Origin of the sequence: Acinetobacter sp. YH16031 (genome assembly GCF_013417335.1) — a bacterium.
GTDB lineage: Bacteria > Pseudomonadota > Gammaproteobacteria > Pseudomonadales > Moraxellaceae > Acinetobacter.
The window spans coordinates 1-57,671 of record NZ_VPED01000003.1 but is presented as its reverse complement, the minus strand read 5'-3'; the positions used below and the strand labels follow the sequence as shown (position 1 = coordinate 57,671).

The window sequence follows — 57,671 nt, the reverse complement described above, 5'->3', positions numbered from 1 at the left end:
ATTGGCCAACTATAACGATATTCCACACCTGTTAACCCCAGTTGTGACCGATATGAAAGATGCAGTCAGTGCCTTGAACTGGTGTGTGAATGAAATGGAACGTCGTTACAAACTGATGTCTTTCCTGAAAATTCGTAAGCTCAGCGACTATAACCGTAAGGTAGAAGAGGCGCTTGCCAATGGTGAAGAGCTATTTGATCCAACCTGGAAAGCGAGTGAATCAGTCGCAGGGGAACGTGCACCGCGCTTAACGCCATTGCCATCGATTGTGATTGTTGCCGATGAGTTCGCAGATATGATCATGCAGGTTGGTAAAAAAGCCGAAGAAATGATTACCCGTCTGGCACAGAAATCCCGTGCTGCTGGTATTCACCTGTTACTGGCAACTCAGCGTCCCTCAGTAGATGTGATCACTGGTCTGATCAAGGCGAATATTCCGACACGTGTCGCACTTCGTGTGAACTCGAAAATCGACTCACGTACCATTCTCGATGCAGGTGGTGCAGAAGATCTGCTCGGTCATGGTGATATGCTGTTCCTTGGCCCGGGTAAAATTGAGCCGGAGCGCGTACACGGTGCCTTTATTGCCGATGATGAAGTGAACCGGATCTGTGATGCATGGCGTGAACGTGGGGCGCCTAACTATGTGGATGAGATCCTGACTCCATTTGATGAAGAACCGTCTAGTCGTGGTTTTGAAGATGGTGGAGATGGTGGATCTGATCGAGATGCGCTGTATGATCAGTGTGTGGCTTTTGTTTTGGAAACCCGCAAAGCATCAACTTCATCTTTGCAGCGTAAATTCAGTCTGGGTTATAACCGTGCTGCACGGATCATTGACCAGATGGAAGAAAATGGCATTGTCAGCTCAATGGGTGCCAATGGTAAGCGTGAGATTCTGGTTTAAATCCAGAATCTCTAGCGATTAAAAAAAGCCTGCTTTAAGCAGGCTTTTTTATGCATTTTGACTTATGCAAATTTTTCTAATACTGCCAAGAACTCGGCACTTTGACGCGGATAAGTGGCAATCACGTCATGAATGCGCTGTCCTTCCGGATTGGTGGCGTTAAGATCGCGACCGTCTGCGACAAATTTGGTTAGCAGGCGCTCATAGTCAAAAGGACGCATATGCTTAAATGCATGATAAAGCACATGGAAATCTGCATTGACGCCTGCAGGAGGAAGCTGATTCAGGTAGGCATATACACGCTCATCTGACCATTCTTCGTTAAAGGTCGCTGGTTGAGATAATGCCATCGCAATCTCCTTGATGTAATTCTTCGGCATGAAAAAAGGCAAAATATGAGTTCGCAAGAGGCAAAGTCTTATCATGCACTTTGCCCATTCGAAGTATCACTTCACGTTTTGAGACTAGGTAAAATAGTAATTACTATCAAGTCAACGCGAAGCCAAACTTCTTGTCTTGCGTCTCAACAAAGCGGCGCTTTGTTGAGGCTCATATTTTGCCTTGAATCAATTTACTTGACTAATCAAAATTCAGATTATCGCTCTTCAGGTAAATTGATATTCATTTCAAGCATTTCAATATTTGCTTCAGAACGTACCTGCATCTGAATGTGCTGTTCATCAACTCCGCGGACGTAGCGATTGACCACTTGCATGATTTCTGTCTTCATCTGGTCAATTTTATCCTGACTCAAACGGCGCCCTAAACCCTGTTCAGAAGCAACAATGACTTTCAAACGGTCTTTTGCGGTTTGTGCGCTTGATGGTTTATCCTCGCTACTAAAAAGTTTACTCCAGAATCCAGCCATGTTTACGCTCCAAATAATCGTGCTAACCAGCCCTTAGGTTTTACTTCGATATGACGGTAAGGACGCTCTTCACCTAGGAAACGTGCTACAAGGTCATCATAAGCCTGACCTGCGGCAGATTCGGTAAAGTGAATCACTGGTTTACCTTCATTCGATGCCTGTAGAACGCTTGGACACTCAGGAATAACACCTAAGGTTGGAACACGTAAAATATCTTTAGAAATATCGTCAATCGTTAACATTTCCTGTTTATCGGCACGTTCCGGATTGAAACGGGTAATACACAGGTGTTTACGGATGCGACCTTCGTTTTGTTCTACTTTTTTAGTTTTACTGTCTAGCATGCCAATGATGCGGTCAGAGTCACGTACTGAAGAAATTTCAGGGTTAGTCACAATGATGGCTTCATCTGCATGGTACATGGCTAAAATGGCACCACGTTCAATACCTGCAGGTGAGTCACAGATGATATAATCAAATTCTTGTGAAAGCTCATCCATTACACGTTCTACGCCTTCATCAGTTAAAGCATCTTTATCACGTGTTTGTGAAGCAGGTAAAATATATAAATTTTCAATATCTTTATCGCGAATCAGTGCTTGTTGTAATCGTGCTTCGTTATTGAGAACATTTACAAAATCATATACTACACGGCGTTCACAGCCCATAATCAAATCAAGGTTACGCAAGCCTACATCAAAATCAATTACCACAGTTTTGTGGCCACGTAGGGCTAAACCTGTTGCAAAAGATGCACTTGTTGTAGTCTTACCTACGCCACCTTTGCCTGATGTTACGACAACAATTTTCGCCACCGAATCCACTCCTGTTATGGTTCAAATCCCCTATAAAATGGGGTTTTTGGTGTTTATTTATACATTAAAATTGTAGAGCTTCAAATACAAGCTCTTGTTGATCATTCAAGTAAATATGCACGGGTTTTTTCACAACATTCGGTGGAATGTCGTCGGCCACACAGTAAGTACCTGCAATAGAAATCAGTTCGGCCTCCAGCGCATGGCAGAAAATACGCGCTGCAGTATTGCCACCCGCACCTGCAATCACACGGCCACGCGCGCTGCCATAAATATGGATATTGCCTGAAGCAATCACTTCTGAACCACTGTTTATTCCGGCCGTAATAATAATGTCACCCTGATTCTGCACAATGCATTGGCCGGTGCGCAGAATTTCATCATGATAAGAGGTCACATGCGCAACAATCGGTGCAGCATCAGCTTTTTCATCATCAGCAGTAGATTCAGGTTTGACTTCTACGACCTGTTCTTTGGTTGCTTTAATTTCCTGCAACTGACGGTCAGGTGGCAGAACAGGGAACTGAATCGCACGAGCCTGATCCCCCAGAATCCCTTCAGTTACCGCCATAGGCTGAACTTCGAGATCAATCAGTAACTGGATCAGGGCAATCAGTTCCTGGTCGACTGAACTTTCAATCACCGCCAATGTGCCTGGCGGAAAAGCCGCTTGTAATTTTGGTTTCAGTTGCTGGCGGATTGCATCATGATCATTGGTATCGAGGCTAATGCGTAGCGCATTGACCATTCTGCCTTTTATCCGTATGTCAGCCATAATTTTTCCTTAATACTTCTGACTTGCTGTTTTATGTCGAAGCGATGTTGTAAATAGTGCAAATCCTAGAACAAATTTCGTTAATTCTCTAGCGATCCAAGTTATTTTTTTATACGAATAGAATCCACTTATCTTAGCCGATTCCACAAATGAAAACTTATCTATCGATTGAGCCCTGATTTTGTTCGTGTTCTTCTAAAATCTGTTGCCACTGTTTTACTTTGACCTGTTTTTGAATGGCTTCAAGTGTCTCAAAAACAGCCGATTCGACCAATTTATCAATATGTGGATTATGTTCAATCTGAATCTGGCTAATCTTATCTGAAATCATGGCAAAAGTCGGGTTTTCTTGTGATCCGTTATGTGTAAAAGGATCGATCAGACCTTGGGTGATATTTTCTCCCAGACGTTGACCAATACTCTGGATCTGACGTTCCAGCCGCCCGCCTACAATGGGAATCAGACGCAGAAGCTGGGTGAGTTCAGGTGTATCTTCAATGGCCTGATTGACGACTTGCCCGACATTTTTTGAAATCATGAAGCGCTGTGCCTGTAATTCCTTGCCCAAAGACTCTTGCAAGATATCTGCCAAAGCAACAGCCAGTAATTTACGGTGATGTTCCACCAAATCATCAATTAATTGTTTATGTGATGTGCTGGTGCTGAGTTCACGTTTAATGCCATCCAGTACCGTCAATACTACACGGCTCGAAAGTTCTTCCATCAGCAGGTTATAGTAGAAATTGCCCCGTCTATACCAGCTTGCCGGTATGACTTTGTATCCATGGCTATGCAGGTTGTAGCCAATCGCGACTGCACGTAACAAACGCAGAAAACGTAGCTGTGGGATGATGGATAAAATTTCATACCAGTGCACAAAGGGAAAGAACCACCAGCGGGCATGGTGGCGCATAACAATGGCAATGAACCAGCGAACGATGAGTTCAATAATCAGGAAGGTGGTAAACCATCCCTCGGTAATCATTACCCAGGGACGTAATTCACTTTTATAAAACTGTAAGACATCAGGCAGACGAATAAAGTCAAACAACCAGTGCCCAAAATCGCTCATCAGAATAGCATTGGCACAGAGACAGAACAAATTGATGATGATGACAACCATCATGAAAATGTCGTAAATCAGTGCAATTTTCCAGCCCCAAGTACCTTTGCGAATAAACTTAAATGAGCTGGACACGAGGTCCGGGTTGTCGTTCTTCATAGTCTCTCTGGCAAATGTCAGGCAGAAGCAGAAATCAGATTCTGCTGCATTTGCTCAATTAATTGGTCTTTTTCAGTCCAGATCTGGTCTACCCATTGCTGGAAACGTGCACGGTAATCTGCATCATCTTCATAATTGCCGCCGAGTACCCAATCCGGAATGTCAATTTTTCTTAAGTTCACGGCAATACGCGGAACTTCGCCTAACCAGAATTCCCCATAACCTGGCACACCGTCAGGATAAACAATAGTCATATCCACCAGTGCATCAATTTTGTCTCCCAGAATATTCAGTGCCAGCGCGAGACCGCCCGCCTTAGGCTTCAACAAATGCTTATAAGGCGATTTTTGCTGTTCATGCTTTTCTGGGGTAAAGCGTGTGCCTTCCAGATAATTCAGCAAGGTAAATGGCTGGCTAACCAGTTGTTCACATGCCTTACGTGCTTCTTCCATATCCCGATATTTCAGGGAAGGGTTTTTGGCAATCTGTTCCTTGCTATGCCGTTTCATCATCGGGAAGCCCAGAATTTTAAAGGCTTGACCTACAAATGGAATAAAAATTAGTTCCCATTTTGTAAAAAAGCGGGTGAGAGGCATACGCGTTAAACCGAAATACTGGTTTACCGTGGTATCCACCCAGCTCTGATGATTACAGGTCATTAAATAACGCCCCTGCATGTTCAGATCCAGAGATTCGTCAATACTGATTTGCCATTTGGTATTTTTCAGGACATTGTCAATCAGCCAGTTATTTACGCCCAACCAGCTATTGGTAATCTTGATATTGGTTTCATCAATCTTAGAAGATTTCTTAAAAAGTTTGGTCAGCCCCAAAGCCAGTACGGGTGGTCCATGAAAAAAAGTACTGCCAGTCATGACAGATGTCACCGTGAGGCCACGGGTAAGTTTTTTTAAAGTCGTTTGTTGCTTGCTTTTAGATGACATATAAAAACAGTTCCAGAGAATAATCGTCTAAATTTCATCACATTTTGAACAATATAGAGGGAGTTGAGCGAATAGAAAAGTCCGATCGTTAAACTATGAAGAAACTATGATGAAATTCAGGAAATTGGTTACACATAAACATTACAAAATATTACTAAAAGATTTATTATTAACAAAAATTCAATGGTTATCCCATTATTTTTAAATCATTATCTGACCTAAGATACAAATTACACTACAAAGGAGGCATGCAATGCGTGCACTATTAATTTCAGCAGCTGTAGCAGGGGCAGTAGCACTTACAGGTTGTCAAACTACTGGCAATAACCTGGGTGGTGTTGAGTACGACAAAACAGCTTTGGGTACAGTAATTGGTGCTGCTGCAGGTTATGGTATTTCTAAAAGTAATGCCAATACTAGCCGTCAAAACAACCGTGCAGCTGCAATTGGTGCAGTACTTGGTGGTGCAGCGGGTGTTTACCTTGACAATAAAGAGAAAAAATTACGTCAGGCTACTGCGGGTACAGGCGTAGACGTTAACCGTAATCCAGATGGTTCAATCAACCTGGTAATGCCTGGTGCGATTACATTTGACACTAACAAGTCAAACATCAAACCAAACTTCTATGCAACATTGAATAAAGTTGCCCAAGTTCTGACTGAAGACAGCCAAAGCGGTATCTTGGTAACTGGTTATACAGACAGCACTGGTAATGACTCAATCAACATTCCATTGTCTCAAGCACGTGCACAATCTGTTGCGAACTACCTTGCTGGTCAAGGCGTAGCACGTACTCGTATTAATGCACAAGGTCTTGGTTCAGCGAACCCGATCGCAGACAACTCAACTGCGGCTGGTAAAGAACAAAACCGTCGTGTTGAAATTGCAGTATATGCCGTTCAGTAATCACTGATTTTGCAGAAAAACCACCTTCGGGTGGTTTTTTTATGTCTGAAAGATGACGCAGGAAAATGAATTTTCAATTAGGCATCTGGGCATGAGATGACTATAATCGGAGCCGAATCTAGAAGAGGAAGCCATATGTCACTCGCCAGTCAGTTAAATGACAAGCAACTTGAAGCCATGAAATATACTCAAGGACCCTTGTTAGTACTTGCCGGAGCGGGTTCAGGCAAGACCTCGGTAATTACAAGAAAAATCGCGTATTTGGTCAAGCATTGCGGGATTCCGGCCCACCGGATCACGGCAATGACCTTTACCAACAAGGCGGCACGTGAGATGAAAGAGCGTGTCACCAAATTGCTGACCCGAGAAGAAGCCAAAGGCCTTTCAGTTTCAACCTTCCATACTTTTGGTCTGAACCTGCTGCGTTTAGAGCTCAAACACACACCGCTAAAAAATAATTTCTCGATTCTGGATGCCGATGACTGTAAGCGGATTCTGATGGATCTGATGCATCGCGATAATCTTTCAGGTGCAGAAAGCAAAGAATTGATCGCCAAAGCCATGAAGATGATTTCGGACTGGAAAAACGACCTGATTCCGCCAGAGCAGGCACATACCACCTGTGAAACCCCGGAAGACGTTCAGTTCGCGCATTTATACCAGCTCTATGAGCGAAATCTGCGTGCCTACAACGCTGTCGACTTTGATGATCTAATTGTCATGCCAACGCGTCTGTTACAGGAAAATGCTGAAGTCCGGGATAAGTGGCAGAACCGCGTGCGTTATTTGCTGGTCGATGAATATCAGGATACCAATACGGCACAGTATATTCTGGTGAAATTACTGGTCGGGGTCATGGGCCAGTTCACTGCGGTAGGGGATGATGATCAGTCGATTTATGCCTGGCGTGGTGCCAAGCCAGAAAATATGGCACTGTTACAACAGGATTTCCCGAATCTGAAAGTGATCAAGCTGGAACAGAACTATCGTTCCACTAGCCGTATTCTGAAAGCTGCCAATACCGTGATTGGCAACAACCCGCATATCTTTGATAAAAAGCTCTGGTCAGATAAAGGTCACGGTGAAGTGATTCGGGTCATCACTTGTCGTAATGATGATGATGAAGCAGAACGCGTAGTGAAAGACCTGATCACGCATAAGCTGATGAATGGTAAAAACTGGAAAGATTATGCGATTCTGTATCGTGGTAATTTCCAGGCCCGTATTCTGGAAACCCAGCTGCGCCAGATGCAGATTCCTTACAAGCTCTCTGGCGGTCAGTCTTTCTTTGCGCGTGCAGAGATTAAGGACATTATGAGTTACCTGCGTCTGATCATTAACCCGGAAGATGACAGCGCTTTCCTGCGGATTATTAACACACCGAAACGTGCCATTGGCCCGGTGACGCTGGAAAAACTCGGTCTGTTTGCCCAGGAAAATAATCTGTCTCTACTGTCAGCAGCAGGTGATCAACGTCTGACCATGGTCATTCCAAAGAAAGCAACGACACAACTGGCAGAATTCTCAGATTTCATCAATAACTTTACCCGTAACTTGCTGGAAGATGATGAGCCCGTACCGATTATCCGCCAGATGATGGTGGAAGCCGGCTATATTGACTATATCAAGGAATCCGCAGCGACACCGGCACAGGAAAAAACCAAACTCGATAATATTGAAGTGCTCTATAGCAGTATTCAGAGCCTGATTAATCGTGCAGAAGATGTTGATGAGAAAAATATCGAAAGTGTTATTCGTAAGATGGTGCTTCTCGATATGCTGGAACAGCAGCAGGAAGAGGAAGATACCGATAAGGTAAACTTGCTGACTTTGCATGCATCCAAGGGTCTGGAATTTCCTTATGTCTACTTAATTGGACTGGAAGAAGAAATTCTGCCGCATAAAAACTCGATTGCTGCGGAAACAGTCGAGGAAGAACGGCGTTTAATGTACGTGGGGATTACCCGTGCGCGTCAGGGCTTGACTATTACCTTGGCTGAGCAACGTAAGGCGGGGGGACAGATGAAACAGATGACCCCAAGCCGCTTCCTGGATGAGCTGCCAGAAGATGAACTGGAGTGGTTAGGCCGCAAGAAAAAACTTGCAGGCAATATTGATCCAAAACAGCAGGCTCAGCATTATCTGGATAATTTACGTGCCTTGATTAAACGGTAAAAGTAACAGAACACTACGATTTTGATTCTTTAAATTTTTTGATATTAAACAACAGGAATAAATACATGAAAGTTCAAGTGAAAGTCCTTGATTCACGTCTGGGTCAGGAATGGCCATTGCCCACTTATGCCACAACTGGCTCAGCAGGACTCGATCTTCGTGCATGTGTCAACGAAACGACTGTGATTGAACCAGGTCAAACAGTTTTGGTGAAAACTGGTTTGGCAATTTATATTGAAGATCCAGCATTTGCTGGCTTGATCTTGCCACGTTCTGGTTTAGGTCATAAACACGGCATCGTATTAGGTAACCTGGTTGGCTTGATCGATTCAGATTACCAAGGCGAGCTGATGGTTTCTGTATGGAACCGCAGTCAGACGGCATTTAGCCTGGAACCTGGTGAGCGTTTGGCTCAGTATGTATTAGTGCCAGTGGTACAGGCCGAGTTTGATCTGGTGAATGAGTTTGAAGCAACCGAGCGTGGCGCGGGCGGTTTCGGTCATACTGGTAAAAACTAAAATTAAAGGATGACTTAACTTGGATGTTCTGGGTTAAGTCATCTTTTTTGTAGTTTTAATCATAAAAATAATAAAAAAATGACAGAGCTATTTAATAAACTTTATTCTTGAATTTTATTTTAATGAAAAATATTTAAATAAATTTTAGGATCATTTAAGTAGAAAAATAAAATCATTTAAAATTTAAGAAAATAGGTGATAAATAATAAAAGAAGTCATTTTTAGTTGGGTTTATTTATTTGACTAGTTATACAAATTAAATACATAAAAGATTAATAATTATACTTTTATAATTGATTGTCACATTCAATTCATATAAAAATACAGAGTCTTAAAACTAAAACAAATGTTTAAAGTCATGATGATTGCTTAATCATTATTTTATCTCCTTATATTCAATAGTGAAAAGAACAGTTTATGGGATCCATGAATCAACCCTTTCCGGCTCACATTTTTCGTGCCTACGATATCCGGGGTAAAGTCAGTTTACTCAGTACAGGTGTGATTGATGCTATTGCGCATGGTCTGGCTCAGCAATATCAAGCTGCGGGACAGACTCGGGTTGCGATTGGCTATGATGCCCGAATCAGCAGTCCGGCTTTTGCTGAAACCATTCGCCGTATTTTTCAGGACTATGCTATTGAAGCCGTCATTATCGGCTGTTGTTCCAGTCCGATGCTGTACTACACAGCGCGTCAGTTTGATGGCAATGGTGTGATGGTAACGGCCAGCCATAATCCTAAAGAAGATAATGGAATTAAATGGATTATTGCAGGGGAGCCGCCTTGTCCCGAGATGATTCAGCAGGTCGCACAAAAAGCAAAACTTCATGTGAATAGTTCTTTATCGTGCCTGAATGATTTGCCTCACCAAATTATTCCCGAATTTTGTCTGCAATATCAGCAGGAAATGCTTGAAGATATTCAGCTGAAGCGTCCTTTTAAAGTGGTGCTGGATGGTCTGAACGGTTCGGCAGGACGCTGCGCCAACTTGGTACTGCAAAAACTAGGTTGTGAAGTTACCGCCTTACGTTGTGAAGCCAATGGGCATTTTCCGGATCATGCGCCTGATCCTTCTCAGGAAGCACATTTACAAACCTTGCGTCAGGTTATCATGCAACAGCAGGCGGATCTGGGTATTGCCCTAGATGGTGATGGGGACCGGTTGGTATTGGTGGATGAGCAGGGTGTCATTATTAGTGCTGATCAGCTTCTCTGTTTATTCGCAGAAATTTGTATGACTGGCACAGAAGCATGTCAGTTTGTTTATGATGTTAAATGTTCAACCCTGATTCGCGATACAGTTCAACGCCTAGGCGGAAAACCGGTGATGATTCGTACTGGCAGCTCATTCCTGCGAAAATACCTGGCACAGTCTCAGCATCAGGCCATTTTTGGTGGTGAATATGCCGGGCATTATGTTTTTAATGACGGACGTGGCTGGGGCTATGATGACGGTCTTTATGCAGCGCTTCGGGTCATGGAATATCTGGATCAGAAAAGTATGACTTTAAGTAAGGCCTTGCGCGCTTATCCAAAACGTCATGGGACTGAAGACTTATATATTTCCACTCATCAGGTGCAGCCTGTTGAGCTTTTAAACTTTGTTGAGCAGCAATCTACGCAATTAAATGCACAAATCAGTAAAATTGACGGGATACGTCTTGATTTTGATGATGGTTTTGGCATCATTCGAGCATCCAATACGGGTGAATATTTCACGGTGCGCTTTGATGCCAATGATGCACAAGGCCTGAATGAAATTCGACATCTGTTTGTATCCATGTTGCGTGACCGTTATCCACAGATCGCTCAAGACATTTTAGATGCTCAATAAGGAGAGGCGAATGCCAAATCAGCATACAGGCATCGACAAAGCACAAATTTTGACTGAAGCTTTGCCGTATATCCAACGCTTTGCGGGTAAAACCCTGGTGGTAAAATACGGTGGCAACGCGATGACGGATCCTGAGCTAGAAAGCTCTTTTGCACGTGACATCGTTTTATTAAAAACAGTCGGTTTAAATCCGATTGTGGTACACGGCGGTGGTCCACAAGTCGATTCTATGCTGAAACAGCTAGGTCGTGAATCTGACCGTATTGATGGTATGCGCGTGACAGATCCGGCAACCATGGAAGTGGTCGAGATGGTTCTGGGCGGTAGCGTAAACAAATCAATTGTGAACCTGATCAACAAACATGGTGGCCGTGCAATTGGTCTAACCGGTAAAGATGGCAACTTGCTGCGTGCCAAAAAGCTATTAATGGAAAAGACGGCTGAAGACGGTTCAATCCAAAAAGTGGACCTGGGTATGGTGGGTGAAGTCGTTGGCGTGAAAACTGACGTACTGGAAATGTTTACCAACAGTGACTTCATTCCGGTGATTGCGCCGCTCGGTGTCGATGAAGAAGGCAACACCTATAATATCAATGCGGATCTGGTTGCGGGTAAAGTGGCCGAAGCCTTAGGGGCAGAAAAGCTGATTTTGCTGACCAATATTACCGGTGTGCTGGACGAAAATAAAAATCTGCTGACCGGTTTAACGACTCAGGAAGTTGATCGTCTGATCGAAACAGGTGTGATCTATGGCGGCATGATTCCTAAAGTCGGCTGTGCGCTTGATGCAGTAAAAGGCGGCGTGATCAGTGCACATATCGTGGATGGTCGTGTACCACATGCGAGCCTGTTAGAAATCTTTACTGATCATGGTGTGGGAACTTTAATTACTAACCGTTCTAATCCACATCGTCCATAAAGATAAATTGAATATCAAAGAGTCTCACTTGAGGCTCTTTTTTATTTCTTTTATTTTAAGATTTTGATTACTAGAAATATGAAAGTTAAATCTAAAGTATTCATTTTTAAGCTGAGCTTTAAAGCTTAAACTCCTTTTGCTAAATTAAATATAAAAAAATAGTTTATTAGCATTTTTAGCGCATAGCATTGCAATGATCGAGATTTGAAAAGGTCCAGCCTGTGATGCACAATAACCTTAAGAACACTCTGTGACCTGAATGAAGATTATGTGCCAGCTACTTGGAATGAATTGTGCGACACCAACAGATATTACCTTTTCATTTCGAGGTTTTTCTCAGCGGGCGGGGATTACCTCAGATCATTCTGATGGTTTTGGGATTGCTTTCTTTGAGGATAAGGCTTGCCGGTTATTTGTTGATAATCAGTCAGCTGTTGAATCACCGATTGCAGAATTGGTGCGTAATTATCCGATCAAATCCCGTAATGTAATTGCACATATCCGTAAAGCGACACAAGGCAAAATTAATCTGGAAAATTCGCATCCGTTTAGTCGTGAATTATGGGGACGACAATGGATCTTTGCCCATAATGGTGATTTAAAAGATTTTTTACCTGAGCTTTCTGGACGTTTTACGCCAGTCGGTAACACTGACAGTGAGCGCGCTTTCTGTTATTTGCTGGATCAGCTGGTGAAACATTTTGGTTATGATGAACCGAAGCTGGATCAGGTTTTTGATTTGTTGGCCGAGATTTCTCCATCCATTGCAGAGCATGGCACTTTTAATTTCTGTCTGTCCAATGGTCAGGCTTTATTTACCTATGCAACGACTAAACTGCATTGGCTGGTTCGTGAATATCCATTTAAGCCAGCCCAACTGATTGATATCGAAGTTGAAGTTGATTTTAGCCAAGTCACCACGCCTGAAGATCGGGTCGCTGTGATTACCACAGAGCCGCTAACGCAGAATGAAGAATGGACAGCATTTCAGGAAGGTGAAATGATTTTGTTCAGAGATGGAGCCAAATATCGTTCCCAATTGACACATGTCGCCCGTCTGGAAAGAGAACGTTTGGATCCTTCGCTTAAAAGAGTGACTAAAGCAGATTTATATTAAATCTGGTTAAAATTCGATATTAAAAAACAGGACATCGCTCCTGTTTTTTTGAATTTGATATTTATTTTATAGTGAAATCATTAAAATAAATAAACCATGAAATATAAAATCGATCAAAAAATACTTTATTCTTGTAGTCGGGTTTAAAATATAATTGATTGGATAAACAATGATTTACATTAATTAAGTAGAAAATAAACTGAAAACCAACCGATTTACTTGATTTTTATTTAAATCAATTAGATATATGATCTTTTTCAAGCGATAAATCATTAATATCAATAGGTGGTCGTAATGAAAATGAAATGGGTTCCAGATTATAATACTGGTATCGATGTGATTGACGATCAGCACAAACGAATTCTCGATTATATCAATGAGATTGATGGAATTGATGCCAATACCGATCGTGCTCGTATTAAACAGATTCTAGAAAATATTATTGATTATACCCAGTCTCATTTTACCTTTGAAGAATCACTTCAGGAAGAAGCGGGTTATAAATATCGTGTGCCACATAAACGTGTGCATGACCTGTTTATTAAAAAGATTGAATCTTATCGTGACCGTTTTGAATTGGGACAATCTATTGAAGCGGAATTACATGAAGTATTATCTAAATGGCTGATCAATCATATTCAGCACGATGATGCGGATTATGTCGGTGCAGTAAAAGAAAATATGATGGGAATCATTAAAGATAAAGAAAAGAAAAAGGGTAAAAACTGGTTTGCCCGTTTCTTCTCATAACTCGATTGTTCTTAAAATAAAGACAAATCGGAAAAATAAAAAATAAAGCTTAATAATAAATTTGCGCAGCAAATCACGGGCATGGTGGTTTGCTTTTTTGTTTTTGATTTTCATCGCCTCACAAGGCAAAATAGCGCTAGATTTTTATAGGAATACATCATGCAGGACAATGCTATGTCAAAATGGTTATCGCCTCTGATGGCTTTCTGTTTATCCTTTCTTATTATTGCGACACTCGCACCGATAACAGGTATTCAGATTGACCGTCAGCTTGATTTCTGGATGTTGTGGTTAGCGACCATGCTAATACTGGCCCTTCCAGTCTGTTATCTGGAAATTGCTCTGGCGAAACGCTCAAAAACCACTTCATTACAGGCATTGTCGAGCCTTACCCGTGAAGCTGATAGTTCTCAGCGCTGGCGGATCGTCGGCTGGCTGGCGGTTGTATTTATCCCATTCCTTGCGGGTGCGATGCTCAATCATGCTTCTAATGTGATTGCAGTTACTAATTTCGATGTTCAGCAGCCAGTGATTTTTGCGGTGCTGGCAATTGCTGCATTTGTCTTATCGCTGGTGCCACGTTTAATTCTGGTTGGGATTACCACGATCGGCGTACTTGCATCTTTGATTATGGCGAATGTGATGGGAACTGAATTACCGGCTTGGCAGATAACACCCGTCCAATTCGTAGAGTGGGGCAATGCCACTGTATTGGCTTTGGTAGCGAGTGGTCTAGGTATGGGGCTGTATTGGCAATCAAGTCTGGCTGTCGTAAAACAGCAGGATGTTGCGACTAAAACAGCCTTACCGATTTGGGTGGCGCAGCTATTAGCGATCATCGCCTTTGGTTTCTTTGCAGTAAAAGCTGAAATCCCTGCATTTGCTTTAATCGCAGCCATTGTCGCAGCCGCTGCTTTGCTTATGCAAATGGCACGTGAGCAATTACAGCAACGTCAAATGAATATTATCATTCAGTGGGCGATTGTGATCGCTGCTACTTTAGTGTGGTTAATTCCAAATGTTGCTCCGGTTTTCAATAATCTGCTGATTCTTTGGGGACTGGTGATCAGTCTGATTTATGCCTTGTTTGCTGGCTGGATCATGAAAATCAGTCATTTGCGTAAATCGATGAACTTCAGCTCAGAAGCGGTGTATAACATCTGGCGTATCGCAGTACGTATTGTCTTACCAGTTTCAATTATTCTGGCCATTGTTGCTGTAGTAGGACAATTTTTCTGATGACTGAGGCAATGATCTGGGTGGCCTATGCTACCCTGGAACAACAGTTTCATATTGCCGTACCTTTCCAGCCCGGCATGACTGCATTGGATGCAATTGAGCAAAGTGGCATCCGTGCACAGGTGGAATTGCCTGAACCTCTGAGTCTGGGTATTTTTGGCGTTAAGCTACAGGATCATACCCAGCCATTGGCAGTAGGGGATCGGGTAGAGATTTATCGTGCTTTAACCATTAATCCCAAGGATATTCGCCGTAAACGCGCTGAAAAGAATCCGGTGGGCCGTTATGCCAAAGGTAACCGTTTCAAGCAAAATAAACGTTCCGATTAGGGGAATGTGGCTTTATTGAACAGATGGTCTGATTATTTGATAAATCAATCTATTTAATTAAAAAAACCCCTGATCATACAGGGGTTTTTTTATGCAAAAGCGATTATAGTGGTGGGGCATTTAAGATCGCTTCTTTGGAACCTGGTAAACCTGGCTGAGATTCTGGAATGGTTTCTAGACCTTCAATACGCTCTACGATACCAGACTGATTAAAGTAAATTTTTAGATGCTGGCCTTGGGCTGCTGGGATCTTGGCTTTTTTAGCATAGGTTCCTGGGGTATAGTTGTAGATGTAGTCCCAGCGTAGCGGATTGAGCGGATCAGATACTGTTGGACTACCGAGCAGGAAACGCACCTGTTGGTGGCTCATTCCTACCTGAATTTTAGAGGCTTGTGCTTGAGTTAAAGGTGTTCCTTGAGGAATATCAACTTTGTACACACCTAATGTCGAACAGCCGACAAGCAATGAAGTGACGAATAACGTCAGCATGATTTTTTGCATTTTGCTACACTATCCCAAATTAATTATGATGCATTTGATCCAAGGATAGATCATACTGCATCTAAACTTTGTTGCCTATTCCAACTTTGATTTTGTTGAGAGACCTTTTTACATGCCTATTTCAAACCAAGATTTACGAAAAGCTGGACTGAAAGTTACCCTTCCACGAATTAAAATATTAGAACTATTAGAAAACTCTAGACGGCATCACCTTAGCGCTGAAGACATTTATAAGACTTTACTCGAACAAGGGGAAGATGTGGGTCTTGCAACTGTGTATCGTGTGTTAACACAATTTGAGGCAGCAGGGATTATCGAGCGTCATAATTTTGAAAATAATCACTCAGTTTTTGAAATTATGCAGGAAGATCACCATGATCACTTGGTTTGTCAAAATTGCAACAAAGTCGTTGAATTTACAAATGATGTGATTGAACATGAACAGCACGAAGTTGCGAAGAAATTTGGTTTTGCATTGACTGGACATTCACTTAATCTTTACGGTTATTGTGACGCGCCTGAATGTCAGGAAGCTTACCGTAAGAAATAATTTAGCTTTAGGCTGAAATAAAAACAGGCTTTATTAAAAGCCTGTTTTTTTTATGCTTGGAAAATGATCAGGTTTGACCATCAAAAGTAATATTGGAATGCGCACGTAATAAATGCTCGCCACCTTCTTCTGACAGTTTGATTTGCAGACGCAGGTCGTTTGGTGAGTCGGCGTGTTTTAGTGCATCTTTATAGCTAATCTGCTTGGCCTTATATAGGTCATATAATGCCTGGTCGAAGGTTTGCATGCCCAGTTCACGTGAACGCTTCATCAGATCCTTGATCTCATGCACATCACCTTTACGGATCAGATCCGCAATCAATGGCGAATTGATCAGGATTTCAATCGCTGCACGGCGGCCATTACCATCGATAGTTGGAATTAGCTGCTGTGCCACAATGGCTTTCATGTTTAGGGACAGATCCATAAACAGCTGGCTGTGACGGTCGGCTTCGAAGAAGTGAATGATACGGTCGATGGCCTGGTTGGCGTTGTTGGCGTGCAGGGTCGCAAAAACCAGGTGACCGGTTTCCGCAAAGGCAATTGCATAGTCCATGGTTTCACGAGAACGGATCTCACCGATCAGAATCACATCTGGTGCCTGACGCAGGGTGTTTTTCAATGCGACTTCAAAGGAGTCAGTATCGATACCGACTTCGCGCTGAGTAATGATACAACCCTTATGCTGGTGCACAAATTCGATCGGGTCTTCAATAGTAATGATATGACCTTTGGAATTTTCATTACGGTAACCAATCAAAGAGGCGAGGGAAGTCGATTTACCAGTACCGGTTGCACCCACAAAAATAATGATTCCGCGTTTGGTCATTGCCAGTTCTTTTAGAATGGGCGGTAACTTCAGCTCATCCATGGTCGGAATGACGGTTTCAATACGGCGCAGTACCATGCCTGGCTGATCGCGTTGCTGGAATGCGCTGACACGGAAACGTGCTGATTTGTCCGGGTTGCTGATGGCGAAGTTACATTCGCGTGTGTCGGCAAATTCCTTGCGCTGCTTCTCGGTCATGATTGAGTTAAGTAACTGCCCCACAGCCGCGCCCGGTAATTTCACCGAGCCAATCGGTACAATCTGACCGTTAATTTTGATAGAGGGTTCAACGTCGGCTGTAATGAACAGATCCGAGGCCTTTTTCTCTACCATGTAGTTGAGTAAGCCGTTAAAGTCCATGATAAAACCCCAAAAAATTAATTATTTTTATAAGAATGATTCAGGCTGTTTTGCTGCAGTACGGGCGACTTGCGGACTGATAATACCTCTCGATACCAGCGTTTTCAGGCTTTGATCCAGTGTGGTCATGCCATAGTTGGCACCTGTTTGAATCGCAGAGTACATCTGTGCCACTTTGTTTTCACGGATCAGGTTACGGATCGCCGGAATACCAATCATGATTTCGTGTGCAGCCACACGACCACCCCCATTTTTCTTCAACAGGGTTTGTGAAATAACAGCTTGCAGCGATTCAGACAACATGGCACGAACCATGTCTTTTTCTTCAGCAGGGAATACGTCAATCACACGGTCAATAGTTTTTGCCGCTGAGGTGGTATGCAGGGTACCGAAGACCAAGTGACCGGTTTCCGCAGCAGTGAGTGCCAGACGGATGGTTTCAAGGTCACGCATCTCACCGACCAGAATAATATCCGGGTCTTCACGTAATGCAGAACGTAATGCTTCATTAAATCCATGCGTGTCACGATGCACTTCACGCTGGTTGATCAGACATTTTTTCGATTGGTGTACAAATTCGATTGGATCTTCGACGGTCAGGATATGGTCATAGCGGTTATCATTGATATAGTCCAGCATTGCCGCCAGCGTCGTTGATTTACCCGAACCGGTTGGTCCTGTTACCAGTACAATACCACGTGGATATTCGCAGATATCTTTAAAGATCTGACCCATGCCTAGATCTTCAATGGTCAGTACTTTAGATGGAATGGTACGGAATACTGCGCCTGCACCGCGGTTCTGGTTAAATGCGTTCACACGGAAACGGGCCACACCTGGAACTTCAAAAGAGAAGTCAGTTTCCAGATTTTCTTCATAATCACGGCGTTGCTTGTCGTTCATGATGTCGTACACCAGTTTGTGTACTTCTTTATGTTCCAGTGCAGGCAGGTTAATGCGACGTACTTCCCCGTCCACACGAATCATGGGTGGCAAACCTGCTGATAAGTGTAAATCCGACGCACCATTTTTAGCAGAAAAGGCTAACAGTTCTGTAATATCCATAAGGTCCCCGAGTTCATTAAAATGTTATTTATTTTGCTAGAATAATAAGGCTTTCCCACAGCTTAACCAACACTTAGTTGATGAGCAAGGGAAAAAAATCCGCACGAAATGAGAACCCCATCAATGAATATGCTGCAACAGTCACGAAATCAGGTTTTAACTCAGATCCAGTCCGCCTGTGCTCTGGCGGGGCGTGAGCCGGATTCGGTGCAACTTCTGGCCGTCTCCAAAACCCAGCCTAGTCCTGTGCTGACAGAAATGTATCAGGCTGGTCAGCGTGCCTTTGGTGAAAACTATTTACAGGAAGCCCTGGAAAAAATCACGGCACTCAAAGACCTGGATATTGAGTGGCATTTTATCGGTCATGTGCAGCGCAACAAAACCAAACATCTGGCAGAAAATTTTGCCTGGGTGCATGGGGTAGATCGCCTGATTATTGCTGAACGTTTATCTAATCAGCGTAGTGATTCTCAAGCTGCACTTAATATCTGTCTGCAAGTCAATATTGATGGGCAGGATACTAAGGACGGTTGTCAGCCTGAGGAAGTGGCCGATCTAGTAGCACAGATCAGTCAATTACCGAATTTGCGCTTACGTGGTTTGATGGTGATTCCTGCGCCAGATAATACCCAAGCCTTTGCGGATGCCAAAGCCTTGTTCGAAGAGGTCAAAAGCCAACATGCAAAACCTGAAGACTGGGATACTTTAAGTATGGGAATGTCTGCCGACATGACTGAGGCGATTGCAGCAGGTTCTACCATGGTACGTGTGGGAACTGCCTTGTTTGGCGCACGTCCTAAAAAAGCGGACTGATTTGTACTGACAATTGAGTTTTGGGAAAGCGTTATTGCAGAGTAGTTGATAACGCTTTTTTTCTTTGGGGTTCCAGCCATTGGGCCATAAGCCAGGCAAAGAAAATTAAGCTGCACATGCTCATAAATAAGGATAAAACGGCACCCTCAAGACCATGATCAAGCGTTGCAGGAAAGCAGCCTAGAATAAAAAGCAGTAAAGGGAAATGAGTGACATAAAGTGTATAGGAGAAATTTGCAGACTGAGGCCAAACTGGTTGATATTGGCTTTGTTGATGTTGCAGCTGCACAATCCAGCAGACAAAGGCGAGCCCCATACACAGGTTAAACGGCACAAAATAATTTACACGATATAAGTCAGCCTGTTCAATGACATGAAACTGGTAAGCATCCGCACAGGCAATCATAAATGCCAGACCAAATAGGCCCAATTTAATGGGTTGTAGTCGACTTAAAAAACGCAGCTGGATCTGCCGGAATGAATTGGCAAAGGCAACTAGCCAGAGCAGGAAATAAAACAGAAACTGATAGTTCAGTAGAGAAAGCCCTAGAAGCAAGATAAAAAAGCCGATTTTAGCGATTCCAGAATCTTTTAAAAAAGGAAGAAATCCGGCCAGTACATAAAACCAGACTTCAAAGCTCAGGCTCCAGAGCGGTGCATTGGCAGATACCGTCGGTGTAATAAAGCCGTTTAGAAAGAATAAAGAACCTAAAAAATCCTGAGTATCAATGTTATATGCAGTCCGAATCATCATGCCAAAACTGTTCTGGAACTCATGGCTATGTGAAGCAAAAAATGTAGGTGCTAATGCATATAGAATCAGACTGAAAGCGGATGCAAACAGAAACGGCGGTAAAATACGGCGATAACGCTGCCGTATATACTGCCGCAGATTAAAATTTTCATGTTTCTGGAAGTTGTTCTGGATCGAAGTCCCGATTAAATAGCCACTGAGCACAAAAAAGATCATCACAGCAGCCTGGCCTAATAGACGTACCCAGGAATATAGGCTCAGATCAAAAGGTGCGATAAAAGCCTGAAAACTATGACTGAATAGCACCACAATGGCACTGATACCCCGTAAGCTCTCAAGTTGTAAGCTGAAATAGGGCGAGAGCTTGTTCGGGATAGAGTTCATGCTTTAACCTATAATCTGAATGGTACTGGCACCGGCACCGACCGGTTTAACCTGAATCTGAACCGGAATCCGTTCATGCATCTCCTGTACATGTGAAATTAGCACCACTTTACGGCCCTGACTCTGCAAATGATCCAGTGCATTCATGACCATATGTAAGGAAGCCGGGTCTAAAGTACCAAAACCTTCATCAATAAATAGCGATTCCAGTTTCATTGAGCCGGAAGCCATATTGGCAATCGCTAAGGCCAGGGCCAGAGAGACCAGGAAGGTTTCACCGCCAGAGAGTGACAGGACAGGACGCACTTCGCTGTTCATATCCAGATCAATAATCGCCAGACTCAAACTGTCTGGAATCCGGTGCAGCTGATAACGCGGTGCTAGAGGCTGTAATTGCTGATTGGCATATTCGACCAGAATATCCAGATGATGTTCTTGCGCGATTTTCTGGAATTTGGTGCCTTCCTTATGGCCGATCAGGTCATAGATCCGACCCCAACGATATTCTTCAGCTTTGACCTGTTCAATCTGATGCTGGTAGCGTTGTAAGGTCGATTGGTTATTGGCATGTATTCTTAGTTTGGTGGCTACTTCATTACAGGCATTTTCCTGTTCAGCTTTTTCCTGTGCCAGTCCACTTAAGCGCAGTTCAACTTCTTCAAAGCTAAGTTCAGGCTTGGATTTCAAATGATGCTGATATTGTTCCTCCAGAATATCCCAAGCCGTTTTGGCATTTTCAACCGCCTGATGTTGTGCCTGTAATTGCTGGCGAATTTGCTGATGCTGTTGCAAGTCAATATTCAGGCAATGCTGGATATGCTCGGCATCAAACGCAGGATATGTATTTTGCCAGTCCTGAATAGATTGCTGGCATTGCTTGATCTGCTGTTCTAGTTGCTGAATCTGGGTGATGAAACTCTGTTTTTTCAGTTCAGCTTGTTGCAAATGCTGATCATGCTGCTGGGTCATCAGACTCTGTGCCCGTAACTGTTCATCCAACGCCTGTTGTTGTTGCTCCAAACGGTCACGCCATTCCTGTGCCTTAGGATAAATCTGTCCGGCATGGGTAAGGGTCAGGTGGTTGAGCTGTTCACGTAGCGCTTTACCCATATTCAGCGCCGTATTCATCTTTTGCTGTAACTGTGCATCATATTGCTGATGCAGGCTGAGCTGATCACGTGCCTTTTCAATCTGCTGATTTAAGCTTTGCATGTGAGTCTCTAAGGTTTTGAATTCCTGAGTCTGTTTCTGACGTTGTTGCAGTTGGTGAGATAGCTGCTGACAGCTTGATGAGGCATCAGTAATCCAGGATTTCTGCAAGGACTCAGGCAGTAGATGAAGAACTGGCTGAATCATTTGTTCTAGCTGTGAATGCTGCTGCATGCTAAAACGTAGTTGATCCAGCTGTTGCTGTTGCTGACGCCATTGTTTCCAGTCACTTTGCTGATTTTGCAGGGTCTGTGCTAGCTGCTGTTGTTCTTGTTGAAGTTGAAGCACATGCTGACCAAGCTGTTGCTGCAAATGATCTGTGCTTTGGCTTAAATCCAACAGCAAATCAAATTGCTGAAGATCCTGATTCAACTGAACCTTCTGCTGTTGTAGTGTCGTATTGAGCTGACTGCTGCGTTGCTGATATTGCTCAATTAAGGTTTGCAGTTGAGATTGCTGGATTTGTGCTTGCTGATATGTCTGAGTCAGTTGCTGTAGTTTTTTCTGAGCTTCCTGAAGCTGCTGGTCATGTAGCTGTTGCAAAGCATTTTCTAGCAGTTCCTGATGCTGTACAAAAGGATGCTCATGACTGCCACAGACCATACAAGGCTCATTTGGTTTCAGCTGTGCACGTAATTCCTGAACACTTTGTGCTTGTAATAAACGTTGCTGAGCCAGTACTTGTTGCAATTGTTCGAAAGCCTGTTCTGCTTCCTGACGTTGTTGCTGTAATTGAACCAGCTCAGTTTCTAGTTGCTTTAAGCGGTCATGATAGCTTTCTAACTCGCGGTTCAATTGCAGGCTTTCAGTTTCTAAGCCAGCCATTTGCTGTACAGTGCGCATTAAAGCTTCAAGCTTCGAATGCTGGGTACTGAGTTGCTGTTGTTGGATCTGGAACTGTTGGATCTGCTGTTCAAGCTGATCCAGATGAGTATAACGCTGAGTGAGTTCCTGCAAGCTAGCAGATAAAGCCTGTTGCTGCTGTTCCAATTCAGGTCGGCTGGATTGGAAAAGTGCCGGGTGCTGCCGCATGAATTTCTGGTGCAGTTCCTGATAATCCTGTAAGCGTTGCAGAGTCGCCTGGGGTTCGTCATCAAAAACCGCTAAAAAGCTCTGTTGTTCTAGTTGCTTTTGAATCTGCTGGTACTGAGCCTGAACCTGTTGTAACCGTTGCTCAGTCTGCACCAGCTGATTCTGAACAGGCTGAATCTGCTGGGTTCTATAGGTCTGCTGTTCAGCTAGAAGCTGTTTATACTGCTCGCCAATCGACAGCATTTCATGATCCAGCTTGAGTCCCTGATCCAGATAAGGTTTGATCTTCTGGAACTCTTGTTGCTGCTGTTGTTGCTGTTGCTGAATGTGCTGCAACTTGTGCTGTTCGCTATCACGTTGCTGTTGAACTGCTGTGAATTCGGCAACAAAGTTTTGCTGCTCAATCAGTAAATAGCTACGCTGCTTTTGAAACTGCTGTTGCTGGACAAACTGTTCCCGAATCTGCTGAAACTGATCCAGTTGATCTAATAACTGTTTTTGCGGTGCCATTTTCTGTTCAGCATCTAGCTGAACCGTATAGATTTCTTTTTTGGCCTGAATTTCAGTATAGAGATAATGCTGCTGGCGATGCCATTTCAGGTCATTTTCCAGTACCTTTTCACTCTGGTTTAGATGCTCAACCGCCTGTTTTAAAGTCGTGTGTTGCTGCTGTAAGGCAGCAATATCTTCTTCAGATAATAGTTCCAGATGACCGATTAATTTTTCCAGATCAGCGCGTTTCTGCTTCACTTCACTGTGTTTTTCAAATGCTTTCTGGCTGACCAGACTGAAAATCTGAGAATTGGTCAGATATTCGAGTAAATCGGCGCGTTCATTATCTTTAGCTTTTAGAAAAGCACCGACTTCGGACTGTGCCAATAAAACTGCACGAGTAAATTGCTCGAAACTCAAGCCGACCAGTTTTTCAATCAGTGGCGTGCATTCAGAAATCTTCTGATTTAGAACCCGTTGATCATCCAGACAGGTAATGGCACGATCGACCTTTAAATTGCCATCCACTTTCTGTCGTGCACGACGAATTTCCCAACGCGCGGTATAACGTTTCTGGTCTAGGGCAATAAATTCAAGCTCGGCAAAACCCTGTACGCAGCCACGGCGCAGAATATTTTTGGAATCCTTGATCGAGACATCCTGTCCACCTGCATCTTTCAGGCTGCCTGTGGCGCCTTTTAAACGCGGAATTTCGTTGTACAGCGCCAGACACATGGCATCGAGCAGGGTAGATTTACCAGCACCGGTTTTTCCGGTAATCGCAATCAATCCGGCATGCGCCAGCGGATTCGATTCAAAATCAATATGATGCGTACCAGCAAGAGAGGCGAGGTTATTTAGGCTCAGACGGATAATTTTCATGGCTGATCCTAAGCTTGTTGTTTTTGTGCAAGTTCATGTTGGGCTTCGACCAGTAACTGCTGAAAATCCTGCTGCACCGAATGATCCTGGCTATAACCCATTTTTTCCCAGATATTGAAGAATAGTGATTCAGGCGTTGGAGGTGCCAAGTCAATTTTAGAGCTATCAGCCTGATCTTCTGCCTGACGTTGATAAATCCGGCTGATGCGTAGCAGACGATAACGATTTGGCGGCAGTGCCTGTTCAATCTGCTGACGTAAATCTACCGGTGGCGGTGCATCGGTAGTGTATTCAATTTCCAAAAAATGCCGGGCTGCCAGATGCTCAATTTCCCCAGTCGGCAATGCTTTTACTTTACTGAGCAGATTTTCCAGATTTTCCCGAATTCTAAACAGCTCGACAGTACGAGGAACTTTCAGCGCTTCAAACTGAAAACGCTGTTCAGCATTTTGTTCAGGATCGATTCTGACTTCAACGACCTGATGCAAATAGTTGATCTCACTAAAGGATAGGGGGATCGGGGAGCCACTATAGCGGATATGCGGTTGACCGACTTTTTGTGGTTTGTGCAGATGTCCCAGAGCGACATAGTCAATGACTTCATCAAATAGCGCCGTTGAGAGAGCCTCTTCATTGCCGACAATAATGGGACGTTCGGAATCGGAAGTTTCTCCACCTTGCATATGCGCATGCGACATGAGAATCAGCGACTGATGTGGCTGCTTGCGTGCTTTGGCTTCGGCAATCAATTGTTGGTGCAGATAGCTGATGGCATTCTGACTATTATGAGTATGTTCATTAATGCCGGTAATTTCGGCACTGCGTAAATAAGGCAGGGTTAGGCACCAGGCAATAATCTCTTGCTGCTGGTCATAAATTGGAACCAGCAAACGATCCAGATCAAGAGCATTGTCCGCAGTCCGGCCGACAATACCCACCGCTTTGGCATTGAATTTAGTCAATAAAGGCTGAACCTGCTCAATCCGGTAACCTGAATCATGGTTGCCGGCAATCATCAGGGTTTGCATATGCGGTGCCAGTTCATGGGCATCGGCAAGGAATTGATAAAGCTGTCTTTGGGCGCTAGAAGCTGGATTGATGACATCAAAAATATCACCGGCAATCAGTAGGGCATGGGGCTGTTTTTCCTTGATTTGTTCAAGGAGCCAATTCAGGAATTGTGCATGTTCAAATTCACGGTCATGGTTATGGAAAAACTGTCCCAAATGCCAATCAGAAGTATGTAGAAAATGAACTGCCATGTATACCCACCTTTATTTTTGCCTTCCTACTATAGAAAAAAGCCCAGCTAAAAATCTACTTGAAAAAAATATTTTGATCTATTTCATTGCTGCCCGTCATTAAAACTATTTTCAGCATAGTTTTGAATATAAGAATAATACTTGTGAAATCAATAAAATGTGATTCTCATATATAAAGTATTGAATACAGCGTTTTTATTTTAAATCTTACTTCAGGCAATTTCATAACATCTGAATAGCAGAACCAATATTTTTTATAAAAATTGCTAAAAACAGACTTGAAAAACTACAGGCAATCATTATTTTATGCTGCATAAGAAGCTAATAAAAATTGGCAGGCGAATTGTTAAAAACGGTTCGTCCAAAAAATAAAAACCGACGATTCGAGTGATGATGAAATCGTCGGTCAAAGATTTGTGTATAGTGAAAATTTTGGCTGCTATTCAAAATTTTCTAAAACACTGAACTTATTGCTTTAGCAAAGAGAACGAAAATTTGTGGATGCCAGTCCAAATTTCCGAACCTTGTACCCTATATAACGTCAGCATCTCACTTTAGGTTGACAATAAAATGAAAAAAAAATTAATTTTTTTTATACTAGTTGATTAATCGTCCTTGAGTCCTGCTAATGGTGTCTCTAACTCGCTATTTTCTCTGGTTTTTCTTCCTATGCTTTATTTTTACCTGCATTTGCGGGGTTGTGGCGGCATTAATGCCGACTGGCATGGGTGCAGTATTAACCATTGTGCCTTATCTGGTGGCGATGATCTGGGTACTGTTTAAATTTTTAAAAAAGGAACAACGGGCGCCCACTCAGGTAGAGCGTAAAAAATTCACCTTGGGATTTAGCCTGATTTATTGGGGCTATAACCTGGCATTTTTAATTTTAGGGATTGCCATTGCGACGCGTTCCAATCCGAATGCCTGGCAGGACTTTTTACTATATCTGCAACAGCCACAATTTATGAGCATTGTCGTGATCATGTTCCTGCTCATCGCGATTCCGCTCTATCTGCTGACCTACTGGTTTTATGGCAAACAGGCACAGCGTATGGCAGCAAAAATGTTTGGCTAGGATTTCAACTCTTTATATCAAAATCGTTGAGATTAAATTCAAGATGCTAAATCAGGCTATATAGAAAATCAGACGTTTTCTGTATAGCCTGATAACAATTCCTCATTTATCGATCCAACCTACTTTATCTAACATTTTGATTTATGAGTGACGTATAATTTGAGCAATACAATAATAATGGCACAGAATAACCATGTATAAACCTGTAGTCCTTATGACAGGCGCCAGCGGTTTTATTGGCAGCCATCTGGTGAAATTTTTACTGGCTCGTGATTATGCCGTGATCGGCCTGACCCGGCAGAAAAAATTGCGTGAAGAGCATCCTGATTTTCACTGGATTAATAATCTGGAAGAATTGAAAAATCATCAGATTGATTATGTGATTAATCTGGCTGGTGAAAGTATCGGTCAGGGTCGCTGGACAGCCGCCCGGAAAAAGAAATTGCTGGACAGTCGGCTAAATACCACCAGGCAGTTATATGACTATCTAGAGAAAAATCAGATTAAGCCCAAATGTATTATTTCGACTTCAGCGGTCGGCTACTATGGAATCGATCCGCAAGAACACTGGGAGACGGTGTGTACAGAACAAAGTCCACCACAATCCATTTTTATGTCAGAACTGTGTGAGAAATGGGAAAAACTGGCCTTGTCCTATACTGGGCAGGACACCAAAATTGTTCGCTTTGCTGTGGTGTTTGGTCAAGGAGGCGGGATTCTTCCGCAGATGTTATTGCCGATTAAACTGAATATGTTTGGCCGGATTGGTCATGGGCGTCAGCCGGTGACTTGGGTGCACCTACAGGATGTCATGCGGGCGATCGAATTCCTGATGCAGCAGCCGGCCCAGCAACAGGTATTTAATGTGGTTGCACCTGAAAAAGTCAGTCAGGCGCAATTTGTCCGGATCGCCGCACAGGTGCTGAAGCGTAAACCTTTATTGCCGTTACCAGCTTGCAGTATGAAAATGATGCTAGGTGAACAGTCACAACTGATTCTGAATGGTCAATATGTCCAGCCCAAAGCTTTGCAGGAAGCCGGATTTGAATTTAGCTATCCGACCCTAAAAGAAGCCTTGATTGAAATTTTAAACCGTTAAAGAGTGCGGCTGTAAGCGCTGTACCGGACTATAAGGCTGTGGATCTACGATGGTCGGTTGTTCCAGGATTAACTGAGACAGCAATTTTCCAGAAGCAGCACCCATACATAAACCATTACGGAACTGGCCAAAATTGGTCCAGAGATTGTCCAAGTGCGGAATCTTGCCGATATAGGGAATGCCATCTGGTGAACTCGGGCGTAAACCTGCCCACTGTTTCACGATTGGGAAATCAATCAATTCTGGTACCATTTCCAGGCAGGCTTCCAAAATATCCTGACGGATTTCAGCAGAAGGCGAAGTATCAAAACCGACCTGACGCATGCTGGAACCACACAGCACGTGACCATCACGACGTGGAATCAGATACATGACCTTGTTCATGCACATGGTCGGTAGCCAGTTTTCTGGTGTTTTAAACAGCAGCATCTGTCCTTGAACCGGATGAACTGGAATGTCCAGACCGAGCTGTTCAGACCAGCGTGCAGACCATGCACCGGTGGCAATGACGAACTGATCTGCTTTAAAGCTCAGGCCATTTTTAGTGGAAACACTGTGTACATGATCTTGCTGGATATTTAGCTGACTAATATTGCAATGCTCTTGCCAAGTGACACGAGGATGCCGCTTAAGGTAAGCAATAATGGACTGTAACAGGCGCGGATTGCGGATATTGGAGAGTTGCGGAAAATAGATCGCCTGTTCAAATTTTGGATCTACTTTGGAATTAATCTGCTGGATTTGGGGTTGATCCAGGTATTCGGCATGTTGCTGCGGATCTTGATATTGCTCAGCATAGCGTAGTCCAATTTCAAAATCAGATTCATCAAAAATCAGCATACCAGTTTCATGAATCTGGAAATCAATGCCAGTCACCGGTTGCAGTTTCTGGTTCCATTCCTGATACAACGGTTTGGCATGGCGGGCAAGGGCATTAACGGCATCGGGATAACGCCAAGGATACATCGGGGAGAGAATGCCACCTCCGGCCCAAGAAGCTGCCTGTCCAGCCGCTTGCTGATCGAAAATCGTAATAGAACATCCCTGTTCAAGCAATTCCAAAGCTGACATCAAGCCGGTGATGCCTGCTCCGATAATGGCGATATGCATTGCGCCAAGGTCCTTCTATTTTATTTCATGTCTTTCAGTTTGAGCGCCGCTTCTTCCGCGAAGTAAGTCCAGATACCATCTGCGCCGGCACGACGGCAGCACATCAGGGACTCTAGAATTACACTATCAGATAACCAGCCATTCTGAATTGCAGCAGCCAGCATGGCATATTCACCACTAACCTGATAAATAAAAGTAGGTATACCGAAGGTATCTTTGACTTCACGAACCACATCCAGATACGGCATGCCCGGTTTAATAATCACCATATCTGCACCTTCCTGGATATCCAGTGCAATTTCATGCAGTGCTTCGGCACGGTTAGCGAAATCCATCTGGTAATTGTATTTATTGCCGCCTTTTAGGTTGCTAGCCGAACCGACAGCATCACGGAATGGGCCATAGAAGCTAGATGCATATTTGGCTGAATAGGCCATAATAGAGGTATAGATATGGCCATTCTGTTCAAAGGCCTGACGAATTGCACCGATGCGGCCATCCATCATGTCACTTGGCGCGACAATATCAGCTCCGGCTTCGGCATGGCTTAAAGTCTGCTTGATCAGCGCTTCAACCGTTTCATCATTCAGGACATAACCGGTTTCATCAATGATGCCGTCTTGGCCATGCGTGGTATAAGGATCTAGCGCGCCGTCGGTGATCAGCACCATTTCCGGTAATTCTTTTTTCAGCAGACGAACGGTCTTCTGTACCAGACCATCTTCATGCCAAGCCGCTTCTGCAGTCAGGCTTTTATCTTCTTGGGGTGTAACCGGGAACAGCGCCAGCTTATTGACACCTAGTTCGAGCAAACGTTCTGATTTTTTTAACAACAAGTCAGCAGACAAACGCTGCACATTTGGCATACTTGGAATGTCTTGGGTCTGGTTTTGTCCCGGAAGCACAAATACTGGATAAATCAAGTGATCAGCACTGAGATGGGTTTCACGTACCATAGAACGTAAATGCTCATTTTTACGAATACGACGCATGCGAGTTGCAGGAAACGCGGGACGATTGAACGTATAGGTCATAAAAATCTCAGTAATCAGTATTAAACTAGGCCCCTATTGTAACCCTATCTGAATTTTTTGGGCATAAATTAGCGGTTTTTTATTGTTGTAGCTTCGGGCAGACTTATGACTAAGACAGAAAGAAATTGGACAGGTAATATACATTTAGGTGCAAAAGTGGATATTGAAGTGGTCTTAAACCAGTTGGTACACGCTTTTAATACCTCTCCTTTTTTTAAGCATAATGGCATGACCATGCGGGTGGTCGATGGTCAGATCGAAGCATATGTTGAAATGCAGGATTTTATGATTGGCAATGTGGCTTTTCAGATTCTGCATGGTGGTCTTGCAGCCACCATACTCGACAGTATTGGTGGAATTGTGGCGATGGGTGAGCTGTATAAGAAAGCCGAACCAGAAACTATTGCTGATACGATTAAAAAGGTATCACGTTTGGCGACGGTAGATATGCGCGTGGATTATCTTGCGCCCGGTCGTGGTAAATATTTTATTGCCCGTGCAGAAACCTTACGTTTGGGGCGTAAGGGTTGCACCATGCGTATGACCATGGTCAATGATGATGACAAGCCGATTGCCACAGCGATTGCGTCATATGCCTATTAATTAAGTTTATCTCCTCAATCCTGGCTCATTCTGAGTCTGAACTAAGCCCTTATTCCTGGAATAGGGGCTTAGTTTTTTAAACTTCCGAGTAATATTTTTTTGCATATTTTCTAATTTTTATTATTAGAATGCATGAAAATTAAATTAATACGGCTTTCTCATTTTACCCATTGATCAATAAACGGGATATGAATCTATACATTCATATCAGTGCTGGTCAGTGTGGCTGCGTGACCAAGTCTGTTGGATTTAGGAAAAAATCAATGACAGATGTACAAGACACCCTGCCAGAAAACGTATCTGATGCAACTTCGGATCAAGCTTTAAAAAATAAACGTAAAAAAGCCCTGAGTATTGTTGCCATCCTTATAGTGATTGCACTGGTGTTGTTTCTGGTGTGGAAATTCTTTCTGAACAATTCGGTCAGTACTGAAAATGCTTATGTGGGGGCCGAAACGGCTTCTATTACCTCTATGGTGAGTGGCCAGGTTGCTGAAGTACTGGTTCATGATACCCAAGCGGTCAAAGAGGGCGATATTTTGGCCAAAATTGATGACCGTGATGCCAAAATTGCAGTGGCTCAGGCACGTGCAGAACTGACCAAAGCCAAGCGCCAGTATAAACAGACTGCGGCCAATAGTGGGGCTTTAAGCTCACAGATTGGGGTTAGTGATGATGTGATTCGCAGTGCCGAAGCTCAGCTGGCCCAAGCTCAGGCAGCCTTGCATAAAGCACAAGATGAATATACGCGTCGTGAAAAACTCAGTGCGAGCGGTGCAGTGTCTAAAGAAGAACTCAGTACGGCACAATCTGCATTGGATACTGCCAAAGCCGGCGTAGCTTCTGCCGAAGCGGGTCTGGCACAAGCAAGATCCAGCCAGAAAGCAGCACAAAGCAATTTAGCGGCGAATGAAGCCTTGATTCAAGGCGCGAATGAAAACTCCACGCCTGATGTACTCGTAGCTGAAGCCAAACTGAAACAGGCCGAGCTAGATTTAGAACGTACTGTAATTAAAGCACCTTTTGATGGAGTGGTTTCACGCCGTTCCATTCAGGTAGGTCAACGTGTTGCACCAGGCACAATGCTGATGATGGTCGTACCAGTAGATCAGCTCTATGTCGATGCCAATTTCAAAGAAAGCCAACTAGAAAACGTCCGTGTGGGGCAGAAAGCTGAACTGACTTCAGACCTGTATGGTAAATCGGTGAAATACCACGGCACCGTCGTGGGCTTCTCTGGTGGTACAGGCTCAGCTTTTGCCCTGATTCCTGCTCAGAATGCCACAGGCAACTGGATTAAGGTGGTACAGCGTTTGCCAGTGCGTATCCAGCTGGATCCGAAAGAGCTGGCTGAGCATCCGCTACGTGTGGGTCTGTCGATGGAAGCTGAAATCCACTTCAAGAAGTAATTCCCGATGAATAAATATGTTCCATATGGGAATCTGACTGGCGGCAAGCTGATGCTGGCAGCCTTTGTGCTGGCATTAGCCAATTTCATGGTCGTGCTGGACATGACCATTGCCAATGTCTCGGTGCCGCATATTACCGGTAGTCTGGCAGTGTCCAGCTCGCAAGGTACTTGGGTCATTACTTCTTATGCAGTCGCAGAAGCGATCTGTGTACCTTTGACAGGATGGCTGGCGGGTCGCTTTGGTAGCGTGCGCCTGTTTGGTGTCTGCCTGCTGGGTTTTACCATTTTTTCGATTCTATGCGGGATTTCTACCAGTCTGGAAATGCTGGTGTTTTGCCGGATCGGGCAGGGGTTGTTCGGTGGCCCAATCATGCCGCTGAGTCAGACTCTATTGCTACGCATCTTCCCACCTGAAAAACAATCCCAAGCGATGGGTATGTGGGCGATGACCACCGTAGTCGGTCCAATTCTTGGTCCAATTCTTGGCGGTACGATTAGTGATAACCTGTCCTGGCACTGGATTTTCTTTATCAATATTCCAGTGGGTCTGTTCTGCGGTCTGGCTGCATTGAAGCTATTAAAACCAGCAGAAACTGAAACCAATACTTTGAAGATTGATAAAGGTGGTTTGTTCTTACTGATTCTTTGGATTGGTGCGCTGCAATTAATGTTAGATCTCGGTCATGAACATGACTGGTTTAGCAGTTCCTTTATTGGTACCTTGGCGGTGCTTGCCATAGTCGGTTTAATCATCTTTACCATTTGGGAACTGACCGAACGGCATCCGATTGTAGATATCCGGATTTTCCGATATCGCGGGTTTACCTTTGCTGTGCTGTCGTTGGCCTTTGCCTTCGGTGCTTTCTTTTCCAGTATTGTTCTTATTCCGCAATGGGTGCAGATCAATCTAGGTTATACGGCCACTTGGGCAGGTTATCTGACTGCGACCATGGGTTTTGGTAGCCTATTGATGTCACCGATTGTGGCGAAGATGGCGACCAAATACGACCAGCGTATTCTAGCCAGTTTCGGTTTAACCTTGCTTGCCGTGGTGACCTTAATACGGGCATTCTGGACCACGGATGCGGATTTCATGGCATTGGCCTGGCCACAGATTCTGCAAGGTTTTGCGGTACCGTTCTTCTTCATCCCACTCTCCAATATGGCGTTGGCCTCAGTACAGCCGCAGGAAATGGCTTCAGCTGCTGGTTTGATGAACTTTCTGCGGACCATGGCCGGGGCGATTGGTGCGTCGATTGCAGTCACGATCTGGGATGATCATAGTAAAGTGGCCCGCAGTGAGCTGGTCGGTAAACTGAATGTCGAAGAAACTCAGAATACCTTAATGGCACAGGGCATGAGTTCGGACAGTGCCTTGGGTTATATTTCCAGTCTGGTGGATAAAGAAGCATTAACGCTGTCTGCTAATCACCTATTTTTGATTTTGGCGATGGTTTTTATTTTTGCTGCTTTAATCGTCTGGTTGGCACCACGACCCAAAGCGGGTGTGGGTGGAATGCCATCACATTAATATTTTCCAAAATTAAAAAAAACTGCTAAATATTTAGCGGTTTTTTATAGGATTATAAATCTGATTTGGCCCGTTTTAAGGCATTTTGCCATTTGGCCAAATGGGCTTCACGTTCATCGGACTGCATTTTCGGTTCAAAGGCGCGATCTAGCTGCCAGGATTGAGAAATTTCATTTAAATTAGAAAATACCCCTGACTTTAAACCTGCCATCGCTGCTGCACCCCAAGCGGTGGATTCCAGCATTTTTGGACGCAAGACAGGCACATTCAGCAGGTCAGCCTGAAACTGCATCAGCATATCATTACAGCTGGCGCCACCATCGACGCGTAGCTCTTTTAAAGGGTGAGCAATATCCGATTGCATGGCAGTCAGTACATCGGAGACCTGAAAGGCAATCGATTCCAATGCAGCACGGGCAATATGAGCCTTATTGGTTCCTCGTGACATACCACAAAGCAGGGCACGCGCTTCACTATCCCAATGCGGTGCACCCAGTCCGGTAAAGGCAGGAACTAAGACCACGCCGTCGGTATCTTTAACTTTACAGGCTAGCTTCTCTATATCACTGCTTTTTTGAATGATGCCAAGCCCATCACGTAGCCATTGCACCACTGCACCGGCCATAAAAACGCTGCCTTCCAAGGCATAACTGGTCTGTTCCTGTGCCTGCCAGGCGAGGGTAGAAAGCAATTTATTCTGGCTGAGCTGGATATCATGACCGGTATTGAATAGCATAAAACAGCCGGTACCATAGGTATTTTTTGCCATCCCCGGTTCAAAACAGGACTGGCCAAATAGGGCGGATTGCTGATCACCCAGAATACCGGTAATAGGAATCGTAGCTCCTAATAAACCCGGTGCCGTATCTGCAATATGACAATCAGAACTGATGATTCGTGGCAGGACTGAAGCCGGGATATTAAACAGGTCTAGTAGTTCCTCATCCCAGCGTTGAGTATGCAGATTCATCAACATGGTACGGGACGCATTACTGGCTTCGATGATATGCTCGGCACCTTGAGTCAGGTTCCAGATCAGCCAGCTATCAATAGTGCCAAAAGCGACATGACCTTGTTCTGCAAGTTCACGTAAGCCATCCACATGTTCCAATAACCAGACCAGCTTGCCCGCACTGAAATAAGGATCAATCCGTAGCCCGGTTTTTTGTTGTACCTGATCCATCTGGCCTTGCTGTATCAGCTGATTACACCAGTCTGTTGCACGACGATCCTGCCAGATAATCGCTGGTGCAAGAGGCTTCCCATTACGACAATCCCATACCACAGTCGTTTCACGCTGGTTGGTCAGGCCAATCGCTTTAATATCTTTGGCCAGAATCCGGGCAGTAGCAAGCGCCTGTTGTACCACTGCAATTTGCGAGCTCCAGATTTCCTGTGCATCCTGTTCGACCCAGCCGGAATGTGGGGTCTGGATATGGGTTTCGCGTTGAGCTGTTGCCTGAATCTGTCCGTGTTCATTAAAGATGATTGCACGGCTAGATGTCGTTCCCTGGTCGAGTGCCAATAAATAGCTCATAATTTTTTTAAATGCTGACTTGAATTATGAAATATTAGCGCAATTATGTAATCAGGCGCATTCAAAAGTGTATTTGTGTAGAAAATGCATCGTATTTTTTGCCAGTTATGCTATGATGAGCTTGTACTTTGGGGATGTTCTTGGCTTCGACGCCGATGATGAAACTCATAGATGCATGCCGAGAGCGCATTTTCTCTCGTAAATAAAATTTGCATTTAAATAGTCGCAAACGACGAAACTTACGCTCTAGCAGCCTAAGGGCTGCTTGTCCGCATCTCTGAATACTTGTGGTTAGAGATCCCGACTGAAGCGAACGCACACAAGTCCGTATAGAGTCAAGCCTCGGGGCTTTATACCAAATCTAGAGGATCGCACCTTGAACCCTGTTCGTCGGGTCTCTTGGTGTTAAAACAATAGACGATATCTAAGCATGTAGTATTCTCGAGCGTAGTGTTGGCGGACGCGGGTTCAACTCCCGCCATCTCCACCAAGATTCTTCTTATAAAAAAGCCACTTATATAAGTGGCTTTTTTATTACCACATGTTTGCCACATTTTTCATTCCAAGAGCTTTCGATTTCGACATATTTAGGCTGTACGAGTTACGCTAAGTTTCGCAATTTTTTGCTTGTTCTTATCTCCATGCAACCATTTGGTATAGCGTTTGATCAGCATTTGTAGGCTATGCCCATGTTGATCAGCTACAAACATTGGATTGACGCCATCTATGAGCAACATCGTTGCATATGTATGTCTTGCATTGTATGCAGGTCTATGGCCAATTGAACAGGCTTTCATAGCTTCGACTAGACGTATGCGAGGAGGTTTTTCGTTGAAAAAGGATGACTGGTTTCTGGGCAAAGCATTAAGTAATCAGATTTGTAATTATGATCTTTCTTAAATTGGATAAATGATTTTAAAACTAAAGAAGATCTCTCGTTTAAGTAGAAATCTCTAGAAGTATGTGTTTTTGTAAATTTTTTCTCCAATCCATGAACACGGCTTTTGTTTACTTTAAAAATACCCTTGTGCCAGTCAATATCACTTTTTCTTAGAGTAATCATTTCTGAGAGTCTAAAACCTGTCCAGAATGCCAGTTCGAAGTACCAACGATAAAATTTGTCTTTATCATTCAAATTTTGATCAAGCCATGAGAGAAGAATTTCCATTTCTTCTCGTGTCTAGAATACGGGGAGCAGCTCAATCCGCTTTTTAGGATACTAAATAACCCGAAACACAGATAAGAAATTGACTTGAAAAAAAGAGGACTAGAGCCATCAGTTGAGTTACCACATAAATAAAAAATGATAATTTGAATAATAGATTTATCAGTTTAAATAAGATCTATAATAGTGATGTTCTCATATTTTCTGTGAATACCAGATCTCCTGTAAAAATAATAGAGAGTTTGGTAACTTAATTTCATCCGTTCCAGCCTTAAATTAAATTGCTGTTATAGTATGAATTATAATATTTTAATTCACGCATTAAAATGAAAATATTACCTATTATTTCAAGTATTTGCTTGTCAATTTCAAGTTTGTTAACTCAAGCGGAAACCATACCTGAGACTTATACATTATGGGAACAATATTACCAAATAGAAAAAGTTGATCCAGAGCAGGCAACGCGACTTTTGCAGCAAATTAGCGAAAAATCACCGCAAGATCCGAAGGTTTGGAAAACCTGGACCTATCTGGAAATGCGCAAAAATAATAATACCGAAGCTTTAATTTATATTGATCGAACGCTTGAATTAACACCGAATGATGAACAACTCTTGTTGCAAAAAGCCTATCTATTGAACACTGCTCAACGTAATCCCGAAGCTTTAGAAATATTTAAAAAACTGCAAAGTTCCTCAAATCCTGAAACTGCAGTAAAAGCCCAACAGGCAGTACTCAATTTAAGTGGAACAACAAGTGGTCAGACTAAAAATACCTTTACCGATATCTATTTTTCTCCTTCTTTTGAAGGACGTTATGATACTGCCATCTTGCCCTTGAAGCTCCGTTATGGACATTATTGGGGAGAAGAAAACCGTGGCCAGATTTATGGCTTTGCCAGCATTAACAGGGATACCCAATCTACCGGCGGTGCACGACCCGAGATTATTGACCAGAATGCAGCTATTGTTGGTGTTGGAACAAATTACCGTCCTTGGGAATGGCCGCTCTATCTATATCTGGAACTCGGCGGAAGTTATGATCTAATCGATTTAAACCGAGACAAACTCAGAGAAAGCATTAATTTCGGTTTGACCGGTTATCAGGAATGGTATTGGCATGATTCCGAAACTAGTCATAGTCCGGTTACCCAGAAGACTCAGTATTTTGCCGAACTGTATGGCAATGCGGCGAGCTATTCACGTGAAGATTATAATGTAATTGGCGACCTGCGCCTGCGTACCGGTTGGAACTTTAACCGGGATCATGTAGGCAATATCCAGACTTATCTGAAGCTACATACGATTAATGACTCTAATAACGAATTTTATAACAACCTGGCAGAGCTGGGACCGGGTATAGCTTGGCAACCTGCAGACTTCCCGCTCAAGCTACGTATTGAACAGATGTATGGCAAATATGTAAATGGGGCACCTGAGTCTGGAAAAAGAACTTTTGATAATACTCGAGTGGAACTGACTTATTACTGGAGCTTTTAACCATGCCGATTGATCTTTCTTTTATTTTTGGTACTCGCCCTGAACTGATTAAATTAGCACCAGTCATCTTAAAAGCCCAGCAAGATTCACGATTTAGAGTTAGTGTGGTATTTACTGGCCAGCATCTGGAATTGGTACAGGATGCGATCGAGTTTTTCCAAATCAAAATTGATCATCATCTGCAAATCATGCAACCCGGCAAAAGTCTAAATATTCTATTAAGCAAGGCATTGACCGAACTGGATCAAGTATATCGTGACATGCCGAAATGTGATGTAATTGTAGTCCAAGGGGATACCACCACTGTACTTGCAGGTGCTCTGGTGGCCTTTAACTTGAATATTCATTTAGCGCATGTTGAAGCCGGATTACGCTCTTTTGATCTGATGCATCCATTTCCGGAAGAAGGTAACCGACAACTAGTTTCCCGCTTGGCCCACTGGCATTTCGCACCGACTCGACGTTCTGCAGAAAATTTGCGTCAGGAAAATATTCCAGACCAGCAGATTTTTATTACCGGTAATACTGTGGTTGATGCTATTTATCATGCCCGTGATTTAATGCAATCTTCTTCTCAGCAGTCTCAGCAAAGGTTAGAGCGAATGGGGCTGAAATTAAGTGAGCAAGATAAACTAGTCTTGCTGACCGCACATCGACGGGAAAATTTTGGTGAAGGTATTCAAAATATCTGTGCCGCCATCCATACACTATGTCGCCGTTATCCAGAGATGCATTTTGCCTGGCCTGTGCATCTCAATCCGCAGGTATATGAAATTGCCTATCGCGAGTTTCTAGATCATCCGCAGGTACATTTGTTAAAACCTCTGGATTATCCGGACTTACTGGCTGTTTTAGGTGCAGCCTATTTTATTATGACTGATTCAGGCGGTATTCAGGAAGAAAGCCCCACCTATCAAAAACCGGTGCTCATACTTCGGGAGGTAACTGAACGCCCGGAAGTGGTTGAAGCAGGTTGTGGAATACTGGTCGGTACCGACCAGGCCAAAATCGTACAAGAGTTTTCTCGTCTAATGGATGATTCAGCCTATTATCGACAACATGCAGAAGTCGAAAATCCATTTGGTGATGGTCATGCTTCGGAACGTATTTTAGAACAGATGCTGCAAGATTTAACAGTCAGAGCTTAGTAATTGATTTTCATCCACAAATAAAGCCAGAGCACACTGGCTTTATTTAAATAATGTGGACCATCAAAAATATAGACACGCTCGCCAGCATAAGCTTTCAACTGTTTTGCAATTTCCCAAGGATAAGCTGCACGAAAGCCGCCTCCCGGTTTAGGCCGGAAAGCTTCGAGAATAATCACAACTCTTTTGTCACCAACCTGATGTTTAAGGTTTTGATAAATCACCGCCGCTTCTTCGGGGCTGCGCGTGCCTACACCGACGCCATCCTGAAAAAAGACTTGGGCATTATCAGGTAACCAGCTTTCAAGCCAGTAATGTAAAAACCGTGATTTTCGGTCTGCACTATAAATACTGATCCAGACCGGTCGCTGGAACTCGGCAACATAACGCGCCATATTGGCAACTCCATGCCAGCTTGGGTCAGCTTCTACAGGAAAATAATAAGCAGCAGGCTGAACTGGAAGAGAAGTTTTAATAATCTGTTGGGATTGTAAAAAGAGCTGGTCAATATTTTCACGTGCCACAGGTTCCTGAAAAATGCCTGCCAGACCTAAGATAACCTGCTTGGACCAAGGCTGTTGGGCAATTGTTTTCCAATCCGGCTGATGTTGCCATTGTGCTCCAGGGATTTCTTTAAAAAAGGAGCGTCCATCTACAATACTCCATTGAGTGACTAAGGTATCGATACCTAATAAGTGCCAGTTACCAGAGGCATGACTCATCTGGTCAACCTGCCAGAAAATACCCTCAATTTTAGGTGCTGTTACCGCTTTAGCATCTGCACGTGCCATAAAAAACGCAGAGCCAGTAAAAGCCAAGGCAAGAAGTGCCAGTAACACCAGTAAGCCTAAAATCAGGTATTTTTTCATTATTATTCTTCTTTGGTTTTTTGTGCCTTACGAGTTCTGCGCCAGAACAGCAGCCCTATAATAAGCGCAGCAACAATCACAAGAATAATAGCAATAGTTCGCATGGAAATCTGTTCAACTATCGGGGTTTCTGCTTTTTCTATAGCGGTTTGACTAAGTACGGTAAGTTGTCCTTGGGCAGAAATAAACAAGGCCGCAGTATTGTTCGGGATTTTCTGCTGGATTTGCGGCCAGAAGCGGGCAAAATTTTCTACCCCGAGGTTGTTGTCGCTATAAATCCAGAAATTCCCGTTTCTGACGGTGATCAAACTACCATTTGCCGTAGTAGGTAAGTAAAGAATCTGACTGTATTTTTGCAATTCGGATTGATAACGCTGGGCATTCAGCAGGATATTAATGGTTTTAGGTGTACTTGGATTCAGCTGGGTGATATTCAGACCAATTGGATCATTACTGAGCAGCATGTTCTTGGCAACTTGAGCCAGGCTGATCGCAATGGGGGTGGCTATAGGCGTATTCATGGCAATTTCAGAAGTCTTGTCAAAAACTGTAGACAGGCTGATGACTCCCTGTTTCATCTGATAAGGCAGACTAAGCTTGGATTTTTTAGCATCAATCCATAAGGCATTACCCGCATTAGGTAGACAATTATTGCTATTTAACTGGTTATTATTCACCGTCATGTTAAAGCTGTTGGTATAGGGATAATCTGCCCCTACAAATTCAAACTGCCGCTCAACCGGGCTGGAATCCAGTTTTGCCAGACTGGTACTACCTGCGAGTACTTCATTGAGCCAAACCTGTAAGGTCGAGCCTTGTAAGAGTCCGCTTTGCGAACGGAAATTAAGCTGACCCTTTAAAATATCCGTAGCTTCCCAAACAGCAGGAAAGACTAGTGAAATATTTTTGGGAGTATTGTCTAGTTTGAAATCGGAAATGCCCAGATCAGCCAAGCTTTCAAAACGGCGTACACTGGCCCAGTTTGGTCGTGCGACAGGGCCATTTAAACTCGCTGTTGCAGTATTTAGTTGTGCCAGATATTGCTGATTGAGCAGGGCATTGACGGCCATCAATAATTGGGGTTCTGAAGAATATTCAATTGTCAGACTTGGTACCAGGTTAACCTGATTTAAACTCATCTGTGCTGCGGGTAATTTTGCGGCCGAACGCTGAATATTGATCATGAAATCAGGTGCTGATTCAGGAGTGGTATTTAGCCGCCATTGCACAGGTGTCGCAAAATTCCAGGCAGTTGCCAGCCTACTTATCATGGTGGCTTCCAAGAAATTTGCCGTATTAAAACCTAGCAGTGCCTGTACTGGTTCTGGGCGGTTCAATTGACTATTGAACAGGACATCCGGGAGTTGATTTAGCTGCATGCTGTTACGCTGCGATTGGTAACTCAGATTTGGTTGAGTCAAGGTAGTCTGTAAATTGCTTGATTCAAGACAGATATTGGCAGTGCTTTGTCCAGGTCCTGGTTTTTGTAAAATACTGATATCCAGCCGATGAAAACCGCTATCGGCAGGGGGGAGGCTAAAATTTAATGTGCCTTTACCACTCAAATTTTGTTGATGAATCAGCTGATTGTCATACCGGACAATCACCGTACTGCTACCCTGTACATCGAACTGACTGCTGAACTGGACATCCTGCCAGCTTTCACCTTTTCCAACATAAAAAAAGTAAGGCGTAGTTTGCTCTACATGCCGCGCAACTACATCATCAAGCTTCCAGGTGGTCGCATAGAGATGTGCACTAGACAATGCCAAGATAAGTGAAGACATTAATCTCAAAGGAGCTGTTTTTATGTGCATGATCATTTTTTTTCCTTCTTTCGTTCTGTCTTGTACCAAGTAATTCCCTCACCCTTGATTTTGCCTTTTAACATGTCCCAGGCGGCTTTAAAGACAATCAGGAGAAATACCTGTGAATAGGTGAAATAGGCGATAAAGGCATAGAAGTAAAATCGTTTAGGCATTTCTTTTTCCAGACTGAGGGTGAACCAGATCTGGACCAGATAAAGAATAAAGGCCAAAATAAAGAGTAAGGTAAATGGACCGGGAATCGTGGTACCATCAATACCGAGTAGGCCAACCACCAGCGTCATATGACTTAAGAACAGGGCTGGCAGAAAAATGATGTAACACATAATATTGTTGCCGATCTCCATTCCGATTGGAAAAGGATGCCGGAGCGCTGTTCTTAAATATTTACGGGTTACATAAAAGTTACCTTGAGTCCAACGCGAGCGTTGTTTGATAAAAATATTTAGGTCGCCCGGATCCTGTTGCCAGCCTACGGCATAAGGCACCCATTTAATCCGTTTATGTCCCAGAAAAATCCGGTAACTCATTTCGGTGTCATCGACCAAGGATTTTTCGTCAAATCCGCCTAGAATATCGAGTGCATCTCGCCAGATCACATAATTGGTTCCCATTAGGGTAGAAAGACGGAAACGCAGCCAGCGTCCACCCTGAAAAATCCACTGGAAATAGATAAACTCGATAGCGATAAAGGTACTAAGGGGGCTGTCTTTCCAGTTGCGGGTACGAACTTTGCCATTCACTGCGACCAGACTAGAATCTGCCAGCAAGGTCTGGGCAATCAGCCGTACACAATCCGGCTCTGGCGTACTGTCCGCATCATAAACCGCAATCAATTCTCCGCGGGCGTGTTTGAGTCCGTTATTCAAAGTTCTGGATTTACCTTTACCACCTTGACCTTTAGGCACATTGATGACCCGAATGACTGGAAATTCGGCAGCCATACGATCCGCAATTTCCTGGGTATTGTCTTTAGATGCATCATTAATCAGCAGTACTTCATAGCTTTCAGCCGGATAATCCTGTGCAGCTAGAGAACGTAAGGTATCTTCAATCACCAGTGCTTCATTATATGCCGGCACCAGCACACTCAGCATGGGCCAACGTTCAGGTATTGGTAAATTGGTCAATTCCTGACTTGCCTGAATCGAGTAACGCCAGGCAGAAAAGCTGAGCCAGGCCCAAAAGGCCTGTGGAATCCAGATCCCGATAAAGCCGGTAATAAACAGAATATCGATCATGCTCATGATTTTTTGAACCTCCGCCATAACATGGTGATCAGGAGGATGAGCATTAAGATAACGATCACAACAACGGATGCCCAGGAAGTTGAGGTACCCCAGAAGCTTAATAAATTAGGGTAATGGGTCGAGAGCACCAGGTGTAATGGCAAGATGATGATTCCTGCTGAGAGCAAGATATAGCCGAGTAGATTGGTATGCACCCGGTTCATTTGGCTGTCAAAGCGCGTATTTAAAAAGGTCCAGGAAATTCCCAATTCAGGATAAGCAATCTCACTTTCGGCAAGTGGCACCTGAGGATTCAGGATAATTCCAGTACCATTGAAAGCAGTTTGTGGGTAGGCGGTGTAAAATTGTTGCTGACCAGATTGAATTAAACGGGCGGGTAAAGGCAGTTGTCCATGATTGGCCTGAATAATGTAAAGCCCCGCAGGTAAAGTTTTGAGATTCGGATTCCAGCCATCCTGTATATAGGCCGCCATGGGACGTAAACCTGCACTAGTGGCGAGGGTCGCAAGTCCGCGAAAACGCTTTGGTTCGATGCTGCTTAGATCAAGAATCGGGATAGCACCGTCCGAAACCTCCTGTTTGATCTGAAAGTAGATTGACGGTTTCATGAAATTTTCAGGAATGATTAAACCCGGTTTAATACCCTGATTTTTCATGTTTTGATAAGTTTCGTAGTGTATTTGATCAAAGCTAAATACCGGCCATAACTTCCTGGGAGCTGGGAAATAGGCTGGAATTTGCTTAATATCTGAGGAATCTTGCTGCTGAGCCGGATCGGCTGTTTTAAGCTTACATTGATAATATTGTTGATAATAAGAACTCAGTACCGGGTCAGGCAGCGTATTGACTGAAACGATCAGACCGCAGACATGCAAAAAATGACTCATAGGCGTTCCTCCAAGGAGGGTCGGCCCTGATGATGGGGTAGATGAGTAATCTCTGTTTTAATCAGTTCAATCTGTCTGATTTTTTCAATCAGTTGTTTGGAAATAGTAGATTCTCGATCGGCAATCATAATTACACGCAAGACCGAGAGCCGACTATCAGTAAAGGAAAAATGAGGAACTTGGAACTTACTTTCCAGCACATGGATAATTTTTTGTTGCAACAGTTTTAGTTCATCCACCTGCAACATATCTCTTAATAAGTTATGGTTGGTAATTTCTATATAAATTTCATCATATTGAGGAATCAGATTCAGATTTAGCATATTCTGAACCTGAGTTTGGGTATAGGAATAAGTACTAATAGGTAATGTTTTATGGGTCAGATTTTTACGATAAGTATCCAGTAAATTGTCTGTTTTCCTATTAGTCGACATCATTTCATAATAAATACTGAGTAGAAGTGGTGCGACAGGTAGAATAAAAAGCTGCAACAAGCGAGTATTAATATCCATGCTATCAGTCTGGACACTAAATAGAATATAAATAAAAAGAATAATAAAAATGACAATACTTAATACAACGGACTGAACTACATTTAAAAAGCGGCCTAACAGAATAAAGCCAATTAGAAGAATCCAGCTTCCGACTAGTTCCGTACGTACCCATTCATAGCCAATTAGTCCTATAAATATAACTATGACCATGGGTAAAAAGGTGATGGTTTGATTTGTCCTTACTAACCAATTTTTTTCCATTAAAATAATTATTAAAAATAATAATTTAGGATAATAATGAAATGATTACATGAATAATGTATAAAAAATATATATTTTTTTTTCAAAGTTTAAGTTAATAATACTTTTTGTATAGAAAATTTTTATTAATAAGATAAATATTGTTAATTTTTTGATTAAATCTTAAATACTTATACGTAAGTATTTGTTCTTATATAACTAATAATGAATCACCTTAATCTTAGATATCTTTCACTAGTCAGAAAATGAACATTCTTTCGCTGAGGATTCGTAGGTTATTTTCTTGATATCAATGCATAATCTACAAATGAAAATACATCAATTCAAAGAAATTTCTGAATCACATTTTAAGCTATATACACATCTCTTGGTAAATCTTTTATTTAAGGTGGACTGCTCCCAGTATCCTAGACACGAGACGGCCTCATTTTGAAGCTGCTTCGAATGCTTCTGGACTCATTCCGTCTAGATGCGAATGACGCCTGATTCGATTGTAAAACATCTCGATATAATCAAACACATCTGCACGCGCCATTTCTCGTGTTTTATAGATCTGCTTTTTAATTCTTTCCTTTTTAAGCTGCTAAAGAAAGATTCTGCAACAGCATTGTCCTATGAGCAGTATACTGCGTAAGGCCACGACGACTCATACTCGGGACCAAGTTATGCTTCTGACAGAATTTCTGCCAGCCTCTGCTACTATATTGTGAGCCTTGGTCTGAATGTATGAGCACAGGTTCATTTGGCCTACGTCACCATATCGCCATAAGAAGTGCATCCAAAACGATATCCTTAGCAAACGTAGGTTTCATTGATCAACCGATGACTTTCCTTGAATATAAATCGAGAACCACAGCCAACCAGCCTTGCCAGGTGCGTATGTAGGTAATATCAGTTACCCACGAGGTATCAGGTGTGTTTCTTCAACAAATTCTCGATTTAAATGGTTAGGTGGCACAATCTGAGGACGACCACGACCATAGCTTTTATACTTCTTATAACCTCGAATAGCAGAAATGCCATTGTTCTTCATGATCTTCAGCACACGATTAGGCCCACAGCTTTCACCTAGCTCTTTAAGGTCCAGCGTGATGTGAGGATAACCGTAGATGCCATAACTGGCATCATGAGAAGAGCGGATGAGCTGCAATAACCGCTTATCTTCAATACTTCTGCCTGATTCGGGTTCATGCAACCAAGCATAGTAACCAACACGAGCGATCTTAAGAACCCTGCACATCGTTTTGATCTTAAATTGATGACTGTATTTCAGGATAAACTGATACTTTACTCGGGCAGGCTTGCAAAGCGGCGTGAAAGCAGTGCCTTCACTTTAAGATGTCCCGTTCCTCTTCAGTCTGTTTAAGCTGACTTTTAAGGCGAAGGATTTTTTTTTCTTTGCCTCGAGCAGTTCATGTTCATCAGAGCTGTTGCGTAAAGGTTGTACCGCCTTTAGCTATTTATAAATGCTGTGTTGTAATACGCCTAAACGTTCTGCGACATCAGTGACAGAATATCCACGTTCAGTAATCAATTTAACAGCTTCATCTTTAAATTCTGGGGTGTATCGTTGTCCACTCATAATGTTCTCTCCTATACAAAAAGAATAGACGATATTTGTCTAAGAGAGTGGTGGCTATTCACAGGGCTATTACCGAACAGATTGATTGCTTGAGACATAGACAGGGTGAAACCTTGGTTTATAAGTTTAGTACCAATCCTACGTTCCTACCACACTATGAAAAGATCATTAAGATGATTCGCTTCCTTAATTTGATTCAAGAAGTGCATGAGAAGCTGTTAGAGAGCAAGGCTAGCCCGAATGAGCCTACAATTGAGCTTTTAATGCTTAATGGTCATCAGAACTAATTAAATAGAAGAGACCACCCTAAGGTAGTCCTTATAAATAATCGGGGGCATTGATGCAGATATTGATGCCACATTTTTTGCCACACTTTTTAAAAAGTCTATCACAGACTATCAAATGAAATTAAGTAAATGATTTAAAATACAAATATTTATATTTGAAAGGTTGTGATAGTGTTAAGCTTTAGTGGGTTCAACTCCCGCCATCAAATACGATTAAATTTATTGCTCTTTTAAAAAGCTATTATTCATTAAAACCAGAGTCGATAAAAAGGTGTATATCTAGAAATTCAATCTATCTTTTTTATCATTCTCTTGAGTAGCTTTACATCTTATATTGTATATACCTAACATACTGCTATTAAAAAATATATTAAGGGTAATGAGTGGAATTAAAACAGCTAAAATATTTCGTCACAGTTGTAGAGTCTGGAAGCCTAGGTAAAGCTGCACAGAAACTAGATGTTGGAACATCTGCTTTAAGTCAGCGAATTGCTAAACTAGAAGATGAATTATGTACTCGTTTATTACGTCGTACTTCAACAGGGGTTACACCAACGCCAGCAGGATTGGCTTTTTTTAAACAAGCACAGTTAGTCATTAGACATGCTCAATATGCAATTGAAGCTGCACATTCTTCACGGTTGACTGGTCATGTCAGTGTCGGATTTTCACCTAGTATTGCTTCAGTACTTGGTGTGCCTTTAATGAAACTGATGGCCGAACGCTATCCAGATATTAAAATTCACCTAGTTGAAAGCCTGTCTGGTAATTTGACTAACCTGGTTAACTCCCGTCAGCTCGATATTGCGATCATTTTTACTCAAGATGTTGATTCTCAATGGTCTGTGCAACCTTTGCTTAAGGAACAGATGTTTTTAATGGCACAACCTACGCTGTTAGAACAACACGGTTTCAGTGACTGCATTGCCAATCAGCAAATTGCGTTTGAAAAAATTCATCAGTTACCTTTAGCATTACCAAGCAGGCGCCACGGTTTACGCAAGTTTTTAGAACAGAAAGTTGAGCTGCTCAATGTGGATCATGAAATTGACGGGCTACACTTATTAATGAACTGTGTTAGTCAATTGAATATGGCTACTATACAGCCGGGTAGTGCCTATTTTGAATATCTACGTTCAGACTTATGTTTTCTTAAAATTATTTCTCCAGAGCTGGACCGGATTAATTACCTCACTAGTATCTCTGAAGAGGAACTTTCTCCTGCGAGCCTAGCCACTAAAGTGGCGATAAAGTCCTGTATTAAAGAACTAATCAATAATGATCTATGGCCAAGTGCTGAGTTATTAGACTTTTAGCCTATTTAGCCACAATAAATACCTCTTTAAACCACCATGCTTACGATGTCTTCCCATATGGGCTTAAATTGAGCCAAATTCGAAAGGGAAGACATCGAATGCATGATGTAATTGTGATTGGCGGTGGGAATGCCGCATTATGTGCGGCTTTGACAGCACGCGAGGCAGGTGCGTCAGTATTGCTTTTGGAAGCAGCACCAAAAGAATGGCGAGGTGGGAACTCACAGCACACACGTAATTTACGTTGTATGCATGATGAACCGCAAGATGTTTTGGTAGATGCTTACCCCGAAGAAGAATATTGGCAAGACTTATTAAAAGTAACGGCTGGAAAAACTAATGAGCATCTTGCTCGGTTAGTAATTCGTTCAACTGCAACCTGCCGTGACTGGATGCGTAAGCATGGCGTGAATTTTCAACCACCTTTATCTGGTGCATTACATGTTGCACGTACCAATGCCTTCTTTATGGGCGGAGGTAAAGCTTTAGTCAATGCTTATTTTAGAAGTGCACAAAACCTCGGTGTTAAGATTCGCTATAACACTAAAATTACCAAGCTGATCATTGAAGATGGTGAATTTATTGCAGCGATTGCAGAAGATGGTACACGTTTTGAGGGTGCAGCCTGCGTACTTGCTGCGGGTGGTTTTGAATCGAATCGCGAATGGTTAAAAGAAGCTTGGGGCCAAAACGAAAATGGCGAATGGCCAGCAGATAATTTTATTATACGTGGTACCCGTTTTAACCAAGGCAATCTACTCAAATTCATGATTGACCAAGGTGCTGATATTATCGGTGATCCATCACAATCGCACTGCGTTGCTGTCGATGCACGTGCTCCACTTTATGACGGTGGCATTTGTACTCGTATTGACTGTGTATCTTTAGGGGTTGTTGTCAATAAAAATGCAGAGCGTTTTTATGATGAAGGCGAAGATTTTTGGCCTAAACGCTATGCGATTTGGGGGCGGCTGGTAGCTAAACAACCAAACCAAATTGCCTACTCAATTATTGACTCAAAATCAGTAGGCCGTTTTATGCCACCTGTATTTGAAGGCACAAAAGCGAACACGATTAAAGAGCTGGCACAAAAGCTCAATCTGGATGTGGCAACATTAACTAAAACTATTAGTGACTATAATAACGCCTGTGTCGAAGGTGATTTCAATCATACCGTACTCGACAACTGTCACACCGAAAACATCACCCCTGCAAAAACTCACTGGGCTGTACCTCTAAATCGGCCACCATTTTATGCTTATGCACTACGTCCTGGTATTACTTTCACATACTTGGGATTGAAAGTGGAAGATGATGCAGCCGTACGCTTTAACAATGTGCCTAGTCCAAACCTATATGTTGCTGGTGAAATGATGGCGGGTAATGTACTTGGTCAAGGGTATACAGCAGGTGTGGGCATGTCGATCGGAACCACCTTTGGACGTATTGCCGGTAAAAATGCGGCAAAATCTGCATTAAAGCAGGGAGCTTAAAACATGAATTCCACTGTAAAAACTATGATTCCTGTAGTGCAGTTAACAGCAAATGAAGAGCAGGTAAAACAAGCTTTACAAATCTGTAATGCATGTCGTTATTGCGAAACTTTCTGTGCAGTCTTTCCTGCAATGACTAAACGTCTTGAATTTACCCAAGCAGATATTCATTACATGGCAAATCTATGCCACAACTGTGGTGCCTGTTTGCATGCCTGTCAATATGCTCCACCCCATGAGTTTGGAGTTAATATTCCACAAGCGATGGCGCAAGTCCGTCTGGAAACCTATCAAGAATTCGCAGTGCCAGCTTCTTTTGGTGCAATTTATAAGAAAACTGGCATTGCTCTTGTATCTATAATGAGCGTTATTTTCTTCCTGCTAATGTTAGCAGGTGTATGGATGAAAGGCACAAATTTATTCGGTCAATACCAAGGTGATTTTTACGCGATTTTCCCACATAACTTCCTCGCAGTACTGTTTGGTTCGGTATTTATTACGTCCATTGTGCTGTTGGGCTTGGGGGTAACAAAATTCTGGAGACAAACTTCAAAAATTATTCCAGAAGGCGTGGCAAAACCAGACATTCTACAAGCCTCTAAAAATGTACTGACCCTAAAATATCTGGATGGTGGGCATGGTAAAGGCTGTAATGAAGAGGACGATCGCTATACCCAGATTCGTCGTGTATTCCATCATTTCACCATGTACGGTTTTTTACTCTGCTTCTTAGCAACCAGTGTCGCAACTTTCTATCACTATTTCTTAGGTTTGGAAGCACCATATGGCTATACCAGCTTACCTGTGATTTTAGGAACTCTCGGTGGCTTAGGTTTAGTGGTTGGTCCAATTGGCCTGCTATACCTGAATATTAAACGTCATCCTCTGCATGGTGATGTAAAACAAAAACCAATGGATCGCGGTTTTATCTTCTTGCTGCTGCTGATTAGTATTACCGGTCTGGCTTTATTGGCCTTCCGTGATACCTCTGCGATGGCTTTACTACTGATCATCCACTTGGCAACTGTAATGACCTTCTTCCTGACTATTCCTTTCGGCAAGTTCGCCCACGGATTCTACCGTAGTGCGGCCTTGTTAAAGTTTGCAGTTGAAGAGCGTGTTGCAAAATATCGTGCAAAAGCTAAGTAAAGATTCAAGCACCCAAACCAGAACAGGACCATGGAGGTCAATGATGGCTATAGGTAAGAGATTTAAGAACTCAAATGGACAAGTAAGTTATAAGGAAGTAACAATGATGAAAAATCTAAAATTACTCGCAGTAGCATGTACCAGTTTAGCAGTCGTAGGATGCGGCACTGGCAATGCATCTAAAGAACCTGGTCAGCCAAAGCGACCCGAATGTATCGCTCCAGCTAAACCAGGTGGCGGTTTTGACATGACTTGCAAGCTTATTCAATCAGGTTTTAAACAGACTGAAACACTGAAAGACCCAATGCGTGTGACTTATATGCCAGGCGGTGTTGGAGCAGTAGCTTATAATAAGATTGTAAATAACGACCCGGCCAATAATAATGCGGTGGTTGCATTCTCTACTGGTTCACTATTGAATCTGGCGCAAGGTAAATTTGGTAGTTTTACGGTAAAAGACGTGAAATGGCTGTCTGGTGTAGCAGTAGATTATGGTTTGGTTTCTGTACATAAAGACTCACCATTAAAAACACTGGATGACCTGATGAAAGCCCTGCAAAAAAATCCGAAAGCTATTAGCTTTGGTGGTGCAGGTAGTGTAGGCGGCCAAGATTGGATGCAAACTGCAATTTTAGCAAAGAAAGCTGGTGTAAATCCTGCTGATATGAGCTTCGTAGCACTTGAAGGTGGTGGTGAAGTTCTGACTTCGCTGCTAGGTCAACATATTCAAGTCGGTGTTGGTAATGTAAGTGAAATCGGTGCCCATCTAGAAGCAGGCAATATCCGAATTCTGGCTGTTTTCTCTGATAAGCGTTTAGAAGGTAAATTCTCCCAACTACCAACTGCGAAAGAGCAGGGTTATGACTTGGAATGGCCTGTAATACGTGGTTTTTATATGGGGCCAAAAGTTAGTGATGATGCTTATAACTGGTGGAAAAATGCTTTCGATAAAATGATGGCAGACCAGAAGTTTGATGCAGTGCGTGAAAATCAGGATCTACTTCCTTTCGAACTGACCGGTGAAGAACTGACTGCTTATGTCTATAAGCAGACGGCGGAAATGCGTCAGTTATCAGAAGAATATAAATTGTCAAAATAACAAACATGCTGAGTTGAGAACCTATATTTCAACTCAGTTTTTTGTTTTGAGGGTAGATGATGAAATCTGAACGTATTCTTACGGGCATCATTGCTGGCTGCGGATTATTTTTACTGATCTATGCTTGCAGTTTTGAAGCTCCAATCTCCTACGATCCAGTAGGGCCAAAAGCCTTTCCAATCTTACTAATGGCTTTAATTACCGCATGCGCAGTCTATCTGACCGTACGTCCGGCCATCATGTTTGAACCAGTTGAACTGGGTTGGACCAAACATTTGCTGAGCAAATTAGTGATCTGTGTACTGACTTTAACCGTGTATGCAGTTATTTTTGAGTGGTTCGGCTTTATCGTTGCGACTTTACTCATGACCATTGCAGTAGGCAAGCTTTTCAATGGCAAAACGATTCCAGTGGCAATCACAGGTCTGGTACTCAGTATGTGTACTTACTACCTGTTTGACCGGGTACTAGATGTGCCATTACCACTCGGATTCTTCGGTTAAGGATGACAACGATATGGATATATTAAATTTTTTAATGATAGGATTTGAAGTTGCTTTACAGCCGCAAAATCTCCTCATTGCTTTTATTGGTGCATTTATTGGAACGATTGTCGGTCTATTGCCGGGTTTAGGTCCGATTAATGGTGTAGCCATCCTGTTACCATTTGCCTATGCACTCGGTTTGCCTGTAGACAGTGCATTAATCTTATTGGCGGCAGTTTATTTAGGATGTGAATATGGTGGCCGTATTTCTGCAATTCTTCTGAACGTACCGGGTGATGCGGGTGCGATTATGACCACGCTGGATGGCTATCCACTAGCACAGCAGGGTAAGGCGGGCATTGCACTATCGCTGTCATCAGTAAGTTCTTTTATTGGAAGCACTGTTGCTTTCATTGGGATCGTATTGTTTGCACCATTATTGGCAAAATGGGCGATTGCGTTTGGACCAGCAGAATACTTTGCATTGATGGTATTTGCTATTGTCTGCTTAACTGGACTAGTTAGCACACAGCCATTTAAAACCTTGATCATGGCACTCATGGGCTTGGGTTTATCAACTGTTGGTATGGATGCTATTACTGGTGTATATCGTTTTACTTTTGATAGCGTAGGCCTAAGCGATGGTATTGCCTTTACTACCTTAGTCATTGGCTTATTCAGTATTAGCGAAATTTTATTACTGCTAGAACGTACTACTATTGGCAAAGTTGTACTGAAACAAGGTAAACGCTCCCTGTTTAACATCAAAGAATTCTTTAGCGCATTGGCTACTATTATTCGTGGTTCTCTGATCGGATTCTTCTCTGGAATTTTACCTGGCGCTGGTGCCACTGTAGCAAGTGCTATGGCTTATACTACTGAACGTAAAATGGCACGTGATAACAGCCAGTTCGGTAAAGGGGATTTACGTGGTCTGGCAGCGCCGGAAAGTGCCAACAATGCAGCAGCTTGTGGTTCATTCGTACCAATGCTGACTTTAGGTGTACCTGGTTCGGGAACAACTGCGGTCATGATGGGTGCATTAATGATGTATAACATTACTCCAGGCCCACAACTCTTTAGTGAACAGCCAACACTAGTGTGGGCACTGATTGCATCTTTGATGATTGGTAACATTATTCTGCTGTTCTTAAACCTTCCATTGGTTGGCTTCTTTGCCCGCCTGCTAAGTGTGCCAAGTTACATTCTGATTCCAATCATTGCGACTGTGAGCTTCGTCGGTGTATACGCCATTCATTCCAATATCTTCGACCTGTTGTTATGCATGGGCTTAGGTGTGGTGGGTTATGTATTAAGAAAATTTGATTTCCCGTTAGCACCACTAATTCTGGGCTTTGTCTTGGGTGAATTGATGGAGTCAAATTTACGTCGTGCCTTATCGATTTCTCAAGGTGAACTTAGTATCTTATGGAGCAGTAATATCAGCATCGGACTTTGGGTCATGTCCGCTTTATTACTAATCCTGCCAATCGTACGTAAATACCTGTTTATCAAAAAAAATCAAGCTTAATTGGACAACAATAATGATCAGTTTATGCTGATCATTATTGCTTAGGATTATGAAAACAATAATGTTAAATGCCAAAGGATTGGCCATTGCCCTGATGGGGGCAGTTCTTGCGAATTATCTGCATATTCCCTTGCCATGGCTGCTAGGACCATTGCTCGCTGCATTATTCATGGGCAGTATCGGACAGCCATTGTCCTGCCATCCTCACTGGCGCAAAGGCGGACAGATTATTATCGGCATGGCACTTGGACTGTATTTTACACCGGCCCTAGTACAGGCTGTTGCTGTATATTGGGGATTTATTCTGATCGGTATTCTATGGTCACTGGTTCTTGGCTCCATGTTGGCTATTTTGCAATATCGGATTAATGGATTGGACTGGGCCACTGCATGGTTTTCTTCAGCGATTGGAAGTGCCAGTGAAATGGTCAATATTGCTGAACAATACTATGCCCAGGTCGATAAAGTGGTGGCAGCACATAGTTTGCGAATTGTACTTCTAGTTGTACTTGTCCCAATTTTTATAGGACTTTATTTTCAGGTTGAATGGTCTAATCTGGTTGTTCAGGACACTGAACGTTATGGATTTGTTCAAGTAGTACCGCTTTTTTTACTCGCTTTATGCGCCGGCAAAATTTTTCAATATTTCAATCTCCTTAATGCCTGGATTTTAGGTCCACTGACGATCATTAGCCTTTTATCATTTTTCGGCATTTTACAATTTCGCTTTCCAGAATGGTTTATTGCCTTAGGACAACTCTTTATTGGATGGTCGTTAGGTAGCAAATTTCCATTCAGTTTCTTAAAAAACAGTAAAAAATTTATTGGATTGACTGTTCTATTTAACTTATTGGCATTGGCACTATCCATTATCTTTGCCCTGTTGTTGATTCGCTTAAGCCATGCCGATGCCCAGATTTTGATTCTAGGGCTGTCTCCCGGTGGAATTGCTGAAATGTCCTTAATGGCTAAAGCCTTGGGGCTTACCGTACCGATTGTGGTAGCTTTTCAGCTTTCACGCCTGATTTTTGTGATTTTAACTACTCGTTTTTTTTATCAACGCAGTCTGCAACTGCTTGCTAAATCTATGGATAAATCTTAGGAGATAGATCACTGTGAATAGTGATGTGTATGGACGGATTTCTTATGCAGATTGGCTCTATCAACTGCAACACGATGGTTTGCTTCTAAAATATATCCCACATCAGGATATTCAGTTGTGCACAGAAGCAGTTAAAAATAATCCTAGAGCACTCAAGTATGCACAAGTGCAAAATGATGAAATGTGCTTGCTAGCTGTTACAAGCTGTGGCGATACACTCAAATATGTCAAAAATAAAACTGATCAAATCTGCCTGAAAGCTTTAGAAAATGAAGGTTTAGCAATTCGCTATATTAGTAGTCCAACCGAACAGATGTGTTTAACTGCAGTTAAACAAAATGGCTTTGCACTTAAGTATATTCGACAACAGAATGAATTTCTCTGTAGTACAGCTGTTTTTAATAATCCCTATGCGATTAAGTATGTAAAGGATAAAACTCAGGAAATATGCCTATTAGCAGTTCGAGCTGATGGGAATACATTGCAATATATTCCTAGACCCACTGATTTAATTTATGAAGAAGCCGTCAAATCTAAACCCGAAGCAATTAAATATATTCATAATCCAAGTGAGTATATTTTAAGACTTGCTCTAAAGAAAAAACTCTATGTTATTCAATATGTAAAAGATTGCCATGAAGCTGTCTGGCTAGATGCGATCCAAAAGAATTCATCAGTCATCAAATTCTTAAAAAATAAAAATGAAAAATTAATGATTCATGCCACTCGGCAAAATCCCATCTCTATTAAATATCTAGACGAACAACCAGAACATTTATCCAGATTAGCTATTTCTCTGGATTACGAAGCTATTGCAGTAGTGAAATACCAAACAGAAAGCCTGTGTTTGTATGCGCTTTCAAAATCCAGGAATGCGATTAATTTTATTAAGCAAAAATATAAAAGTGAAGTTGTGAAAAACAAATATCTGGAACTGTATGGAGGATAGGACAAAAAACTGATTTTAGTTTTTATGGATGTAAGTATACTTATTTTTAAAGGAATAATATGAAATTTTATAATTTGGCTTTTATGCTTTTGGGTAGTACGGTTATTTCTACGGCATATGCTGAGCAAACAGCACCTACAGAAATTGAGAAATTAAAAGCGGAAGTTGCTGAACTCAGACAAATGCTACAAGTCCAGCAAATCTCAGGGACAAGCAGCGATATACATCCGGGACAAAAATCAAAACCAGTAAATAAATGGTTATCGAGATCTGGTGCAGAAGTTAATCTCTATGGTTTTGTTCGTGCTGACGTTGCCTATCAATTTGAAGGTGCAAAAGGGATGTTTAATAGCATCAATAGCGTAGCGCTAGAAGGAGATGCTAATAAGAAATCTACTGAAGATCGATTGGATTCGACATTAACAACTACCCGTATAGGCTTGGATTTTAAGGCTCCAGTTCAGGATGCTGATATCGGTGGTAAAGTTGAAATTGATTTTCGTGGTGGCTCAGATAAGGATACAGTGCGATTACGTCATGTATATATGACTTATAACAACTGGTTAATTGGTCAAACGACCTCTAATTTCCTGTCTACTGAAACCTCACCAGAAATGCTTGATTTTAATACTCCCCTTGGTGGAGGTACAACGCGTACTCCAATGGTACGGTACACAGATAAATTAAACACTAATACCCAGTATTTTGTCGCATTGGAAAAAGGCAATGATGAAAACAGATTGCCTGTAGCTACAGCAAAATTGAGTCATAAATTTGCTGAGAATGCTGGCTTAGTCACTGCACGAGGTCTCTTACAAGAAGTACGAGTACGTGATCTGGATGATGAGACAGAATTAGGCTGGGGGATTGGCTTAGGAGTGAACTATAAGCCCGTTAATCAGCTGATTCTGAATGCTAATTACTCGCATGTCTCTGGGGATAATAAGTTTTTATTAGCAACCTCGGATAACAAACGCTATATACAACGTGGTAATAATGTAGACCTAATTGATTTCGATGCATTTACATTAGGTGCAACCTATAAATTTACTCCTCAAATCAGAAGTACTGTAGGTTATGGATCGATTATTTATGAGGATAACAATGCCAATGGCAATGATCATCTACAGCAAGGCTGGTTCAATGTCATGTATAGCCCCGTCAAACCAATTACGTTTGGTATGGAATATGTGTATGGTGAACGTGAGACAATTGAAGGCAAAACTGGTAAGGATAACCGTATAGAAGTCATGGCGAAGTATGATTTTTAAATTAAGGATGCTAGGTAGTAGAGTAATGACGAAAGTCATTACTCTACTATATTTATTATTTTTAAGAAGAATTTACGATACTAATTTGATTCGTTTTGTGTGATAGCGCCTTAATTTCTAGTAGAGTAGGAAAACTGAATGGCCTGTAATAAACGTGTACAAGATCGGTTAGAAACAACAAGACATCATCGATGCTGCACGTTTGTTGTTTCTAACCGAAGGGTATGATGCTACTTCAATCAATCGGATTGCGGCCGAAGCCCAAGTAGCTCCAAATACAATATATTGGTATTTCAAAAACAAAGATGAATTGCTAGTGAGCATTTTGAATGCTGAATTAACGAAGTATATAAATGAATACATATTACAATCATCAAAGGATCTTTCTGAACGTTTAATCTGGGTAGTGGATCAACTGCAATTAGTTGATCAATTGGTGAGTACTGTGCATGCCAGATTGAAATTCTCACCAGAATTAAAGGAGTGGTATGAGAGGTTTCATGTCATGGTGGAAGCATTGTTGCGTTTAGAGCTACAGAAAATAGGGGGTGGCCGCTGATCAAATTGAGCCTAGAGTAAAAATAGCTGTCTTCACCATTGAAGGTCTTTTAACTCATCAGAGGCGGGCTGTTTGTGCAGCATTAGTTGCTAACTCTTAAGTTCAATTCCTGCTATAAGACTAGAACTGAGTTAGGTTTTGTGACACAAAGCCCTAAATCAATTTTGAGTAAAAATTAATTGCCACATTTTTTGCCACACTTTTTCAAAAGTCTATCACAGACTATCAAATGAAATTAAGTAAATGATTTAAAATACAAATACTTATATTTGATAGGTTGTGATAGTGTTAAGCTTTAGTGGGTTCAACTCTCGCCATCTCCACCAAGATTCTTCTTATAAAAAAGCCACTTATATAAGTGGCTTTTTTATTGGCTACATGTTTATTTTAAGCGTTTACCAAATTCAGCTTAAGATGAAAAAGTTTTTTAATATTAGCTGATTACTTAAAGTATTTAATTAATCATAAGATCTCTTTCATAAATCAAAAAACGATCTTCTTTTTGGTTAATATTTGCACTCCGGATTTCTTAGCATTCGTGCATAATCTGCGGATGAAATACATCGATTCAAACAAGCTTTCTGATCCTCAGTT

Annotated in this window: 49 protein-coding genes, 1 other RNA gene and 2 pseudogenes (1 of these 52 running past the window's edge); 30 read left to right on the top strand and 22 right to left on the bottom strand. The window is 42.6% G+C overall.

Going from position 1 to position 57,671, the window contains the following annotated elements; genetic code table 11:
• A protein-coding gene (locus tag FTV31_RS02220; RefSeq protein ID WP_180012843.1) for a DNA translocase FtsK crosses the window boundary here: on the top strand, positions 1 to 907 show its final stretch. The gene continues 2,144 nt to the left of window position 1, outside the view; only the last 907 of its 3,051 coding nucleotides appear in the window; the start codon falls outside the window, past its left edge; the stop codon is at positions 905 to 907.
• A gap of 62 nt (positions 908 to 969) precedes the next feature.
• On the opposite strand, the gene FTV31_RS02215 is transcribed toward FTV31_RS02220, so the two are convergent.
• The 6 genes from FTV31_RS02215 to FTV31_RS02190 form a co-directional block, all read right to left on the bottom strand.
• A complete protein-coding gene (locus FTV31_RS02215; RefSeq protein WP_004783267.1) occupies positions 970 to 1,257 on the bottom strand; it encodes a PA4642 family protein in 288 nt (95 codons plus the stop codon).
• 245 nt (positions 1,258 to 1,502) lie between these two features.
• Complete coding sequence (gene minE, locus FTV31_RS02210) at positions 1,503 to 1,775, bottom strand: cell division topological specificity factor MinE (RefSeq protein WP_004783265.1); 273 nt, start codon at positions 1,773 to 1,775, stop codon at positions 1,503 to 1,505.
• Positions 1,776 to 1,777: 2 nt separating this feature from the next.
• Positions 1,778 to 2,590 carry a septum site-determining protein MinD gene (minD, locus tag FTV31_RS02205; RefSeq protein WP_159124476.1) on the bottom strand — a complete coding sequence of 271 codons (813 nt, stop codon included), beginning with the start codon at positions 2,588 to 2,590 and terminating at the stop codon, positions 1,778 to 1,780.
• A 64-nt stretch (positions 2,591 to 2,654) separates the two neighbouring features.
• Positions 2,655 to 3,365 (bottom strand): septum site-determining protein MinC, encoded by a 711-nt coding sequence (gene minC, locus FTV31_RS02200; protein ID WP_180012842.1) that lies wholly within the window; start codon positions 3,363 to 3,365, stop codon positions 2,655 to 2,657.
• Between the two features lie 157 nt (positions 3,366 to 3,522).
• The gene (locus FTV31_RS02195) at positions 3,523 to 4,587 is read right to left on the bottom strand and encodes a preprotein translocase subunit SecA (protein WP_180012841.1); all 1,065 of its coding nucleotides are present in this window, start codon (positions 4,585 to 4,587) and stop codon (positions 3,523 to 3,525) included.
• A 17-nt stretch (positions 4,588 to 4,604) separates the two neighbouring features.
• Positions 4,605 to 5,531 carry an acyltransferase gene (locus FTV31_RS02190; protein ID WP_180012840.1) on the bottom strand — a complete coding sequence of 309 codons (927 nt, stop codon included), beginning with the start codon at positions 5,529 to 5,531 and terminating at the stop codon, positions 4,605 to 4,607.
• Positions 5,532 to 5,784: 253 nt separating this feature from the next.
• On the opposite strand from FTV31_RS02190, the gene FTV31_RS02185 reads away from it, so the two are divergent.
• From FTV31_RS02185 to FTV31_RS02145, 9 genes are all read left to right on the top strand, one after another.
• Positions 5,785 to 6,438, top strand: a complete 654-nt coding sequence (locus FTV31_RS02185) for an OmpA family protein (protein WP_159124472.1) — start codon at positions 5,785 to 5,787, stop codon at positions 6,436 to 6,438.
• Positions 6,439 to 6,573: 135 nt separating this feature from the next.
• On the top strand, positions 6,574 to 8,613 hold the full coding sequence (gene rep, locus FTV31_RS02180; RefSeq protein ID WP_159124471.1) for a DNA helicase Rep: 2,040 nt from the start codon (positions 6,574 to 6,576) through the stop codon (positions 8,611 to 8,613).
• A gap of 65 nt (positions 8,614 to 8,678) precedes the next feature.
• Positions 8,679 to 9,131 (top strand): dUTP diphosphatase, encoded by a 453-nt coding sequence (dut, locus tag FTV31_RS02175; RefSeq protein WP_004783254.1) that lies wholly within the window; start codon positions 8,679 to 8,681, stop codon positions 9,129 to 9,131.
• 417 nt (positions 9,132 to 9,548) lie between these two features.
• Entirely contained in the window at positions 9,549 to 10,967 is a 1,419-nt protein-coding gene (locus FTV31_RS02170; protein WP_180012839.1) for a phosphomannomutase/phosphoglucomutase, read from the top strand.
• A gap of 10 nt (positions 10,968 to 10,977) precedes the next feature.
• Complete coding sequence (argB, locus tag FTV31_RS02165; RefSeq protein ID WP_159123314.1) at positions 10,978 to 11,886, top strand: acetylglutamate kinase; 909 nt, start codon at positions 10,978 to 10,980, stop codon at positions 11,884 to 11,886.
• Between the two features lie 268 nt (positions 11,887 to 12,154).
• A complete protein-coding gene (locus FTV31_RS02160; RefSeq protein ID WP_166137974.1) occupies positions 12,155 to 13,003 on the top strand; it encodes a class II glutamine amidotransferase in 849 nt (282 codons plus the stop codon).
• 294 nt (positions 13,004 to 13,297) lie between these two features.
• Positions 13,298 to 13,753, top strand: coding sequence for a bacteriohemerythrin (locus FTV31_RS02155; protein ID WP_004783243.1), 456 nt, complete (start codon positions 13,298 to 13,300; stop codon positions 13,751 to 13,753).
• A 159-nt stretch (positions 13,754 to 13,912) separates the two neighbouring features.
• Positions 13,913 to 14,992, top strand: a complete 1,080-nt coding sequence (locus FTV31_RS02150) for a hypothetical protein (protein ID WP_180012838.1) — start codon at positions 13,913 to 13,915, stop codon at positions 14,990 to 14,992.
• Positions 14,992 to 15,321: an RnfH family protein gene (locus FTV31_RS02145; protein WP_180012837.1), complete on the top strand. Its 330-nt coding sequence runs from the start codon at positions 14,992 to 14,994 to the stop codon at positions 15,319 to 15,321. Before FTV31_RS02150 ends, FTV31_RS02145 begins: the two co-directional genes overlap by 1 nt.
• 103 nt (positions 15,322 to 15,424) lie before the next feature.
• Here the strand turns inward: FTV31_RS02145 and FTV31_RS02140 are convergent, their stop codons facing one another.
• Positions 15,425 to 15,823: an outer membrane protein assembly factor BamE gene (locus tag FTV31_RS02140; protein WP_004783238.1), complete on the bottom strand. Its 399-nt coding sequence runs from the start codon at positions 15,821 to 15,823 to the stop codon at positions 15,425 to 15,427.
• Positions 15,824 to 15,935: 112 nt separating this feature from the next.
• Between FTV31_RS02140 and fur the strand changes: the two genes are divergently transcribed.
• On the top strand, positions 15,936 to 16,373 hold the full coding sequence (gene fur / locus FTV31_RS02135; RefSeq protein WP_004783237.1) for a ferric iron uptake transcriptional regulator: 438 nt from the start codon (positions 15,936 to 15,938) through the stop codon (positions 16,371 to 16,373).
• Positions 16,374 to 16,440: 67 nt separating this feature from the next.
• Here the strand turns inward: fur and FTV31_RS02130 are convergent, their stop codons facing one another.
• Positions 16,441 to 17,562, bottom strand: a complete 1,122-nt coding sequence (locus FTV31_RS02130; RefSeq protein ID WP_004783234.1) for a PilT/PilU family type 4a pilus ATPase — start codon at positions 17,560 to 17,562, stop codon at positions 16,441 to 16,443.
• A 27-nt stretch (positions 17,563 to 17,589) separates the two neighbouring features.
• Positions 17,590 to 18,627, bottom strand: a complete 1,038-nt coding sequence (locus FTV31_RS02125; RefSeq protein ID WP_180012836.1) for a type IV pilus twitching motility protein PilT — start codon at positions 18,625 to 18,627, stop codon at positions 17,590 to 17,592.
• Between the two features lie 123 nt (positions 18,628 to 18,750).
• Here FTV31_RS02125 and FTV31_RS02120 point away from each other — a divergent pair, with 123 nt between their 5' ends.
• Complete coding sequence (locus tag FTV31_RS02120; protein ID WP_180012835.1) at positions 18,751 to 19,440, top strand: YggS family pyridoxal phosphate-dependent enzyme; 690 nt, start codon at positions 18,751 to 18,753, stop codon at positions 19,438 to 19,440.
• A 31-nt stretch (positions 19,441 to 19,471) separates the two neighbouring features.
• Here FTV31_RS02120 and FTV31_RS02115 read toward each other — a convergent pair whose 3' ends face one another.
• From FTV31_RS02115 to FTV31_RS02105, 3 genes are read right to left on the bottom strand one after another with little or no spacing between them, the layout of a single operon-like run.
• Entirely contained in the window at positions 19,472 to 20,578 is a 1,107-nt protein-coding gene (locus FTV31_RS02115) for an acyltransferase (protein ID WP_180012834.1), read from the bottom strand.
• 3 nt (positions 20,579 to 20,581) lie between these two features.
• Positions 20,582 to 24,193: an AAA family ATPase gene (locus tag FTV31_RS02110; protein WP_180012833.1), complete on the bottom strand. Its 3,612-nt coding sequence runs from the start codon at positions 24,191 to 24,193 to the stop codon at positions 20,582 to 20,584.
• 8 nt (positions 24,194 to 24,201) lie between these two features.
• Positions 24,202 to 25,455 (bottom strand): exonuclease SbcCD subunit D C-terminal domain-containing protein, encoded by a 1,254-nt coding sequence (locus FTV31_RS02105; protein WP_180012832.1) that lies wholly within the window; start codon positions 25,453 to 25,455, stop codon positions 24,202 to 24,204.
• Positions 25,456 to 26,083: 628 nt separating this feature from the next.
• Between FTV31_RS02105 and FTV31_RS02100 the strand changes: the two genes are divergently transcribed.
• Both FTV31_RS02100 and FTV31_RS02095 read left to right on the top strand, forming a co-directional pair.
• Complete coding sequence (locus FTV31_RS02100) at positions 26,084 to 26,530, top strand: ABZJ_00895 family protein (protein WP_004783224.1); 447 nt, start codon at positions 26,084 to 26,086, stop codon at positions 26,528 to 26,530.
• 193 nt (positions 26,531 to 26,723) lie between these two features.
• Positions 26,724 to 27,629 (top strand): TIGR01777 family oxidoreductase, encoded by a 906-nt coding sequence (locus FTV31_RS02095; protein WP_180012831.1) that lies wholly within the window; start codon positions 26,724 to 26,726, stop codon positions 27,627 to 27,629.
• Here the strand turns inward: FTV31_RS02095 and thiO are convergent.
• On the bottom strand, positions 27,618 to 28,739 hold the full coding sequence (gene thiO, locus FTV31_RS02090) for a glycine oxidase ThiO (RefSeq protein WP_180012830.1): 1,122 nt from the start codon (positions 28,737 to 28,739) through the stop codon (positions 27,618 to 27,620). The genes FTV31_RS02095 and thiO overlap by 12 nt on opposite strands.
• Positions 28,740 to 28,759: 20 nt before the next feature.
• Entirely contained in the window at positions 28,760 to 29,773 is a 1,014-nt protein-coding gene (hemB, locus tag FTV31_RS02085; protein ID WP_180012829.1) for a porphobilinogen synthase, read from the bottom strand.
• A 105-nt stretch (positions 29,774 to 29,878) separates the two neighbouring features.
• Between hemB and FTV31_RS02080 the strand changes: the two genes are divergently transcribed.
• The 3 genes from FTV31_RS02080 to FTV31_RS02070 all read left to right on the top strand — a co-directional run bounded on the left by FTV31_RS02080 (position 29,879) and on the right by FTV31_RS02070 (position 33,318).
• Positions 29,879 to 30,376, top strand: coding sequence for a thioesterase family protein (locus FTV31_RS02080; protein ID WP_034703122.1), 498 nt, complete (start codon positions 29,879 to 29,881; stop codon positions 30,374 to 30,376).
• 263 nt (positions 30,377 to 30,639) lie between these two features.
• Positions 30,640 to 31,785, top strand: a complete 1,146-nt coding sequence (locus FTV31_RS02075; RefSeq protein ID WP_180012828.1) for an HlyD family efflux transporter periplasmic adaptor subunit — start codon at positions 30,640 to 30,642, stop codon at positions 31,783 to 31,785.
• A 6-nt stretch (positions 31,786 to 31,791) separates the two neighbouring features.
• On the top strand, positions 31,792 to 33,318 hold the full coding sequence (locus FTV31_RS02070; RefSeq protein ID WP_180012827.1) for a DHA2 family efflux MFS transporter permease subunit: 1,527 nt from the start codon (positions 31,792 to 31,794) through the stop codon (positions 33,316 to 33,318).
• A gap of 52 nt (positions 33,319 to 33,370) precedes the next feature.
• On the opposite strand, the gene glpK is transcribed toward FTV31_RS02070, so the two are convergent.
• A complete protein-coding gene (glpK, locus tag FTV31_RS02065) occupies positions 33,371 to 34,855 on the bottom strand; it encodes a glycerol kinase GlpK (RefSeq protein WP_180012826.1) in 1,485 nt (494 codons plus the stop codon).
• A gap of 130 nt (positions 34,856 to 34,985) precedes the next feature.
• On the opposite strand from glpK, the gene ssrA reads away from it, so the two are divergent.
• Positions 34,986 to 35,345: a transfer-messenger RNA gene (gene ssrA, locus FTV31_RS02060) on the top strand.
• 97 nt (positions 35,346 to 35,442) lie between these two features.
• Here the strand turns inward: ssrA and FTV31_RS17250 are convergent.
• Positions 35,443 to 36,035, bottom strand: a pseudogene (locus FTV31_RS17250) (tyrosine-type recombinase/integrase); the annotation flags it as partial.
• A 311-nt stretch (positions 36,036 to 36,346) separates the two neighbouring features.
• Between FTV31_RS17250 and FTV31_RS02045 the strand changes: the two are divergent.
• Entirely contained in the window at positions 36,347 to 37,519 is a 1,173-nt protein-coding gene (locus tag FTV31_RS02045) for a M48 family metallopeptidase (RefSeq protein ID WP_180012824.1), read from the top strand.
• Between the two features lie 2 nt (positions 37,520 to 37,521).
• A complete protein-coding gene (wecB, locus tag FTV31_RS02040; RefSeq protein ID WP_180012823.1) occupies positions 37,522 to 38,667 on the top strand; it encodes a non-hydrolyzing UDP-N-acetylglucosamine 2-epimerase in 1,146 nt (381 codons plus the stop codon).
• On the opposite strand, the gene FTV31_RS02035 is transcribed toward wecB, so the two are convergent.
• From FTV31_RS02035 to FTV31_RS02010, 6 genes and pseudogenes are all read right to left on the bottom strand, one after another.
• Complete coding sequence (locus FTV31_RS02035) at positions 38,664 to 39,539, bottom strand: hypothetical protein (protein WP_180012901.1); 876 nt, start codon at positions 39,537 to 39,539, stop codon at positions 38,664 to 38,666. The two genes, wecB and FTV31_RS02035, sit on opposite strands and share 4 nt — an antisense overlap.
• Positions 39,539 to 41,359, bottom strand: a complete 1,821-nt coding sequence (locus tag FTV31_RS02030) for a hypothetical protein (protein WP_180012822.1) — start codon at positions 41,357 to 41,359, stop codon at positions 39,539 to 39,541. The genes FTV31_RS02035 and FTV31_RS02030 overlap by 1 nt, the downstream gene beginning before the upstream one ends.
• Positions 41,356 to 42,609 carry a glycosyltransferase gene (locus FTV31_RS02025; RefSeq protein WP_180012821.1) on the bottom strand — a complete coding sequence of 418 codons (1,254 nt, stop codon included), beginning with the start codon at positions 42,607 to 42,609 and terminating at the stop codon, positions 41,356 to 41,358. Before FTV31_RS02025 ends, FTV31_RS02030 begins: the two co-directional genes overlap by 4 nt.
• The gene (locus FTV31_RS02020; protein ID WP_180012820.1) at positions 42,606 to 43,499 is read right to left on the bottom strand and encodes a hypothetical protein; all 894 of its coding nucleotides are present in this window, start codon (positions 43,497 to 43,499) and stop codon (positions 42,606 to 42,608) included. The genes FTV31_RS02025 and FTV31_RS02020 overlap by 4 nt, the downstream gene beginning before the upstream one ends.
• Positions 43,496 to 44,011 (bottom strand): hypothetical protein, encoded by a 516-nt coding sequence (locus FTV31_RS02015; protein WP_257227126.1) that lies wholly within the window; start codon positions 44,009 to 44,011, stop codon positions 43,496 to 43,498. The genes FTV31_RS02020 and FTV31_RS02015 overlap by 4 nt, the downstream gene beginning before the upstream one ends.
• Positions 44,012 to 44,678: 667 nt before the next feature.
• Positions 44,679 to 45,836 (bottom strand): annotated as a pseudogene (locus tag FTV31_RS02010) (IS3 family transposase).
• A gap of 670 nt (positions 45,837 to 46,506) precedes the next feature.
• On the opposite strand from FTV31_RS02010, the gene FTV31_RS02000 reads away from it, so the two are divergent.
• The 10 genes from FTV31_RS02000 (at position 46,507) to FTV31_RS01955 (ending at position 57,077) form a co-directional block, all read left to right on the top strand.
• Positions 46,507 to 47,439, top strand: coding sequence for a LysR family transcriptional regulator (locus tag FTV31_RS02000; protein ID WP_180012818.1), 933 nt, complete (start codon positions 46,507 to 46,509; stop codon positions 47,437 to 47,439).
• A 98-nt stretch (positions 47,440 to 47,537) separates the two neighbouring features.
• Complete coding sequence (gene tcuA / locus FTV31_RS01995) at positions 47,538 to 48,932, top strand: FAD-dependent tricarballylate dehydrogenase TcuA (RefSeq protein WP_180012817.1); 1,395 nt, start codon at positions 47,538 to 47,540, stop codon at positions 48,930 to 48,932.
• A gap of 3 nt (positions 48,933 to 48,935) precedes the next feature.
• Positions 48,936 to 50,081, top strand: coding sequence for a tricarballylate utilization 4Fe-4S protein TcuB (gene tcuB / locus FTV31_RS01990; RefSeq protein ID WP_180012816.1), 1,146 nt, complete (start codon positions 48,936 to 48,938; stop codon positions 50,079 to 50,081).
• Positions 50,082 to 50,124: 43 nt separating this feature from the next.
• Entirely contained in the window at positions 50,125 to 51,180 is a 1,056-nt protein-coding gene (locus FTV31_RS01985) for a tripartite tricarboxylate transporter substrate binding protein (protein WP_180012815.1), read from the top strand.
• A 56-nt stretch (positions 51,181 to 51,236) separates the two neighbouring features.
• Positions 51,237 to 51,683: a tripartite tricarboxylate transporter TctB family protein gene (locus FTV31_RS01980; RefSeq protein ID WP_180012814.1), complete on the top strand. Its 447-nt coding sequence runs from the start codon at positions 51,237 to 51,239 to the stop codon at positions 51,681 to 51,683.
• Between the two features lie 13 nt (positions 51,684 to 51,696).
• Entirely contained in the window at positions 51,697 to 53,196 is a 1,500-nt protein-coding gene (locus FTV31_RS01975; protein WP_180012813.1) for a tripartite tricarboxylate transporter permease, read from the top strand.
• A 49-nt stretch (positions 53,197 to 53,245) separates the two neighbouring features.
• Positions 53,246 to 54,298, top strand: coding sequence for an AbrB family transcriptional regulator (locus tag FTV31_RS01970; protein WP_180012812.1), 1,053 nt, complete (start codon positions 53,246 to 53,248; stop codon positions 54,296 to 54,298).
• Between the two features lie 13 nt (positions 54,299 to 54,311).
• Positions 54,312 to 55,247, top strand: a complete 936-nt coding sequence (locus FTV31_RS01965) for a DUF4116 domain-containing protein (RefSeq protein ID WP_180012811.1) — start codon at positions 54,312 to 54,314, stop codon at positions 55,245 to 55,247.
• Between the two features lie 59 nt (positions 55,248 to 55,306).
• Entirely contained in the window at positions 55,307 to 56,518 is a 1,212-nt protein-coding gene (locus tag FTV31_RS01960; RefSeq protein ID WP_180012810.1) for a DcaP family trimeric outer membrane transporter, read from the top strand.
• Positions 56,519 to 56,720: 202 nt separating this feature from the next.
• A complete protein-coding gene (locus FTV31_RS01955; RefSeq protein WP_257227125.1) occupies positions 56,721 to 57,077 on the top strand; it encodes a TetR/AcrR family transcriptional regulator in 357 nt (118 codons plus the stop codon).
• Positions 57,078 to 57,671: the final 594 nt, after the last annotated feature.

What these genes read in the sequence shown, in the direction of transcription:
- tcuA (WP_180012817.1), top strand. Translation starts at nt 47,538, where the DNA reads ATGCATGATGTAATTGTGATTGGCGGTGGGAATGCCGCATTATGTGCG.
- FTV31_RS02160 (WP_166137974.1), top strand. Translation starts at nt 12,155, where the DNA reads ATGTGCCAGCTACTTGGAATGAATTGTGCGACACCAACAGATATTACC.
- FTV31_RS02140 (WP_004783238.1), bottom strand. Translation starts at nt 15,823, where the DNA reads ATGCAAAAAATCATGCTGACGTTATTCGTCACTTCATTGCTTGTCGGC.
- FTV31_RS01975 (WP_180012813.1), top strand. Translation starts at nt 51,697, where the DNA reads ATGGATATATTAAATTTTTTAATGATAGGATTTGAAGTTGCTTTACAG.
- minE (WP_004783265.1), bottom strand. Translation starts at nt 1,775, where the DNA reads ATGGCTGGATTCTGGAGTAAACTTTTTAGTAGCGAGGATAAACCATCA.
- FTV31_RS01970 (WP_180012812.1), top strand. Translation starts at nt 53,246, where the DNA reads ATGAAAACAATAATGTTAAATGCCAAAGGATTGGCCATTGCCCTGATG.
- FTV31_RS02095 (WP_180012831.1), top strand. Translation starts at nt 26,724, where the DNA reads ATGTATAAACCTGTAGTCCTTATGACAGGCGCCAGCGGTTTTATTGGC.
- FTV31_RS01960 (WP_180012810.1), top strand. Translation starts at nt 55,307, where the DNA reads ATGAAATTTTATAATTTGGCTTTTATGCTTTTGGGTAGTACGGTTATT.
- FTV31_RS02130 (WP_004783234.1), bottom strand. Translation starts at nt 17,562, where the DNA reads ATGGACTTTAACGGCTTACTCAACTACATGGTAGAGAAAAAGGCCTCG.
- FTV31_RS02080 (WP_034703122.1), top strand. Translation starts at nt 29,879, where the DNA reads ATGACTAAGACAGAAAGAAATTGGACAGGTAATATACATTTAGGTGCA.
- FTV31_RS02195 (WP_180012841.1), bottom strand. Translation starts at nt 4,587, where the DNA reads ATGAAGAACGACAACCCGGACCTCGTGTCCAGCTCATTTAAGTTTATT.
- FTV31_RS02150 (WP_180012838.1), top strand. Translation starts at nt 13,913, where the DNA reads ATGCAGGACAATGCTATGTCAAAATGGTTATCGCCTCTGATGGCTTTC.
- FTV31_RS02025 (WP_180012821.1), bottom strand. Translation starts at nt 42,609, where the DNA reads ATGAGCATGATCGATATTCTGTTTATTACCGGCTTTATCGGGATCTGG.
- FTV31_RS02215 (WP_004783267.1), bottom strand. Translation starts at nt 1,257, where the DNA reads ATGGCATTATCTCAACCAGCGACCTTTAACGAAGAATGGTCAGATGAG.
- FTV31_RS02045 (WP_180012824.1), top strand. Translation starts at nt 36,347, where the DNA reads ATGAAAATATTACCTATTATTTCAAGTATTTGCTTGTCAATTTCAAGT.
- rep (WP_159124471.1), top strand. Translation starts at nt 6,574, where the DNA reads ATGTCACTCGCCAGTCAGTTAAATGACAAGCAACTTGAAGCCATGAAA.
- FTV31_RS02185 (WP_159124472.1), top strand. Translation starts at nt 5,785, where the DNA reads ATGCGTGCACTATTAATTTCAGCAGCTGTAGCAGGGGCAGTAGCACTT.
- hemB (WP_180012829.1), bottom strand. Translation starts at nt 29,773, where the DNA reads ATGACCTATACGTTCAATCGTCCCGCGTTTCCTGCAACTCGCATGCGT.
- argB (WP_159123314.1), top strand. Translation starts at nt 10,978, where the DNA reads ATGCCAAATCAGCATACAGGCATCGACAAAGCACAAATTTTGACTGAA.
- glpK (WP_180012826.1), bottom strand. Translation starts at nt 34,855, where the DNA reads ATGAGCTATTTATTGGCACTCGACCAGGGAACGACATCTAGCCGTGCA.
- minC (WP_180012842.1), bottom strand. Translation starts at nt 3,365, where the DNA reads ATGGCTGACATACGGATAAAAGGCAGAATGGTCAATGCGCTACGCATT.
- FTV31_RS02030 (WP_180012822.1), bottom strand. Translation starts at nt 41,359, where the DNA reads ATGATCATGCACATAAAAACAGCTCCTTTGAGATTAATGTCTTCACTT.
- FTV31_RS01980 (WP_180012814.1), top strand. Translation starts at nt 51,237, where the DNA reads ATGATGAAATCTGAACGTATTCTTACGGGCATCATTGCTGGCTGCGGA.
- FTV31_RS02125 (WP_180012836.1), bottom strand. Translation starts at nt 18,627, where the DNA reads ATGGATATTACAGAACTGTTAGCCTTTTCTGCTAAAAATGGTGCGTCG.
- FTV31_RS02020 (WP_180012820.1), bottom strand. Translation starts at nt 43,499, where the DNA reads ATGAGTCATTTTTTGCATGTCTGCGGTCTGATCGTTTCAGTCAATACG.
- wecB (WP_180012823.1), top strand. Translation starts at nt 37,522, where the DNA reads ATGCCGATTGATCTTTCTTTTATTTTTGGTACTCGCCCTGAACTGATT.
- FTV31_RS02115 (WP_180012834.1), bottom strand. Translation starts at nt 20,578, where the DNA reads ATGAACTCTATCCCGAACAAGCTCTCGCCCTATTTCAGCTTACAACTT.
- FTV31_RS02155 (WP_004783243.1), top strand. Translation starts at nt 13,298, where the DNA reads ATGAAAATGAAATGGGTTCCAGATTATAATACTGGTATCGATGTGATT.
- dut (WP_004783254.1), top strand. Translation starts at nt 8,679, where the DNA reads ATGAAAGTTCAAGTGAAAGTCCTTGATTCACGTCTGGGTCAGGAATGG.
- FTV31_RS02015 (WP_257227126.1), bottom strand. Translation starts at nt 44,011, where the DNA reads ATGGATATTAATACTCGCTTGTTGCAGCTTTTTATTCTACCTGTCGCA.
- FTV31_RS02075 (WP_180012828.1), top strand. Translation starts at nt 30,640, where the DNA reads ATGACAGATGTACAAGACACCCTGCCAGAAAACGTATCTGATGCAACT.
- FTV31_RS02170 (WP_180012839.1), top strand. Translation starts at nt 9,549, where the DNA reads ATGGGATCCATGAATCAACCCTTTCCGGCTCACATTTTTCGTGCCTAC.
- thiO (WP_180012830.1), bottom strand. Translation starts at nt 28,739, where the DNA reads ATGCATATCGCCATTATCGGAGCAGGCATCACCGGCTTGATGTCAGCT.
- fur (WP_004783237.1), top strand. Translation starts at nt 15,936, where the DNA reads ATGCCTATTTCAAACCAAGATTTACGAAAAGCTGGACTGAAAGTTACC.
- FTV31_RS02120 (WP_180012835.1), top strand. Translation starts at nt 18,751, where the DNA reads ATGAATATGCTGCAACAGTCACGAAATCAGGTTTTAACTCAGATCCAG.
- FTV31_RS02110 (WP_180012833.1), bottom strand. Translation starts at nt 24,193, where the DNA reads ATGAAAATTATCCGTCTGAGCCTAAATAACCTCGCCTCTCTTGCTGGT.
- FTV31_RS02070 (WP_180012827.1), top strand. Translation starts at nt 31,792, where the DNA reads ATGAATAAATATGTTCCATATGGGAATCTGACTGGCGGCAAGCTGATG.
- FTV31_RS02105 (WP_180012832.1), bottom strand. Translation starts at nt 25,455, where the DNA reads ATGGCAGTTCATTTTCTACATACTTCTGATTGGCATTTGGGACAGTTT.
- FTV31_RS02145 (WP_180012837.1), top strand. Translation starts at nt 14,992, where the DNA reads ATGACTGAGGCAATGATCTGGGTGGCCTATGCTACCCTGGAACAACAG.
- FTV31_RS02190 (WP_180012840.1), bottom strand. Translation starts at nt 5,531, where the DNA reads ATGTCATCTAAAAGCAAGCAACAAACGACTTTAAAAAAACTTACCCGT.
- FTV31_RS02100 (WP_004783224.1), top strand. Translation starts at nt 26,084, where the DNA reads ATGGTGTCTCTAACTCGCTATTTTCTCTGGTTTTTCTTCCTATGCTTT.
- FTV31_RS01985 (WP_180012815.1), top strand. Translation starts at nt 50,125, where the DNA reads ATGGCTATAGGTAAGAGATTTAAGAACTCAAATGGACAAGTAAGTTAT.
- tcuB (WP_180012816.1), top strand. Translation starts at nt 48,936, where the DNA reads ATGAATTCCACTGTAAAAACTATGATTCCTGTAGTGCAGTTAACAGCA.